This window comes from Lentilactobacillus raoultii (assembly GCF_900411375.1).
GTDB classification, from domain to species: domain Bacteria; phylum Bacillota; class Bacilli; order Lactobacillales; family Lactobacillaceae; genus Lentilactobacillus; species Lentilactobacillus raoultii.
In genome coordinates this window covers 1-57,671 of record NZ_LS422998.1, presented here as the reverse complement: position 1 = coordinate 57,671, position 57,671 = coordinate 1, and the positions used below count along the sequence as shown (strand labels likewise).

General features: G+C 38.8%; 52 protein-coding genes and 2 tRNA genes. 20 read left to right on the top strand and 34 right to left on the bottom strand.

Annotated elements, in window-relative coordinates:
• Positions 1 to 820: 820 nt before the first annotated feature.
• Entirely contained in the window at positions 821 to 2,242 is a 1,422-nt protein-coding gene (gene nhaC / locus ED605_RS11555; protein ID WP_121979039.1) for a Na+/H+ antiporter NhaC, read from the top strand.
• Positions 2,243 to 2,406: 164 nt separating this feature from the next.
• On the opposite strand, the gene ED605_RS11550 is transcribed toward nhaC, so the two are convergent.
• Positions 2,407 to 3,261 carry a metallophosphoesterase gene (locus ED605_RS11550; RefSeq protein WP_225419126.1) on the bottom strand — a complete coding sequence of 285 codons (855 nt, stop codon included), beginning with the start codon at positions 3,259 to 3,261 and terminating at the stop codon, positions 2,407 to 2,409.
• A gap of 203 nt (positions 3,262 to 3,464) precedes the next feature.
• Here ED605_RS11550 and rpmG point away from each other — a divergent pair, with 203 nt between their 5' ends.
• On the top strand, positions 3,465 to 3,614 hold the full coding sequence (rpmG, locus tag ED605_RS11545; protein WP_121979038.1) for a 50S ribosomal protein L33: 150 nt from the start codon (positions 3,465 to 3,467) through the stop codon (positions 3,612 to 3,614).
• A gap of 75 nt (positions 3,615 to 3,689) precedes the next feature.
• Here the strand turns inward: rpmG and ED605_RS11540 are convergent, their stop codons facing one another.
• The 4 genes from ED605_RS11540 to ED605_RS11525 all read right to left on the bottom strand — a co-directional run bounded on the left by ED605_RS11540 (position 3,690) and on the right by ED605_RS11525 (position 6,791).
• Entirely contained in the window at positions 3,690 to 4,151 is a 462-nt protein-coding gene (locus tag ED605_RS11540) for a zinc ribbon domain-containing protein (protein ID WP_121979037.1), read from the bottom strand.
• Positions 4,152 to 4,171: 20 nt separating this feature from the next.
• Positions 4,172 to 4,819: a zinc-ribbon domain-containing protein gene (locus ED605_RS11535; protein ID WP_121979036.1), complete on the bottom strand. Its 648-nt coding sequence runs from the start codon at positions 4,817 to 4,819 to the stop codon at positions 4,172 to 4,174.
• Between the two features lie 28 nt (positions 4,820 to 4,847).
• Positions 4,848 to 6,305 (bottom strand): zinc ribbon domain-containing protein, encoded by a 1,458-nt coding sequence (locus tag ED605_RS11530; protein WP_162919802.1) that lies wholly within the window; start codon positions 6,303 to 6,305, stop codon positions 4,848 to 4,850.
• Between the two features lie 204 nt (positions 6,306 to 6,509).
• Complete coding sequence (locus ED605_RS11525) at positions 6,510 to 6,791, bottom strand: hypothetical protein (RefSeq protein ID WP_225419125.1); 282 nt, start codon at positions 6,789 to 6,791, stop codon at positions 6,510 to 6,512.
• A 226-nt stretch (positions 6,792 to 7,017) separates the two neighbouring features.
• On the opposite strand from ED605_RS11525, the gene ED605_RS11520 reads away from it, so the two are divergent.
• From ED605_RS11520 to ED605_RS11510, 3 genes are all read left to right on the top strand, one after another.
• A complete protein-coding gene (locus ED605_RS11520; protein ID WP_121979033.1) occupies positions 7,018 to 7,380 on the top strand; it encodes a hypothetical protein in 363 nt (120 codons plus the stop codon).
• Positions 7,381 to 7,657: 277 nt separating this feature from the next.
• Complete coding sequence (locus ED605_RS11515) at positions 7,658 to 8,854, top strand: glycosyltransferase family 2 protein (protein WP_225419124.1); 1,197 nt, start codon at positions 7,658 to 7,660, stop codon at positions 8,852 to 8,854.
• Positions 8,854 to 10,440, top strand: a complete 1,587-nt coding sequence (locus tag ED605_RS11510) for an ArnT family glycosyltransferase (RefSeq protein WP_225419123.1) — start codon at positions 8,854 to 8,856, stop codon at positions 10,438 to 10,440. The genes ED605_RS11515 and ED605_RS11510 overlap by 1 nt, the downstream gene beginning before the upstream one ends.
• A gap of 126 nt (positions 10,441 to 10,566) precedes the next feature.
• Here ED605_RS11510 and ED605_RS11505 read toward each other — a convergent pair whose 3' ends face one another.
• The 4 genes from ED605_RS11505 to ED605_RS11490 all read right to left on the bottom strand — a co-directional run bounded on the left by ED605_RS11505 (position 10,567) and on the right by ED605_RS11490 (position 14,212).
• A complete protein-coding gene (locus ED605_RS11505; RefSeq protein ID WP_225419122.1) occupies positions 10,567 to 10,908 on the bottom strand; it encodes a hypothetical protein in 342 nt (113 codons plus the stop codon).
• A gap of 337 nt (positions 10,909 to 11,245) precedes the next feature.
• Positions 11,246 to 11,641 (bottom strand): Spx/MgsR family RNA polymerase-binding regulatory protein, encoded by a 396-nt coding sequence (locus tag ED605_RS11500; RefSeq protein ID WP_121979032.1) that lies wholly within the window; start codon positions 11,639 to 11,641, stop codon positions 11,246 to 11,248.
• Between the two features lie 326 nt (positions 11,642 to 11,967).
• Positions 11,968 to 13,182 (bottom strand): CobW family GTP-binding protein, encoded by a 1,215-nt coding sequence (locus ED605_RS11495; RefSeq protein WP_191981373.1) that lies wholly within the window; start codon positions 13,180 to 13,182, stop codon positions 11,968 to 11,970.
• 82 nt (positions 13,183 to 13,264) lie between these two features.
• Positions 13,265 to 14,212: an IS3 family transposase gene (locus tag ED605_RS11490; RefSeq protein WP_162919801.1), complete on the bottom strand. Its 948-nt coding sequence runs from the start codon at positions 14,210 to 14,212 to the stop codon at positions 13,265 to 13,267.
• A gap of 213 nt (positions 14,213 to 14,425) precedes the next feature.
• Here ED605_RS11490 and ED605_RS11485 point away from each other — a divergent pair, with 213 nt between their 5' ends.
• On the top strand, positions 14,426 to 14,677 hold the full coding sequence (locus tag ED605_RS11485) for a hypothetical protein (protein ID WP_121979029.1): 252 nt from the start codon (positions 14,426 to 14,428) through the stop codon (positions 14,675 to 14,677).
• A 363-nt stretch (positions 14,678 to 15,040) separates the two neighbouring features.
• On the top strand, positions 15,041 to 15,163 hold the full coding sequence (locus ED605_RS14915; RefSeq protein WP_263852962.1) for a hypothetical protein: 123 nt from the start codon (positions 15,041 to 15,043) through the stop codon (positions 15,161 to 15,163).
• 76 nt (positions 15,164 to 15,239) lie between these two features.
• Here the strand turns inward: ED605_RS14915 and ED605_RS11480 are convergent, their stop codons facing one another.
• Positions 15,240 to 16,724, bottom strand: coding sequence for a coiled-coil domain-containing protein (locus ED605_RS11480; protein WP_225419121.1), 1,485 nt, complete (start codon positions 16,722 to 16,724; stop codon positions 15,240 to 15,242).
• 616 nt (positions 16,725 to 17,340) lie between these two features.
• Here ED605_RS11480 and ED605_RS11475 point away from each other — a divergent pair.
• Positions 17,341 to 18,855 (top strand): MFS transporter, encoded by a 1,515-nt coding sequence (locus ED605_RS11475; protein ID WP_121979028.1) that lies wholly within the window; start codon positions 17,341 to 17,343, stop codon positions 18,853 to 18,855.
• A gap of 113 nt (positions 18,856 to 18,968) precedes the next feature.
• Here ED605_RS11475 and ED605_RS11470 read toward each other — a convergent pair whose 3' ends face one another.
• From ED605_RS11470 to ED605_RS11455, 4 genes are all read right to left on the bottom strand, one after another.
• Positions 18,969 to 19,826, bottom strand: a complete 858-nt coding sequence (locus ED605_RS11470; RefSeq protein WP_121979027.1) for an alpha/beta hydrolase — start codon at positions 19,824 to 19,826, stop codon at positions 18,969 to 18,971.
• A gap of 93 nt (positions 19,827 to 19,919) precedes the next feature.
• Positions 19,920 to 20,765: a nucleotidyl transferase AbiEii/AbiGii toxin family protein gene (locus tag ED605_RS11465; protein WP_121979026.1), complete on the bottom strand. Its 846-nt coding sequence runs from the start codon at positions 20,763 to 20,765 to the stop codon at positions 19,920 to 19,922.
• A complete protein-coding gene (locus ED605_RS11460; RefSeq protein ID WP_121979025.1) occupies positions 20,762 to 21,391 on the bottom strand; it encodes a type IV toxin-antitoxin system AbiEi family antitoxin domain-containing protein in 630 nt (209 codons plus the stop codon). Before ED605_RS11460 ends, ED605_RS11465 begins: the two co-directional genes overlap by 4 nt.
• Positions 21,392 to 21,582: 191 nt before the next feature.
• Positions 21,583 to 22,143, bottom strand: a complete 561-nt coding sequence (locus ED605_RS11455; RefSeq protein WP_225419120.1) for a hypothetical protein — start codon at positions 22,141 to 22,143, stop codon at positions 21,583 to 21,585.
• A 213-nt stretch (positions 22,144 to 22,356) separates the two neighbouring features.
• Here ED605_RS11455 and ED605_RS11450 point away from each other — a divergent pair, with 213 nt between their 5' ends.
• Positions 22,357 to 24,279, top strand: coding sequence for a S53 family peptidase (locus ED605_RS11450; protein WP_121979023.1), 1,923 nt, complete (start codon positions 22,357 to 22,359; stop codon positions 24,277 to 24,279).
• A gap of 148 nt (positions 24,280 to 24,427) precedes the next feature.
• Here ED605_RS11450 and ED605_RS11445 read toward each other — a convergent pair whose 3' ends face one another.
• Positions 24,428 to 24,871 (bottom strand): Lrp/AsnC family transcriptional regulator, encoded by a 444-nt coding sequence (locus ED605_RS11445; RefSeq protein ID WP_121979022.1) that lies wholly within the window; start codon positions 24,869 to 24,871, stop codon positions 24,428 to 24,430.
• Positions 24,872 to 25,339: 468 nt separating this feature from the next.
• Positions 25,340 to 25,471: a hypothetical protein gene (locus ED605_RS14910; protein WP_263852961.1), complete on the bottom strand. Its 132-nt coding sequence runs from the start codon at positions 25,469 to 25,471 to the stop codon at positions 25,340 to 25,342.
• A gap of 368 nt (positions 25,472 to 25,839) precedes the next feature.
• Between ED605_RS14910 and ED605_RS11440 the strand changes: the two genes are divergently transcribed.
• Positions 25,840 to 26,811: an ADP-ribosyltransferase gene (locus ED605_RS11440; protein ID WP_225419119.1), complete on the top strand. Its 972-nt coding sequence runs from the start codon at positions 25,840 to 25,842 to the stop codon at positions 26,809 to 26,811.
• 158 nt (positions 26,812 to 26,969) lie between these two features.
• Here ED605_RS11440 and ED605_RS11435 read toward each other — a convergent pair whose 3' ends face one another.
• On the bottom strand, positions 26,970 to 27,236 hold the full coding sequence (locus ED605_RS11435; protein WP_121979021.1) for a HigA family addiction module antitoxin: 267 nt from the start codon (positions 27,234 to 27,236) through the stop codon (positions 26,970 to 26,972).
• Between the two features lie 326 nt (positions 27,237 to 27,562).
• Between ED605_RS11435 and ED605_RS11430 the strand changes: the two genes are divergently transcribed.
• From ED605_RS11430 to ED605_RS11420, 3 genes are read left to right on the top strand one after another with little or no spacing between them, the layout of a single operon-like run.
• Positions 27,563 to 28,639 carry a M42 family metallopeptidase gene (locus ED605_RS11430; RefSeq protein ID WP_121979020.1) on the top strand — a complete coding sequence of 359 codons (1,077 nt, stop codon included), beginning with the start codon at positions 27,563 to 27,565 and terminating at the stop codon, positions 28,637 to 28,639.
• Positions 28,640 to 28,650: 11 nt separating this feature from the next.
• Complete coding sequence (locus tag ED605_RS11425; protein ID WP_121979019.1) at positions 28,651 to 29,382, top strand: gamma-glutamyl-gamma-aminobutyrate hydrolase family protein; 732 nt, start codon at positions 28,651 to 28,653, stop codon at positions 29,380 to 29,382.
• A 56-nt stretch (positions 29,383 to 29,438) separates the two neighbouring features.
• On the top strand, positions 29,439 to 31,103 hold the full coding sequence (locus ED605_RS11420) for a peptide ABC transporter substrate-binding protein (protein ID WP_121979018.1): 1,665 nt from the start codon (positions 29,439 to 29,441) through the stop codon (positions 31,101 to 31,103).
• Between the two features lie 216 nt (positions 31,104 to 31,319).
• Here the strand turns inward: ED605_RS11420 and ED605_RS11415 are convergent, their stop codons facing one another.
• From ED605_RS11415 to ED605_RS11370, 10 genes are all read right to left on the bottom strand, one after another.
• Entirely contained in the window at positions 31,320 to 32,414 is a 1,095-nt protein-coding gene (locus tag ED605_RS11415) for an NAD(P)-dependent alcohol dehydrogenase (RefSeq protein WP_121979017.1), read from the bottom strand.
• Positions 32,415 to 32,455: 41 nt separating this feature from the next.
• Positions 32,456 to 34,321, bottom strand: a complete 1,866-nt coding sequence (locus ED605_RS11410; RefSeq protein ID WP_121979016.1) for an FAD-binding protein — start codon at positions 34,319 to 34,321, stop codon at positions 32,456 to 32,458.
• Positions 34,322 to 34,462: 141 nt separating this feature from the next.
• Positions 34,463 to 34,762: a type II toxin-antitoxin system HicB family antitoxin gene (locus ED605_RS11405; RefSeq protein ID WP_121979015.1), complete on the bottom strand. Its 300-nt coding sequence runs from the start codon at positions 34,760 to 34,762 to the stop codon at positions 34,463 to 34,465.
• A gap of 367 nt (positions 34,763 to 35,129) precedes the next feature.
• Positions 35,130 to 36,053 carry a hypothetical protein gene (locus ED605_RS11400; RefSeq protein WP_225419118.1) on the bottom strand — a complete coding sequence of 308 codons (924 nt, stop codon included), beginning with the start codon at positions 36,051 to 36,053 and terminating at the stop codon, positions 35,130 to 35,132.
• 330 nt (positions 36,054 to 36,383) lie between these two features.
• On the bottom strand, positions 36,384 to 37,919 hold the full coding sequence (gltX, locus tag ED605_RS11395; protein ID WP_121979014.1) for a glutamate--tRNA ligase: 1,536 nt from the start codon (positions 37,917 to 37,919) through the stop codon (positions 36,384 to 36,386).
• A 29-nt stretch (positions 37,920 to 37,948) separates the two neighbouring features.
• On the bottom strand, positions 37,949 to 39,388 hold the full coding sequence (gene gad, locus ED605_RS11390; protein ID WP_121979013.1) for a glutamate decarboxylase: 1,440 nt from the start codon (positions 39,386 to 39,388) through the stop codon (positions 37,949 to 37,951).
• Between the two features lie 24 nt (positions 39,389 to 39,412).
• Entirely contained in the window at positions 39,413 to 40,969 is a 1,557-nt protein-coding gene (locus ED605_RS11385) for an amino acid permease (RefSeq protein ID WP_370825051.1), read from the bottom strand.
• 124 nt (positions 40,970 to 41,093) lie between these two features.
• Positions 41,094 to 41,678 carry a TetR/AcrR family transcriptional regulator C-terminal domain-containing protein gene (locus tag ED605_RS11380; RefSeq protein ID WP_121979011.1) on the bottom strand — a complete coding sequence of 195 codons (585 nt, stop codon included), beginning with the start codon at positions 41,676 to 41,678 and terminating at the stop codon, positions 41,094 to 41,096.
• A gap of 170 nt (positions 41,679 to 41,848) precedes the next feature.
• A tRNA-Gln gene (locus tag ED605_RS11375) sits at positions 41,849 to 41,920 on the bottom strand.
• A 7-nt stretch (positions 41,921 to 41,927) separates the two neighbouring features.
• Positions 41,928 to 41,999, bottom strand: a tRNA-Glu gene (locus ED605_RS11370).
• Positions 42,000 to 42,304: 305 nt separating this feature from the next.
• Here ED605_RS11370 and ED605_RS11365 point away from each other — a divergent pair.
• The 3 genes from ED605_RS11365 (at position 42,305) to ED605_RS11355 (ending at position 45,590) form a co-directional block, all read left to right on the top strand.
• Positions 42,305 to 42,889, top strand: a complete 585-nt coding sequence (locus tag ED605_RS11365; protein WP_121979010.1) for a TIGR01440 family protein — start codon at positions 42,305 to 42,307, stop codon at positions 42,887 to 42,889.
• 557 nt (positions 42,890 to 43,446) lie between these two features.
• Positions 43,447 to 44,793, top strand: a complete 1,347-nt coding sequence (locus tag ED605_RS11360) for an APC family permease (RefSeq protein ID WP_121979009.1) — start codon at positions 43,447 to 43,449, stop codon at positions 44,791 to 44,793.
• Between the two features lie 11 nt (positions 44,794 to 44,804).
• The gene (locus ED605_RS11355) at positions 44,805 to 45,590 is read left to right on the top strand and encodes a cyclase family protein (protein WP_191981372.1); all 786 of its coding nucleotides are present in this window, start codon (positions 44,805 to 44,807) and stop codon (positions 45,588 to 45,590) included.
• 219 nt (positions 45,591 to 45,809) lie between these two features.
• Here ED605_RS11355 and ED605_RS11350 read toward each other — a convergent pair whose 3' ends face one another.
• The 6 genes from ED605_RS11350 to ED605_RS11325 are packed head-to-tail and all read right to left on the bottom strand — an operon-like array spanning position 45,810 to position 51,284.
• Complete coding sequence (locus ED605_RS11350) at positions 45,810 to 46,646, bottom strand: metallophosphoesterase (RefSeq protein ID WP_121979008.1); 837 nt, start codon at positions 46,644 to 46,646, stop codon at positions 45,810 to 45,812.
• Positions 46,647 to 46,659: 13 nt separating this feature from the next.
• Positions 46,660 to 47,535 carry a histidinol-phosphatase HisJ gene (gene hisJ, locus ED605_RS11345; protein WP_121979007.1) on the bottom strand — a complete coding sequence of 292 codons (876 nt, stop codon included), beginning with the start codon at positions 47,533 to 47,535 and terminating at the stop codon, positions 46,660 to 46,662.
• Positions 47,536 to 47,537: 2 nt separating this feature from the next.
• Complete coding sequence (locus ED605_RS11340) at positions 47,538 to 48,566, bottom strand: ABC transporter ATP-binding protein (RefSeq protein ID WP_121979006.1); 1,029 nt, start codon at positions 48,564 to 48,566, stop codon at positions 47,538 to 47,540.
• Between the two features lie 30 nt (positions 48,567 to 48,596).
• The gene (locus tag ED605_RS11335; RefSeq protein ID WP_121979005.1) at positions 48,597 to 49,379 is read right to left on the bottom strand and encodes an ABC transporter permease; all 783 of its coding nucleotides are present in this window, start codon (positions 49,377 to 49,379) and stop codon (positions 48,597 to 48,599) included.
• Positions 49,376 to 50,200: an ABC transporter permease gene (locus ED605_RS11330; protein WP_121979004.1), complete on the bottom strand. Its 825-nt coding sequence runs from the start codon at positions 50,198 to 50,200 to the stop codon at positions 49,376 to 49,378. The genes ED605_RS11335 and ED605_RS11330 overlap by 4 nt, the downstream gene beginning before the upstream one ends.
• A 4-nt stretch (positions 50,201 to 50,204) precedes the next feature.
• Complete coding sequence (locus tag ED605_RS11325; RefSeq protein ID WP_121979003.1) at positions 50,205 to 51,284, bottom strand: ABC transporter substrate-binding protein; 1,080 nt, start codon at positions 51,282 to 51,284, stop codon at positions 50,205 to 50,207.
• A 536-nt stretch (positions 51,285 to 51,820) separates the two neighbouring features.
• Here ED605_RS11325 and ED605_RS11320 point away from each other — a divergent pair.
• The 3 genes from ED605_RS11320 to ED605_RS14900 are packed head-to-tail and all read left to right on the top strand — an operon-like array spanning position 51,821 to position 55,396.
• Positions 51,821 to 53,446: a peptide ABC transporter substrate-binding protein gene (locus ED605_RS11320; protein ID WP_121979002.1), complete on the top strand. Its 1,626-nt coding sequence runs from the start codon at positions 51,821 to 51,823 to the stop codon at positions 53,444 to 53,446.
• Positions 53,447 to 53,457: 11 nt separating this feature from the next.
• Positions 53,458 to 55,128: an alpha/beta hydrolase family protein gene (locus ED605_RS14905; RefSeq protein ID WP_263852960.1), complete on the top strand. Its 1,671-nt coding sequence runs from the start codon at positions 53,458 to 53,460 to the stop codon at positions 55,126 to 55,128.
• Positions 55,085 to 55,396, top strand: a complete 312-nt coding sequence (locus ED605_RS14900; RefSeq protein ID WP_263852959.1) for an alpha/beta hydrolase family protein — start codon at positions 55,085 to 55,087, stop codon at positions 55,394 to 55,396. The genes ED605_RS14905 and ED605_RS14900 overlap by 44 nt, the downstream gene beginning before the upstream one ends.
• A 149-nt stretch (positions 55,397 to 55,545) precedes the next feature.
• On the opposite strand, the gene ED605_RS11310 is transcribed toward ED605_RS14900, so the two are convergent.
• Positions 55,546 to 56,730 (bottom strand): hypothetical protein, encoded by a 1,185-nt coding sequence (locus tag ED605_RS11310; RefSeq protein WP_121979001.1) that lies wholly within the window; start codon positions 56,728 to 56,730, stop codon positions 55,546 to 55,548.
• Between the two features lie 214 nt (positions 56,731 to 56,944).
• Here ED605_RS11310 and ED605_RS11305 point away from each other — a divergent pair, with 214 nt between their 5' ends.
• On the top strand, positions 56,945 to 57,562 hold the full coding sequence (locus tag ED605_RS11305; protein WP_121979000.1) for an amidohydrolase family protein: 618 nt from the start codon (positions 56,945 to 56,947) through the stop codon (positions 57,560 to 57,562).
• Positions 57,563 to 57,671 lie beyond the last annotated feature (109 nt).

Sequence of the window (57,671 nt, the reverse complement as noted above, 5' to 3'; positions counted from 1 at the left end):
TTTCACAAATGAACGCCTTGGTCTTCGTCATTTAACCACTTGAATCCACTCACTGTTATTAGGACAGCTCCTCCAAGCAGACCCCTGCACGTAAGGGATTAGATGAAAAAATCCAGGCCCAGGATTTCCCCATCTAACGCCTTACATTCCGGAGTCTAACCGCTTGGATCCGCTCACTTTTCCTAGGACAGCTCCTTCAAGCAAATGACTGCGTCCAAGGGATTCATTCGCAAAAAGCCAAAACCGGGCTTTTCACAAATGAACGCCTTGGTCTTCGTCATTTAACCGCTTGAATCCACTCACTCGCTTAGGACAGTTCCTCAAAGCAGCACCCGGAGGATAAGGGATCGATCGGAAAAATCCAAAATCAGGATTTCCCCAATCGACGCCTTATCCTCCGGGTGCTAACCGCTTTGCTCCACTCACTTGCTTTTTTTCTCCACACGTTCTATACTTATCCCAATATTTAAAGTCGAGTGACATTGAAGTAGGTCCTTATCTGGGTGTCAGGAAGTCGGTGGTTGCTGCAAACCGATCAGGGTAAGGTTTCACGAAATACCGTCTATCATCGGCAATGGGCAATAACTAGATGCCATTATCTTCTAGTGAGCGGCGTTTTCTTTTTTAAAACGCAAGTTGGGTGGTACCACGGTAAAAATCGTCCCGATTACAGTAATTTGTAATCGGGACGATTTTTTGACTTTATAGAAAGGGATGTTGAGGTTGACACGATCGACTAACGGGGGCTTGGCACGATATTGATTGACCAAGTTTTAGCAGTGACGTTAAAAATATAATTTAAAAAACGAGGTTAATCAATATGACAAAAAACAAATTAGGTTTAGGTGAAGCAGCACTTGTATTAATGGTAATTTTAGCAATTATGGGGATTGGTGTAATCGGTTTTGGCCTTTCTCCACAAGTCCCAGTCCTTTTGGCAATTACCGTCGCCATCTTCTGGGCTAAAGTTCGGGGCTTTGATTGGCAGGCAATTAACGCCGGTATTAAAGATGGAATTGATAAAGGGATTATCCCAATCGTCATTTTCATTTTAATTGGTGCCATGATCAGTACTTGGATCGCTGCCGGTACCATTCCAACTCTGATGGTGATTGGCTTTAAAGCCATTAGCGCACAATGGTTCCTGCCAACCGTTTTTCTGGTGTGCTCACTAGTTGGTGCGGCAGTCGGTAGCTGTTTTACCGTTGTATCAACCGTAGGCATCGCCTTCTTTGGCATTGGCGTCACTATGAATTTCAATCCAGCCTTGGTTGCCGGTGCCATTATTGCCGGCGGCACTTTCGGCGATAAGTTGTCTCCGTTATCCGAAACCAATAACCTGGCGGCGGCCGTTGTTGACACGGATTTATTTAATCATATGAAAACCATTTTATGGTCAACTCTTCCAGCAGCGACCATTTCAACCCTTGCTTTTGCACTCCTGGGGATGGGGCATAATCACGCAGACATGGCTAAAATCACCACAACCGTCACGGCACTTAATCAAGATTTTCACATTTCAATTATTTCGTTGATTCCAATTGTGTTGGTTTTTGCTTGTGCCGCTTTCAAAATGGCCGCTATTCCAACTATGCTTCTAAACATCTTTGTTTCAGCGGGAATGATGTTTATGAACAACCCTCAGTTAACCATCACCAAAGCCAGCAATATTATTACAAATGGTTTCGTTGCCAAAACATCCAACCACGAAGTTAATTTACTCCTATCCCGTGGCGGCATTGTCAGCATGATGCCAACCGTTGCCCTGATCGTCTTAACCTTGTCGCTAGGCGGGCTACTGGTCCACTTTGGGTTAATCAGCGCGGTGATGTCACCATTGGCTTCCAAGTTAAACAGTGCCGCTAAGTTGATTACCGCTGCTCTGCTTGCCTGCATTGGCGTTAATATCTTTGTTGGTGAACAATTTCTCTCAATTATCCTACCGGGACGAGCTTTTAAACAAACCTTTAACAAAGGTGGTTTGGCAAGTGCCGCACTGGGGCGGGTTCTTGAAGACGGGGGGACCGTCCTCAACTACTTAGTACCATGGGGTGTCGGCGGTGTCTTCATCGCCAACACGTTAGGTGTTCCAACGATGACTTACCTGCCATTTGTCTTCTTCAGTCTCCTTTGCCCAGTCTTTTCGCTCCTGAGCGGATTTACCGGCATCGGGTTGAAACGACTGGATTCCGAAAAAGAAAACGCCGGCAATCAAGCCGTTGCTACCCAAAATTCAAACTAATTTTAAGTTTCAAAATCCTTTTAGATATTAAATAATGGAGAGAGCAGTTGTGGCCTTAAAGCCTAATGCTTTCTCCATTTTAGTAATGTTTTTTTCGATGAACATGCCAACGTTTAGCTAAAAAATAAGCTAAATCACAATAAAGTATTTCTAAATCTTTCAATTCAATCATCCTCCAAAATAAACATGACCCGCTCAAGTTCACCTAACGCATCGGCTGGATCTTGCCATTGGAAATCATATCCTAACGAAATGTTTTGATAATCAATGCCTCGATAGCGAATAATTTTAGGCATATGAGAATGGCCACTTAGTGATCGACTAACGTGATTTTGTTCAAAGATTTCCCGATACCGTTCACTGCCGAGCTGATACAAGAATCGATCATAGAACGGGATAGGCAAGCTTTTAACCAACTTTTTAGTCGGCAGCATATGCATTGCCACCAATAACTTTCGATTTCCCAGCGAGAGTTGATTAATCTGGTGCTGCCAATCAAATATTTGAGAAATGACCCAGCGTCGATCGCGGTAGTAATCAATTTGGTTACCGTTGATGTACAGCTGATCCGGCCAAACGTGGCGCGCAATCCAGTTAGTTGCCAACTTTGGGCCGCGTTGCTCGGTAAAACGGCTGGCAAAGGTGTCATCATACCACCCGTTAATGCCTGTAATTACCCAGTGAGCCGTCTTTAATGGATGTTGTGTCAGTGAAAATGGCAACTGATTCAATTGACGATAAGCTTCACGGGATGCTCGTTGAATCTGGCTAACCGTTTTTTGCCGCGGATGATCGACATATAGATCATGATTGCCAATTAGGGTTTGAAATGGCACCGGCAGTTTGGCGGCTAATTGATCATCAAAAGCCAAATTTCGCTCAAGGCCATTTGCCGTATCCCCCATAATAACCAGCCGGTCCAAATGCTTTTTAGCAACCAACTCGGTCAGCGTCGAAATGAAATCATGCTGCCGATTAAAATCAACATGTAAATCTGAAACAAAGCCGATGCGCACCATTTACACTTCCTTTGAAATTAATTTCAAGTTTATCGTAATCGCTTTAGGCCACTTTTTCAAAGTAACTGTTAAAAATTAATTTTTGCTTAATCCCGCAAATTAGCCAATTTGATTTGGTCAGCCAAGTTATGGTATTGACAAATTTGCGAAATGCTTTATATTTGAATAGTATGTATTGCTATCTTTTTAAAGGAGTGAGTCTAATGCGCATTCACGTTGTTTTACGTAGTAAGGAAACTGGCGAGGAATATTTGACTTCCAAAAATCGCCGAAATAATCCCGATCGTTTGAAATTGATGAAGTACTCACCAAAGCTCAGACGAAAAGTATTATTTGAAGAAAAGAAAAACTAATTAGAATCATCATTAGTTGTAAAAAGCAGCTGGACAGGAATTTACCTGCTCAGCTGCTTTTTTGCAATCCATAGGTTAAGACTGGGACTGGGCAATCGCCTTAAAGCCATCCCCATATGCCAGTAAATGGCGCCGCGTGCTTGAAAGACCACTGGAACTCACCGTAGGAACAATCTTTAAATTCGCCACTCCACTTAGTTGCAAACTGTATAAGCTGCGGTACAAATTCTGCACTAATTTGGTCATCATCAATTGGTCCGATTGACTGGCATCGCTCTCAACATTCGCATAAACCATATCGGAAAAAACGTACCCTTGAGGAATTGGGCCGGCCAAAATAATAAGATTTTTGGCTGCCTGATGCTCTTCCTTAGTTAGGGATAGTTTATCCAGTGCATCCCCAAACTGACCACCATGTTTTAAAAGTGGTTTTTCATCAGCTGCTGTTAGCTTAGTCCCACACTTCAAGCAAAAGTTGGCGGTCACTTCATTGGCAGTCGCACATTTGGCGCAAATTCGATAGACTTCACTAAGCATCTTCAATCACTCTTTTCAGATTAATAATCATCTACATCATCTTCATCGTCATAAGTATTGAACGTATTATCCAATGTATCATGTCCGTCGCCGTCAATTTCAACTGACACATTATGATCATATTTGACATTGGTAACAGTGACATCAACCGTCGTTTGATCACCATCATCATCTGAAACACTGGCGTACCCACCATATTGGTTGTCACCGTAGCTTGAAGTGATCGTCACATCGTCACATTCAGCATCCAAATCCCAATCATTTTGAATCATATCGGTGACCACATCTACCGACTCATGCGCTAATTGTTTTTCGATATGATTTTCTTTGGCTTGCTTTTTCTTTTTAATGCTTTCTTTTAACTGAGACGATTGAATCATAGCTGCTTTTTTTGCTTGTGTCTGTTGCTTAGTAATGATTGAACCGGCAATCGTAATCGTCACCACGAGAAGTACCGCTGTGATGATGCCCGCAATCAACCAGTTTCGATGTCGAAAGGACTTCTTACCCGTACTTCTCAAGGGTTGTGGTGCTGGTCTCTCCGATTCCTCTGATTCAGAATTTCCGGCCACCATATCAATAAACTTATTCCCACACTTGGGGCAAAATTTGGCATCTGCTTTGACCTTAGTCCCGCATTTGGGACAAAATTTACTTTCATTTTCCATTATCATTGCCACCTTTGTTCAAAATCAGTTACTCGTCTTCGTCATAATCATCCACTTTTTGGGCGCCCGACATTGAACTGATCTGCAACGGCTGATCACTGTCGTCACCATTTACTACCACATTGGCAGTATAACGAAAAACTTGAATATGATAATGGTCGCCGGCATCAAATTTATATTTTAAGTCAAACGTCACGTCACTACTGTTCTGGGAACTGAGTTTAATCGTATCGATTGTTTCACTCATGTCCGTCCCATCAATGTCATCGTCGTTATAATAGCCTTTCCCCATTTTTTCAAATTGGAGATAATTGGTATCCGATTCACCACCAACAAAGAAAGATGATAAATCATCCCCATCATCATCGGTAGCATCCGCAAGATCCCCATTATTACTCAAGCCAGACGTTGCATCACATAGATTACTCAACAACGTGTCGGCATCATCATAGCTAACCAGTCCTTTAAATGGCAGTGTCACATCATGATCGCCATTTCGATCGCTAATCATTCTTGACTGAGATGTCACACTCTGCTTGCCAGTCTGATAAATGCCTTGGACTTTAATTTCTTGCGTCCATGGGAAATCCTTGAAGTTCATGACACCAGTTGTCCCAATTCTTCCCTGATCTTTCGAATTAATGACAACTTCTGTGCCTTGCGGGCCGTGAACATTAAAAGTAACGGTCTTTAAAGTTAGTGGAATCGTCTGTTGACCGGTATTTAAATGATAAGTATTATTATTCGAAAGTTGGTGACCGTTAATATTTGCCGAACTGGACAACTGATAGTTACCAGGAACCAATGGGCCGATTTTCTTCACAAAATGGGTCGAATTGGAAGTTGCAATTAACTGACCATCCTGTTTGGGCTTGGCATTCTTCTTGTTAACACTTAATGATGCATATACCGGCCTAATTTGAACTTGATACTTTGGCAAGATTAAAAAGTGATGACCATTTTGACGATATTCAAGCCGGTTATTATCAAATTTACCCAAAGTCTTCAGCTGTTGCTTAAATGCAGCCAAAGCTTTAGGATTATCCTGAAAATATCTAAACAAGGGTTGCAATGTTGCCCGACTAACTTTTAATGTCGGATCTTTAGTGTAAAAGTAAGTATGTACCCCCTGATGTCTTTTCACTGATCGGACAAGTCGATTTAATGTATTGGCCTTTGAATAATAATACTCCCCATAGCCAATCAATCCGGCCACTCCAGCAACCAGTACCAAACCTAAGCTAATTAATCGCTTACGTCTTTTTTGACGCTTGCTGAGTTGCTTTTTACCAGTTCGACTAAACAATTTCTTTTTACTTTTGGCTGACTTACCAGCTGGAGCTGCCGGTTGAGACAATTGTCCCTTTCGGTATGCTGCTAAATGATACCCACAGTTAGGGCAAAATTCATCGCTGGTTGCAACCTTCTGGCCACAATTAGGACAAAAAGCCACTGCTTGCGGTTGCCCGCCATTACTTGATGCCATGATCATTCCCCCACTTGATTAAATGTTTTCAAGTAATACCAATATAATAATTATAGAATAAAGGAGATGCCGTGTCAGTATGATTTTTTAGTAAAATCATTATTTTTTTAAATCTTACCGGGTCATCTACAAATATGACGAAAAAATTCCGAAAGCATTAACGCTCTCGGAATCTTTTTAATGATTGTAACGATATCAATATTGCTAACTTCTTGACTGACCAGCCACTAACTTTTTCTCAATTTTTTCTAAATCCGCCAGTGTTCCCATCGTGCACTCGTTGTTCTGAGCGTTTTTCTTAAGGTGGGTCATCAGCCTGGGTAAATCATGGGGAATCTCAAAATATAGCTTACTACGGCTGCTGTGAACCGTTGCCATGCCATTTAAATCTTCTACGTAGTACGCGTCCAGATCCTGTTTTTTTGCCGCTTGATTATAGTCCTCAAACGATAGTTGCAGTTGGAGAATCAGTTCAGGTAATTTCATTTCCGACATTCCTCCTTCTTCTTTTATTATAAGATAATGAAATAAAAATTGTGACAAAGTCATCAAATTGTATCAATTTTTCTTACTTTTTGTCAGTAATCTGGTTAATTATGACGATAACTGACAAATATTTCAAAAAATGGGACCTTGCGACAAGAGAAATTATCCTGTAACCTACTCGGTAAGTAGATCGATAGCCAATTGAATACTGGAAAGGATGCATGATATGTCAAAAAGAAGCTTCGCAACGCCATTATTAGTTGCCGTTAGCTTAGTGACTTTAACTGCCACCACTGTTAAAGCTGCTCAAAAACCGGCTCAAACTTATAAGATAACCAACCACAGTCAAACATTCACTCACCCCAAACGGTATCACGTTAAAAAAAGCACTGCCAAGGTTTATCAAGCGTTGCTTAAAAACGACGGTGAAAGTATCGTCTACAAACCAAAAGCAACGTTAACCCAGGGCCAAAGTTACCATGCTCTACGCAAAACCCACGTCAAGGATCGCCAGGGGCACTCCCAACTTTTCTACTACATTGTTGAAAAACATGGCTGGGTTAAGCAACAAATTTTGGCTAAAGACTAAGGAGCATTTGATGCCCACCATTTAAAAACAGGTCAGTTCATCCCATAATCGGAGGAACTGACCTGTTTTAAATTCATTAAAAGCAAATCCCCCTTTCAATCGTTAGGTATCTCATGATACACTAATGTATTAAACAAGACTTTATTTTATATAAGTTAATTGTATACCGGCGTTATATATTAAGGGGGTTAACTATATTTCAATCCTTATTTATTTGTTATTATGGCTTTCACTGTTAGACGCTGTGGGTTTCAGTATTTGGAACCTGTTCACAGCCATGCGGGACAAACATGATATCCAACACTACACGGACGATCCGGTCAGAAGTTTTGATCATCTGTTCGTTTTTGTTCCCGCTTTAAATGAAGTTCAGACAATTGTTCAAACCGTTAAGAGATTATTGAATTCTCTTAACGGTTTGTCAGTCGAAACAACTTTGGTCGTCATTGACGATGCCTCACAAGATGGCACCACCCAAAAACTAAAAGGCCTCGCCCATCAGCCAGGCCTCAAAATTATTTTTCGGCATTTTCCGAATGCCCAAAAGGGAAAGGGAATGGCCTTAAACAACGCATTGGCCTGGGTCGAGTCACTCAACCTCAATTCACGGCGAACCCTTATCGGTGTGATTGATAGCGACAGCCGGCCCGACTCTCAAATTATGGCTCGAATTTATCATGCTTTTACCCACTCAAATTATGACTTGATTCAAACCGGCATTGGCATCTTTAACCAATCGTCATTTTTGACTTTGATGCAGGCGTTCGAATTTCAGGTTTCCAACTATCTCGAACAAATTCTACGAATGGACTTTGGCTCAGCAATGGCTAGTGGCAACGGTCAATTTATGACATTGGAAATGGCCAGTACCGTTAGATGGCGTGCCTCCCTATTGGATGACTTAGAGTTCTCAATTAATGGCCTTTTTAACGGCTTCTATGGTGGCTTTCTACCGGAAGTGCTCATGCCTCAAGAGGCCGTGACCGACTATCACGCCTTGATTAAGCAACGGACCAGGTGGTGTCAAGGTGGCATGCAATGTCTTTTCAAATATGGACGACGAATCTTTTCCAGTCAGCGAATTCCATCTGCTCTGAAAGCCAATTTACTCTTATTCATGCTGATTCCATTTGGCTCAATGTTATTTTCGTTAGGTGCCTTTACCTCAATTATGACGATGTATTACTTATTGATTTCAAATTATCAGGAAACTTTCGGAATCCTAATGACCATTATCATTTTAGGCGCCAACGTTTCGGCCGTGATGATCATTGCAGCTTCTCGAATGCATTCACCAAATTATCCAATGATTACCATTAAAGTCGCTTTCAAAATGATTCTGGGAAATCTCCTCTATATCTGGTGCCTGATTCCAGTCCCATTTATCTCACTCTGGCGACTAGTAACTGGCCAAAACAACTGGGTTAAAACAGCCCATCGGATGCCAAGCGGATCCAGGGAGGTTGACAAATAATGCGACTCTTTAAACTCGGCAGTCAGTGGACCATTCGATTTTTAACAATTGGCATACTGGGATATTATTTAATAATGACGATTTCCGGTTATTTCATCGATGAACAACATGTTTTAGCACCTAGTAAAACTCAGTTGATTATCGGGGCCATCGTCGCCCTTGGCAGTTTTGCTTTAATCTGGGGTGGGGCTTACTGGCTGGCTAACCGATATGTTGGCTGGTTGGTGACAACCTTAATTGTGTTGACAATCCCCAAATTCCCTTTAATTTATTTTTTTAAAATCAAACCGGCTTCAGATATGTATTCTTATAGTGTCATCGGTGGCTCCAGTGCCAGCGGTGATTCGTGGAAATGGCTTTATCTTCACAATGGTCTTGACCTGAACACCCTGTTTCCACATGTGATTCATATTAGTAGTACTTTTGGCTGGATCGACCGATTCTTTATTAATCGGCCGCTAACCATCCAACTTTTTAACTTAGTCATTACGTTAATTACAGCGGTTTTATTTTATTATCTTGGTCGCCAAATCGGCCATCATTTTATCGGCGTTTTAGCCGCACTGGTCTTCTACCTGATGCCCAACTACTACATATACAGCGTTTTGTTGGGCGCCGAACCACTGTGGCTGCTTTGTTTAACCATTGCCATGCTGTGCTTTAACCGCTGGCGACTTGGTCACTGGTCAATGACTAACGGCTACTATTGGAGTTGGCTGACTTTGACGATTGTCTTTCTAACATTGGCTCAATTGATTCGCCCGATTGTCTTAATTTGGCCACTAGCCTTTGTGATTTTCGCCATCTTCATGATTCATGACAATCACTTAGTCACTCATTCCAAAACCCGAACTGCGCATCAGTTAGGTGGCTGCTTGTTGATCTTAACAGTCTTTCTGGTTTTTATGACTGCCAGCCCAAAAATTGATCGACAAATTTATCACATCCCTTTTACAACTCATACCTCTCTTTATTCACTTGCGGTCGGTAGTAATTATCGCGCTAAGGGGATGTATGATCCAATTCTGATTAATCAACTTGAAAAGATCAACCATCATTGTCCCAGAAGTCAGCGTGATAGCAAAATGGTGGCATTACTAAGAAAACAGCTTAGCCACAATTTACGATCACTACAGCAATATCATCAATGGTTTTCACTATTAACCATTAAAAGCCGAATCATTTCTCAACCGATCTACGGCCTGCAACTATTTAAGCAGAATACCCATCAGGTAAACGGTCGACCTTTCGCTAACAATTTGAGAACCCCCTTTTCCCGTTGGTTTATCAGTTTTAACTTTGGCTTCCAGCTGATTTTAAACGCCCTAGCCCTTTTGAGTTTATTGGTTGATTGGCCAAACTCAAAGCATTGGCGGATCGGCAATGGCCTTTTATTAATGGCGATCATCTTGGACGGGGTACTAATCGCTTCCAGTTTGGTAGAAGTCCAAAGCCGATACCAAATTTCCTGGTATCTGCCAATGATCATTTTAGCTGCCTCGGCAATGGGTCGGTATGAACCTGATCGGCCAGATTTCAAAGCAAAAGAAGAACAACTGGCAGCTCACTCTAAAATCTCTCAGTAACACACTTAAAATTAAATCGGGGATCCGGCTCAATTGCCTGGATTCCCGATTTTAAGTAAGTTTAATTAATATGTTTCTAAAAATCATCATTCAGTTCCAACCACCAACTCATGAATGTCGCCGATACTACAACCGCTTGATCCACTTGATTGAAACCGGTATTGGGCTATAGTGTGGTAATTTGGTAAAACCTTGAAGATCCAGATAAATCACCGCATTGACGTCTGATTTACTTGAATTTTTAACCGTCATTGGGGTAATCCGCTCCTGATCGGCAATCTTGACAATCCCTGTATAATCGCCACTAGCAGGAATTTTGGCCGGGTCATCTTTGGGATTAATAATCGAGCGACCATCCATTTGGGCATTGATTAATTCACCCTTGGTTTCATAACGGTATTTCAGCAAATCGTCAGTTGTCAGTTTCTGATTCTTATTTGGTGATGTCTTAGCTTGTTTTGAATCCATATTTTCCCTCTTTTCGAGTCACTTAGTCAACTAGCAAAATTGATCAGACAAATTAAAAATTGATCTCAATATTTCAATAAACCAATATCCCAAGGACGGTAAATTCGATAATCTCGGCATTTACTTTTTAAGCTAAATTAATAAATTAGCTTATGTCAATTATAGTAAGCGCTTTCTTTTATTTAATCAAGTCCTTTTTGCGTTATTTTAGTAATTATCCCAATTTTTCCAACTAAGTGACTGATAAATTGGCAAAAAGAACCGCGTTGTCACTTCCAAAAAGAAGCGATAACGCGGTTAGTTGTTTCAAGTCTGACAATTGTTGAACCAACTTCCATCAGCTGGTCCTTTTTAACAAAAGCTCCAAGTTTCGTTTCCGCAGTTCCCGTGGCAGGAAATTACGGATTTCTTCATCATTAAAGCCAACCAGCATTTTTTCCTCATTAAAAATAATTGGCCGTTTTAACATTTCCGGATGTTCAGCCAATACCTGAATAAACTTGGAAAGTGGCATCTCACTCAGTTCGGCTTTCATTTTCTTATATGCTTTGGAACGAGTTGCCACAATATCCTCGCAGCCATTTTCGCTCAGGCAAAGCAGCTGTTTAATCTCATTAGCGTGAAGTGGGTGCCGAAAAATATCACGCTCATTAAACGCTAAATCGTGTTCACTTAACCATTGACGTGCTTTGCGACTTGATGTACTACTTGGTGCAACTAATAAATTTAACAATATGCATCTCCTCCTCACGAAGATGGCGATCAGGATAAACTTAAAATTGGTTTAATATACTCACATCGTAACACAATAATAAGTCCAATGAAATTATTTTTTGAGAATCTATTCATTATTAAGCTATAATGATGGCTCGTCACCTCTTTAATTTGCTAAATTAAAACGCTTTTACAAACGGGTAAACTAATTGCGTACAATTTAATAATTTAACTTTAGCACGTTTTGCAACTTAATACAATTTCTCAAGCCAAAAAATTTAAAAAAGAATCTGGTTGATTAACCTTATCAGTTAAACAGATTCTTTAATCAGAAACTTTAACTCATCACTTTGAGTGAGCATTAGAATGCCTTAATCTAAAGGGATCTTGGCGGACATCAATCACTTCATCTTCACGCATTAAGCACTGGTCCAAGTCATGAATAATTTTATTGCGATTCATATTCTGACCAATAAAAACCAATTCAATCATCCGATCCCCAAAGCGTGGATCCCATATTTGGCGAAGATTCTGACGAACCGTAAATATTTTTTTAATTTCCCAATCCTTCATCGACGCAATCCAATACCCCGAAGGAATAATATCCATGGCCCGACCCGATTGAGAAATCGTGAAGACCCGTTCCGGCTGGGTAATTACCCACATCACTCCCTTACAACGGGTAATGGCAGGTGGCCATTGATCAAGCCAGGCATCAAACCGCATCGGATTAAATGGCCGACGGCGCCGGTACACGAAAGAATCAATTCCGAACTTCAAATCATGATGTTCCTTAAAATGACTCAAGTCGTCTGAGCGATCATAGGCCTCAAGTTCATGTTTTTCGTCAAATAAATGGGTGTTGATCACCTTACTGACAGGGACAATTGCAAATTTAGTTTCCAGGAAAACGGCCCGCGGCTGCAACTGGCGAACAAATTTTTCGAGATAGGTCTGTTGCTCAGCCGTTAACAGATCAGTCTTATTGAATAACAACACATCGCAAAACTCGATTTGGTTGATAATCAACTGGTTGCTTTGTGTAAAATCCTGATTGTACGCGCCATCTCCCGGCAAAAATTGGTGCAGTACCCGAAAGCCATCCACCACCGTGACGTTGGTGTCTAATCGACACACGGTTGCCAATTTTTCGCCATCAGTCGTTGTGCCCCTGGCAATTGCCTTGGCAGCCATGTCAGGTTGGACAATGCCAGACGATTCAACTAAAATCAGATCCACAGTTCCCGAAGCAGCTAATCGATAAGTTTGGTCAATTAATTGTTGTTGCAGTTGGCCACCGATGCTGCCATGCGTTAAAGCAACCAGTTGATCGGCTTTGGAAAAATCAGGGCTTCTTTGAATCATCTTTTCATCCACGTTAACCGCAGCCAAATCATTGACGATAATGCCGACGCGTTTACCTTCTTTGCACTTCAGTAAATGCAAAATCAATGTGGTTTTGCCGGCACCCAGATACCCCGAAATGATCGTTACGGGCACTCGTTGCCCCATGTTCATCACCCTTTCAACTAAATAGTAATAGATACTATTTAACATCATACCACGATTTTTCCATGATTTTAACCAGCTTGGGTTAACAATTATTATTCGCATAACTGATTTTACGATGAGAAGTCAAGTTTTAATATTTGGCTTCATCAGCATTTAATCGGTAATCCACTGGACTTTGCCAATTTAATTTTTGTTTGATTCGGTGACAATTGTAATAATCAAGATAGCGCTCAATTGCTTGTTTTAAGTCATCATAACTGCGATAAATCCGGCCATTGTACATTTCCCGTTTTAGAATACTGAAGAAATTTTCCATCATCGCATTGTCCAGACAGCTGCCCCTTCGCGACATGCTCTGGAAAATTCGCTGCTGCTTAAGTTTTTGATGATAGGCCGGCATTTGGTAAATCCACCCGCGATCTGAATGAAAGGTCCGTCGAAATCGGCAATCTGACGTCACTTGAATGGCTTCAGCCAATCCATCCAGGACTGTTTGCTCTGTGGGCTGTCGTGAAAGCCGATAAACAATCACTTCACTATTGAACATATCCAAAAAAACGTCTAAGTACAAAGAATGGGACTGGCTTTCTTGGCCAAACTGTTTATCAAAATACACCAATTCGGTCGTATCGGTTGTTATCTTTTGATGGCAGATTGACGTTTCAAATCGGCGGTGAATCCGATTTGGACAAATCATCCCCACCTGACCTTCATAAGAGTGATAAGTGCTGGCTGGTCCGGAAATCCGCCTGACGTAACCGGCTGCATGAAGGTCCATTTTGCGCATCAGGCGTTGAACGCGCTTCTTGTTAACCAGTAATCGTTGCTGGCGAAGCGTCATGGTAATTCTTCGGTAACCATAGTCGGGATGAGCTTGGTGAATTTCCAAAATCCGGTGTTCTAATTGGGCATCCCGGTCAACCATAAACAAACGTTTCTGCCAATACATATAGGTTGCTTTGGGAAAAGCCAACGCATTCAAAATAGCCGTTAAAGTAAATTTTTCCCGTAAGCCAAAAATAAATTGAGAAATTTCATGATTGGTTAAGTCAGCCGCTTGCTTCCCAGCGGCCGCCACCCTTTTAAATATAATCGTTGAATCTGATCAGCCAATAACCAATCTGACAGTAATTCCAATTGCTGATAGCGTTGCATGATCTCGTTTCCTTTCAATCTATAAGTATGAAGCTAGTGTACCTCAATTTTTCAGTTCTTAAGCTTTTAAAACCTTGAAAAATAGTGCTTTTTTCTTCAATTTGTGCCATAATAATTTTTAGGGGAGGCAAAAATTATGAGTAAACTAAACCGAAAATCTCGCAAGCACCTTGAGGAAATTCTGGTCAATTATATTCTGGATGAAACCATTCACGATGATTTTGGTTATATGTACCGTTCCGTGGGGAGTCCACAACTGATTTCTCAATTAATTCAGGCGCGGGAAAAACCAGTTAAACGGACCGTTGCTAAACTGAGTGACAAGTCCCTTTTGAAAAAGCTGGATCAAATCCAAGCGTTGGCCGTCTCTGCTGATTCGATGCGATAATCTTAGCTTTTGTCAAAATACTGTTAATTAACTCAAGGCCACATTAATGAGGTGAACACCATGGACGAAAAAAATCGGCGACGACCACTAACTGTCTGGTATAAAGATAAACTTTACTGGTTAATGATCGGGGTTGCCATCATCGTTGTTTTAACCTCGATGGCTTTCTTCTAAAAGTCATTCAAGAAACCACTTAAAGTTACCCTTTTTAAACATTATGATTAAATTTTGGCTACAAAAAGTTGAGCAAATTATGAACCCCCTTAATGATAGTTGCTCTATACTAAAAGTAGAGGGAAAGAAAGAGGTGCATTTCATAAACGCACCACTCGTTAAGCTCATCTGCTAAGGAGGAATTTCGATATGAAAAACTTTAAGAGTTTGTTGAATCGGATCTTTAGAAAAAAGGGTACCCGTCACCCAGACAGTTCAAAAACAGCTGTTAGGAATCGATTGTTCTGGAATTCAGTATTAAAGGGTCAATGATTTTGAAACGTTCGAAAATTAAAGGGACTATCTAAGCATTTTCACTTAGATAGCCTCTTTTTTTAATTCATTTTTTCTATTCCGGCTGACTTTGGGAATCTAAATATCGCTGACGCGTTGCTTCCGACTTAAAATGGTCATAAGCCATTTGAAGTAATTCCTTAGGTGACGCGTTGTTTAATACGCGAATTTTTTCCGGATGAGCTGCCGGTCGATCCTTATAAATCCGACTGTTTACGTGGTGGGAACCTTCAATTAAAATAAAGGCCAGATCAGTATCGAGATTTTCAATTTTTTGATAAATGTAATCCCCGCTCCGTTCACTTGGATCTAAAACCTCTAAATTGACATCAAAAGGTTGAAAAAGTCGTTTATAGCTGATTTGTTTGAACCAGGTAACTACCTTAACATTTTTACCGGCTAAAATTCTTTTGGCATCGGGATATTCCTCCACAAACCGAGCTAAAAAGGCGTCCTTGGAAAGCTCCCTAGTCTTATGGTGCTGATAAGTTGGTAGATCACCAGCCGCTATCTGGCTGGCTGATAAGGCAGCATAGCGTTTATTAATGATAAATTGGTCTGTTGCCGCAATATAATTTCCTCGGTACACATCATTTTCAACCAGCGGAAATTTTTCATCCTTAACTTGGGGATTGGGGAAAACTGACCCATCCAATGACACAAAGGCTTCCTGATCTTCAATTGTTTTGAGGTAACCGTAAAGCTGCTGATTATCATGTAATCTAAGTCGGTCAGCTCTATGTAGTTCCTTATCTTCTGTTGCAATCTTCAGTAAATATTCAACCCGGTGGTACAGCCCCAAAATTGGTAAATAGGTTTTAACATTCTGAACATCCAACCGGTCAAATAATTCATCAATTAATTGTCGAGGCGTTGCCCGATCAATCACCAACTGGCCCGCCAACTGATTTTTAGTTTCGGTCAGTGACTTCTTTAACTGCTGCTGATTCTGTTTTAACTGATTGATTTGATTACTCAACGCCTGATTTTTTGATTTTAATGCCTCTAACCGTTGATTTTCGGTACTATGAATCAGATTTTGCAACTGATGATTTAAGTGTCGATTAGTCGCTGAAAGGGATTGATTGTAGCGTCGCTGAATTTGATAAGCCCGTTCCAATTCATTCCGGGCATCGAACAATTGCTTGATATACTGCTTACTGCCCTTCATATCATTCAAATTTGCCTTAACAACCTTTAACTGTTCCTGTAAAGCCGTGTTTTGATCATTTAAATCTGCCTCCTTTTTCTTTAATTGATGAAGCTTTTGCTGTTGCGTGTGACGATCAGTTTGCATCTTTTGAAGCTTGGCCTTTAATTGCTTATTGTGATGCCGAGCTTTTTTAAGTCGACTGCCCAACTTATTTTGACGAGATTTAATCTTCGACTCTTTTTTAACTGAATCTTTAGTCTCTGACGTTTGTTTTGCTAAAAGTTCCTGTTTCTTTTTAAATTCTTCTAAAACTCTATGACGATGTTGATCTGCCAATCTTTGAATTTTTTTCTGCTTATCCGTCATTCGTTCTGGATCATATCGCACATCATCCACCTCTCTTTATTTTAAATGCTTTATAGTCATGCTATCAGCAACGCTTATTAACTTCAACCATTGATCGTGTATCAGTAAAAAATGCCAATCATTATAACTATATAATCATTATATATGGATATTAATTAGATACAAGGAAAAAAATCAGTTTCATTTACGTATAAGAATCAGTCCCTACTTAAAGTGACCGATTATCTTTTACCAGTAACTGGCCATGACGACGCAGCATTTTCCATTTAGTCATCCATTCGTTGTTCGATCACACTTGTTTGCGATACTTCAGCCAAATGCCATTAAGATATTTAATTTTACTAAAAACAAGGAAAGCACTTTGGTTGGATGCACGATTACAATTTCTTAATTACGAATCACAAAACCAATTGAAAAGAAACCATTAATTCTATACCTTTCCACCTGTACATATGGCACATTACCGTACCATATCTAAATAGATTCTTCGTTTATTTACTAAAATTAAGAAAAAATATTGACAGCTTTACCTGTAAGCGGTTAAATATTCTTGTAAGCGGTTACGTTGTTCTACTTTACATCAAGTATTAGTCATGAAATCAACACAACTTTTGTGTTCCTAAGGAGGAAATCTATTTTGAAACGAAAAGTTACTTGGCGAAACATCGTTGGATACGGTGCCGCCGACTTGTTTGGAAACGGGGCGTTAACGGTTGCTTCCACTTGGATGCTGTTCTTCTACACATCATTTGGTGGTCTATCACCAGTCCTTGGTGGCACCATTTTAGCCATCGCCCGGGTTGCCGACTCATTTATCAGTCCATTGACCGGTTATTTGACCGACCACTTTGGCGCAACTAAATTAGGTCGCAAGTTTGGCCGTCGGCGATTCTTCCTGTTAATTTCAATTCCATTAATGTTTATCTACGTTATTATTTGGGTTGCCCACATGGGATTCTGGTATTATCTCTTTACTTACCTATTAATGGAAGCCTTTACAGCCTTGGTCATGATTCCATACGAAACCCTGGCAGCCGAAATGACTGATGATTACGACATGAAATCCAAGCTTTCCAGTTCGCGAATGCTTTGGTCAGCTCTGGCAACCTTCCTGGCGTCATGGTTACCAGGTCGAGTCTTTGCTATTATGGGTAAAAATAACCCCGAAGCCTTCCTAACTGTCGGAATTGTTTTAGCCATTGTCTTTGTTTTAGCCATTGGGTTAACCTACTTCTCAACCTTTGAACGTGAAACTGACGGGACACCTGAAGAGAAGAAAGCCATTATTGAAGAAAGTTCCAACAAAGGTGAAAATCCATTAGCTTCCCTTTGGAACATGCTTAAAGATATGGGATCGGTTTTCCGAATCAAATCCTACGCATTACATTTAATTATCTACCTCTGCTCCTTTACTGCCAGAGATATTGTGGGTGCTACTTACGTCTTCTACGTTGTTTACGCAATGCAGGGAAACCCGACAGAAGCTTCAAACATCCTAACGTTTGGCTCAATCATTGGAATCCCATGCAACCTGTTGTGGCCACGAATCATGAGTAAACTCGGGCCTTCTAAACTGCTTCGAATTATGTACATCACCATGTTCTTTACGGTTGCCTGCTACGCTGGTTTGTACTACGGTCAAGCTGCCGGTACCAGTTGGGGCATCATGGCACTTTACGCACTCCAGGTAACTTGGGGCATTTCAAACTCCGGTACCGGTTATGTGCCATGGACTGTTTACACCTTCATTCCTGATGTCGATGAAATGGTCACTAAAGAGCGTCGTGAAGGTGTCTTTGCCGGCATCATGACCTTTGCCCGAAAGACGACTTCCGCCTTAGCACCCTTCTTAACCGGGATTGTTTTATCAGCATTTGGCTTTAGTGAAACTGCCAAAACCCAAAGTGCCGGCGCCTTAAATGGCTTAATCATTTGGATGCTGCTGGGCTCAGGTGTGATGCTATTAGCGGCTCACCTCACTTCTTACCTCTTCCGATTGGATCGCAAGCATCACAGTATTTTGCGGGCCGAAATTGATCGCCTTAAGGCTGGTGGTAAGATGAGTGATGTCACGCCAGAAACCAAGAAAGTCGTTGAAGATTTAACCGGCTTTAAGTACAACCAACTTTGGGGCCACAACAACATTGTTTAAGCCCTCCTAATTTAAGCATCTTAACGTAACTATCAAACCGCCCAGGTGAATGCAACTTCAATGGCATTCCTGGGCGGCTTTGTTTTTTCACATCTTAAGTTATTGATTGAAAATCAGTTTTCAATTAAATGCGCCTTGAGAAATCGAATAATCAGTTGCGCAATCTCCGGCTGCATAAATGCTTCATCCATGTGATGAGCGCCCTGCAACTCATAGAGGTCAGCATCAACCCCATGACTAACCAGATCATCGTATAGTGTCCGACTGTCATCTACTGGCACTACTTCATCATCAGTTCCATGCAGAATTAAAAACGGGACGGTTTGGCCGCTAATGAAAGTGTGCGGATCGGCTTGAGCCACCAATTCCGGATGAGTTTCCGGCTCACCACCCAAAAGATTTCGATAAACAAAGTCAAAATCCGACGTGGTACTGTTTTGTTTGGCAGAAAGTGGATTAACCACACCATACCAAGGAACGGCGATTTGGACCTGACTTGATTGAGTCAAATAATCACCTACGTCAAATTGAGATTGACCATTTGTAACAGCTACCATACTGGCCAAGTGGCCGCCGGCTGACTCCCCCATCACAACCACTTTTGCTGGATCGATTTGATAGTTGTCAGCGTGCGCTCTAACATAACGAATCGCAGCTTTAGCGTCTTCTAATTGGGCTGGCCAAACGGCTTGATTACTGTTGCGGTATTCAACACTTACCACCACAAAGCCCGCTCGAACAAAATCAACTAAGTTTGGCAAATGAACGTTGTGATCAACGGTCATCCAACCGCCGCCACCAAACCAGAAAATAACCGGTAACGGCTTAGGCTGGCCTTCGAATTGTCGCAAAACCGTCAGATGCAACTCTAATGTCGAATGTCCCAGCCAACCTGGCACTTGCGCATACGTAACGTTGGTATCCTGCCATAATCCTGGCCGTTCATGGGAAACGTGAAGCACTTTTTTCATTTTGAAAACCTGTCCTTTCAAGTGAAAATATTTGTCACAACCTAATTATACGTTATCTAACTTTATTAATAACTGAAAATAGGATTTCAAATACTAGAGATAGCTTAATTCAGTCAGCCACTGTTCTACCATGATAATCGTTTCAGAAAAGTCAATTCCTGTAGCAAATTTATGCTCTCGTCGATAATGCAACCAAAATGTTTCCATTGATTTGTTATCCTTAATTGCTGACAAGATTTCTGACCATTGCTCAAAGTCGGATTGAAATTGTCGCTCTGATAATAAATTTGACCAAGCCACTTTTAAAATTGATAAATTGATTTCTTCCATTTTGGTCAAAATGTAAATATCATAAAAATCTTTCATTCTAGTGTTAAAAGCGCCTCTTGTTATAACTGTTTGTAACTTTTCTACTAATATTCGTTCAGGCCGGTAAATCAGCAAATTGATCTTTTCAGTCCCCAATAACGGTGTATATGAATATTGAATCTCGTCTGGAATTAATTTCTCACCTGTAGCCACATCAAGATGAAAACTATCCTTAATTTGTCCTAAACGAGCTTGCAGCCTTATCCGTTTTCCAGAATACTCTTTTGTTTCTTGAATATTCTGAATATCAAGTAAATAATATCTTACGCCATAATAGTTGCGAGAAGTGATTATCTTATTCACCAATTGCTCAAGATTAGCGGTCTCGACACTTATTCCTTGGATCATCGTATCAAGATCGACCGTCGTTCGTTCACGCACACCAGTAATTGCTGATAGCACAAAACCACCCTTCCAAATAAACCTTGTTTGGTAATCTGATGTTGATAATAAGCTTAAAAAGCCGTCGATAAAATACTTTCTAAGTAAGATAGTCATGTCAATTCCTGTCTGTGCTCGAATAGTCTTCAAACGATCCCTTAGGCGATTAACTTGCTTATCATCATTCACAGTAACGTCTCCATAATAAACTGAACTTTCTTTTCAGCCTTTAACCGTTTAGAAACCATTAGTAACTGATTTAAATTACGCTGAGGAGATCTTAAATAACGTTGAATTCCAGCTTTTAATAACTCTTTATCAGTTTCTGTAGATTTAATCAATTCTACTAATACACGTTCAGGTGAATAAACTAATATTTTTCGGGTCGTTTTTGCCACATCAATTTTTTTTACGTCCTCTTCTAAGCGTGGTTGGCGAACCTGCTTGAACTGAACATTTTCAGTCCATTCCAAATATCGTTGCTTAGGAACTTGATATCCCATACGAACTGCTAATTGAATAGTGTAAGGAAACGCATCACTTAAATGCCACAAATATAATGCTGTATTTCCCGTATAAACTCCTTGTCCTAAAACTAATTGGCGCAAAAGAAAATCATTAATTGGAAATTGCTTTGTAACGAAAACACGCTGAGCAATATTTTCTAATAATCCCATGTGAACCATTTCCATTGCTAACTCTCTCTCCGCAGACGTTAGTTCATCAGCAACTAACAATTGATCTCGATTTAGTTTCTTCTCAAGATCTTCTAAGCGTCTCTGATAAGTATTAAAAAAGCAATTAATTGTTGACATTTTCTTCACCTCATAGATTAAGTATGAAGATTTTTTCAAAAAATGCAATTAATTTATAAAAAAGATTACTTTTATCAAAAAAGTAATTAAATAAAAAATGTGATTACATAAATTAGAAATGTAATCTCTTTTCAAAATACAATTACATTTTAAAAGCCTTGATTTCTGACCAACTTTCAGCCAGCCAACATTCAATTATCATTCCGAATTACTAAATTCTTCTGCATTCCCCGAACCCGACCGGCCGCTCGATCTGAATTAATCTGATTGATCACTTTCCTGACTGTCGCTGTCTGCGTCAAATTTTTCCGAAACGAATGGACCACAAAGCTGTGATAGATCACCCGGCCATTTTCTTTTAACTCAAACCAATTTGGCTCGAGTTGTTTCTCTTTAGCTGTAATACGTTTATCTGGCCACACTAAATAGTGAGCCCCTTGGCTGGTTCGGTGGATTTCAATTTGCCAACCAAGATTGAAGTCGGAAACCTCTTGCCAGCGCTGTATTTTAACGTGCTTAATTGCAAAATAAATCACGCTGCAGAATGCCAGGTCTCGATGACTTTTAAAAGCTTTGAGCGTCAGTGGTTGATACTTGTGGATGTGATTTTTCCTGAGTTGGTGCGTTTTAATCTGGGTCGACTGAGATCCATGATTGACAATCTTTCCAGCAAAAACGAAGCCGGCGATTATTAAAAGACCTAATGTACCGACTATTAGTCCCCACTTTGTGCGGTGTTTAAAGAACATCATTCTTCTCCTCCAAATCTATAGTTTTCTCTGTCTTCTAAAATAAAATGATAATTTTATTCATTTCCAGCTGACAATCATAGAAAAACGAGTTATAGTGTAATAGTGAAATAATACATTAAAACAGGCAGGCAATCGTGACTTTAATGTTTATTTTATTCTTAAACTGTTTTTTAGAAACACATTACATGTCAGATTTCAAAGGAAGCGAGTTAAATGAAGTGTTGGGGTAAGTACATTGTTTTATCAATGACCGGGGTATTAGTTGCAATAGGCGGTAGCCATCATCAGGCAGTTGCCGCAAAGCCGATCAATCCAATTAATAAGGCTTACAATCAGATCACAACGGCGCCATTGCTTAGGCCAAGTCGTGTCAAACTAAACACGCACATGACCTTTGATATTGTGTTAAAGCCTAAAAATGAGCAGGGCCTTTTCAAACGCGCCATGGCTGTTAATACGCCAGGCAATGCTCAATTTAAAGATTATTTAACGCCATCTGGAATTCGAGCTGCCTATGGGCAATCAACCCGTGTGACTCACCAGTGGCAAGTTTACCTTAAAAGGCATCATTTGAAGACTTTTGTCTACGATAACGGACTACTATTACGAGTTTCTGGAAAAGTGAGGTATATTGACAAAACTTTCAAGACAAATGTTAGTAAAGCCACTTATCACGCTAATCCGTTGCAATTCAGTAAAGCCAAACCAACCATTCCAAAAGACCTGGCTAAAACTGTTTGGACCGTTCTCGGGATGGGTGCCCATAATCGCAAGTATGTGTTTCCAGATGCCGATGTTCAAATGATGACACATCACCTTAACATGCCAAAACAGATCAATACGCCAAAGCAATTTGCTGATTTATACCACACAGAGCCACTCTACAAAGAAGGCTTAACTGGTAAAGGCCAAACGATTGGCATCATCGCCTTTGGAACTTTGGTTAAATCGAACGCTTTTAAATTTTGGCAGCACCAAGGTGCCGGAACCAACCATGATCGGCTTAAAGTTGAATCAGTCCCAGGCAGTACCTTTAAAAAGGGCTACATCAGCCGGGATGAGGCGGAAACAACTATGGATGTAGAATACGCCGGCGCACTGGCTCCAAAAGCAAACGTCAAAGTCTATTGGGAGCAAAATCCATTAGCAACGCCCATGGATACGATCAACGCCTATTCGAATGCCTTTAATGAAAACCAGGTCAGCTCACTTTCAAACAGTTGGGGAATTGGACCCAGTTCGATATCCAAAATGTTGGTTAACCGTAAAGTTCAATCTCCAGACTACCGACAAGCGCTAAATTTAGTTTTAGCACAGGGCGCATTACAAGGAATTTCCTGTTTTACTGCAGCCGGTGATACGGGTGCCCTGATTAATTCTTTACGGGGGATTTCCGGTAATCACGCGCTACTTGATCGGACAATCAGTGATTCAGATCCGCTAAGTGCTAATCCGTGGATTACTTCATGCGGCGGGACAATTCCGCCAGCCACAAGAACTATTCACCAAAAGGGATTAAACTTTAAAGCTTCTATCAAGAAAGAACGTTCGTGGGGCCCAGATTATGCGTGGGAATATCTTCAAAAACACGCTCACAATATGAAGATGATCCTCGCAATCACTCATGGACTGGACGGAAGTGGCGGCGGCTTTAGCCATCTGACTGCGACACCCACTTACCAACTCGGCGTTCCAGGTGTTAATACGTTCAACGCCAGACAATATTTCTCGAATCTTGCCCAACCCATTTTTAATCCACCTTTGATTCATGGAAAAGATTCCGGTCGAAATTACCCGGATGTTGCTGCTGATGCCGGTGGATTAAAGGGCTATCTAATTTATCAAAAAGAGAAAAAGTATTCCCCTTGGACTGGTGGTGGCGGTACCAGTATTGTCGGTCCGCAATTTGCCGGGATGACAGCTTTAATCAACAGTCAATCTGGAAGACCAAGAATGGGCTTTTGGAACGCTCAAATTTATCAGTTAGCGCAACAACCGGATTCACCTTTCCATCCTCTCAACGACACAACCAATAATTCTAACATGTATTATACGGGCCAACCAGGAACCGTTTATAATCAGGCAAGCGGCTTAGGCACCATTGATTTTGCCAAATTGGCCAAAGTATACAAGTAACTGCGTTTGAAAGAGCAATCGTAAAATCCCATTAAATCATCCTCATACTTTATGGAGATTGATTTAACGGGATTTTAATTGGTCGTCAATTTATTTTTAGCCCAGCTCCAAAATTAATGTCTTACAAAGTCTAACCGTTTGAATCCGCTCACTGAATTTCGAAAAAGAAGCCCCTCGGCCTCACCGGCGTTGAAAAGACCATCATAGTGTTGGTCTTGCCAAATCGCTGTAGCCGATTAACCAAATCATCCAATTCCTCCGGTACCTGATACGCGACTTTCAGCAACATCGCATAAGGACCAGTCACAACGTTGCACTCTAAAATATTCGGAATATGCTTGATAAACGAATAGAATTGCGTTTTCTGATTTGGACTAACATCAACTTGGACAAAAGCCCGCACACTTAAATCCAACTTATTTAAATCAACTTCTGCCCGATATCCTTTCAAAATTCCCTTATTCTTTAAATTAGTTAACCGTTGTGAGACCGCCGGCGCACTGAGTCCCAATACCATCGAAAGTCGTTTGACCGATAGGCGACCGTCTGCCTGAAGTAAATTAAGGATTTTTTCATCATTTGGATCCAGCATATGCAGCACTCCTCGTGTTATTAAGTAATTTGCTTATTTAATTAATTATTACCAGTATATATCAATAAATAGTTAAATGAAATGATTAATTATTATCAAGTGTCAGCAGTCCTAAAGGTGATTTTTAAGCTTGCTAGGTTTACTGACGCTATAGGCAGTAATTATTTTCGAAGAATATCGCTTGTGATAATATGATATAGTTATAAATGAGAGTCGTTTTAGTAGGGCGGCAACGCTCCTACAGATCCAAAAAGGAACCGCAGCAACTGGCCAAAGTTGAAGTTAACAGCGGTTCTTTTTTATTTTCTGCCTTAACTTAGTCGACGTGCTGATGAACCACACACTCGATTTAAATTTAACCAAAAACAGCTCTTATCTATGGTATAATGTAATCATAGATAAGAGCTGTTTTAGTAGAGCGGCAACGCTCCTACAGACCCAAAAAGGAACCGCAGCAACCTGCCAAAGCTAACGACGGTTCTTTTTTGTTGCCTGCATAAACTCTGCCAACGCACGGATTAAATCCGCAATTGACGCGTTGTACTTGGCAATCGCCCTGATTAACGCAGCCCCGCCAAAAAGCAGGACTGCCCAAGACATCAAAGAATAACACCTTTCCACTAAGAATTTGATTGATACGTTCCATACGCATCGCTCCTTTCTTTGGAAGACTGTTACCGCCCAACTAAACTCTACAATTAATTATTTTATCATATTGGTAGAATTAAATCATTAATTAATTAAGCGTTGTTAAAAAGATGTTGTTATCTTTAGCAATGCTTTTTTCTTAAAAAATAAGCTTGAATTAATGCATGACACTCTCTATACGTATTTTAACCAAATTCTTTTTGGCTTTATTATAAAGAGTTTTTTAACTTCTTTAGTATTTACTTAACGATTCTGATAAGCCCATTACCTCTTCAAAAATTCAGGTAAAATCAAATTATCATTTGAAGGGGTGACTTATTTTGAAAAAAGTTAGGTTCGTCATTTTAACAGCAACATTATTAATCGGTATTTCTGCCTCGCATCCAGCCGCGGCCAAGGCAACACATCAAAAAGAGCCAATGGTTGGCGTTGAGGTAACGTCAAATACGACCATTCAAAACGTTGGGCCGCAAAGCTTTGTCACTAAACGGACCGTCACTGGTTTTGAACTGGTGAATGATCAGCCGGATACTCATAATCCAGTCACGATCCCAAAGAATACGGCCCTGACCGTCCACGAAAAACTTGCCGGAAATCGTTATCTTGTGACAGTTCCCGGCAATCCAGCCGAGATAATGGTTCAAAATCCAAAGCAATCCGCTTATTCATTTAAATCGCTGAAAAGTGATCCTCAAAAAATCAAGCGGCTAACGACTTCCTCGCTAAAATGGGCGAAACATTTAACATCTGACCAGAAACGAGCTATTCGATATTACACCGGTGACGGTTATGACGCTATTAATAACACACTCCGGGGATTAGAAAAGAAACAGGCCACCAAAATCAATGCAAAAATTCAAAACATCAACAGTGGCTTGCGGAAATTCAAATTGACTAAACCCATGACGGTCTTTCGAGGAACTTCGACTGCTGGCTTGAAAAAATCTTTAGATACCCATGCGATTCAGGTTGGCGGCCAATATCTCGACCCAGCTTATTCTTCAACGACATTAACTCGTTCAGTCGCAGTCGAATTTTCAAAACACGTGATTTTAAAAATCAATGTCCCCATAGGCTATCATGGTGCCTATATTGATCCAATTTCAAAAAACAAAGGCGAAAAAGAATACCTACTGAATGCCGGCACACCAATGATCATTACCAAACTTCAAAAGGGCTACACCACCATCAGCATTAAAGTGATGAAAAAGCAGTCTGACGGTAAAAAGAAGGTCCAAACGCTTAACCGACATTTCAGATATTGGTTTGTCACGTTGGATTTGACAAACTAAATTTTCTAAGCGATGCCCACGGTTGGCTTAATTGTCATGCCTACCACGTTACTCTTTTCCAGCAGCACCTATTAAACACTCTCAACTCAAAAAGATCGAAGTTCACGTATATCTCATACGCGGCTTCGATCTTTTTCATTAACCAAGACGATGCCTTGTTAGTGATATTTGCGACTGCTCTTTTCACCATTTCGCCGATCAATATCAGTCTGCAATTTCAAGAAATAATCATCCGAAATATTGAAGAATCTCCCTAACTTAGCAGAGACATCAGCTGTCATTTTACATCGATCATCTAAGAGATCTTGAATCTTAAGCTCACTCATATGCAACGACCGGCTTAAAACAGCTACAGATAGATTCAACGGTTCCATAAATTCTTCTTTCAAAATTTCACTAATTTTAGGCGTTGGAATTTCATTCATTCCTTTTCCTCCATTAAGTCGATATTTTCACCCTAGATTTATTTGCAGAAACAAAATCGCCATTAGTTAGAATGGCCCCATGTATCCGCACAATTTCAAAAGATAATTACCAACAAAATTTTACCCGTTTTCAGACCAGCTGTATAGCAATAACTACTTTCGCTTTGCCTAATAGATCCTTTCTGAGAGCCCAAAATTATTCAGAGAAGCAATTGACAGCATTCTAAAATAAGTATAGCCTGATATTAATTAAAATATGATGAGATCAATGAAAACTAACCATTCATCGACTTTACCAAACGATTTAACAGAAAGCCGGTTTTAATTTGGAAAAAAAAACTACGTTAAATTTGATTCAATCACTCACAAATGCCAATGGCCCCAGTGGGTTTGAGGATGAAGTCCGTGACGTTATCCTCAAAGCCGCTGATCCATTTTCAACCGCCCATGCTGATTCAATGAATAACTGTTTTATTGAACACCGTCAAAATGATGCTCAAAAGCCAGCAACCTTAATGATCGATGCCCATTTAGACGAAGTCGGGTTAATCGTGCAAGCCGTTAAACCCAATGGGACTTTGAAATTCACCACATTGGGCGGCTGGGTGCCGGCTAACTTAACTGCTGAAAAAATGCGGATTCGCAATCAGAATGGTGATTGGCTAACCGGGTTGGTAGCAACCAAGCCCCCCCACTTCATGACTGCTGAAGAACGTCGTCGACCAATTACCATCGATCATTTATCGATTGACGTTGGCACAACCTCGGCTGAAGAAACTAAAACCAAGCTCAAAATTGATACTGGTTGTCCGATTGTTCCCGACACAGCCTGGCAATATTTAAAACCGCAGGACGTGATGTTGGCTAAAGCCTTTGATAACCGGATTGGAACCGCGGCATTATTAACTGCCATAAAAGAGTTAGCTTCAGAATCTTTGCCAATCAACGTGGTTGGAGCTGTCGCCGCTCAAGAAGAAGTTGGCACTCGTGGTGCAAAAGTCACGATTCGAAAAGTAAAACCGGACATTACCATTTCTTTGGAAGGCTGTCCGGCCGACGATACTTTCACGCCCGACTGGCTAATTCAAACCGGCCTGCACCGCGGCCCCATGCTTCGTGACATGGACACTTCCTTTATTGCCAACCCGCATTTTCAACAATTTGCGATCGACCAGGCAACGATGCATCAAATCCCGTTTACTCGTTCAGTGCGGACCGGTGGCGGTGTAGATGCTGCCGAATTTGTAACCTATGAAGGAGTTCCAACCATCTGCATTGGCATTCCGGTTCGTTATGAACACACCAATTACAGTCTGGTGGCTTACGACGACTTTGAAAATACCGTAAAACTTTTAACTGAAATTATCCGTCATCTAGATACTGAGAAAATCAAAGAACTGTGAGGTTGATGACCATGCAAAAACAACCCATCATTGGCGTTCCGGCTGAAAGCCGTTTATTAGCCGGCGCCTTTCGAAATAGTGTCAATGAACCTGAAATTAACGGGATTGCCGACTATGGCGGCGTCCCGTTAATGATTCCAACTCGTCACCCGGAACTCATGCCCTACTACCTGCCGTTAATCGATGGGTTACTTCTGCCGGGTGGACCAGACGTTTCTCCTGTTCTGTATGGGGAAGAACCTATTCCGGGAATCGGTCCAACCGACACGCTACTTGATCAAAGTGAGATTCAATTAGTGAAGTTGGCCGTCGCACAACATATCCCAATTTTTGGTCTTTGCCGCGGCCTGCAAATTATTAATGTGGCACTCGGCGGGACCCTTTACCAGGATTTGACGACGCAAAAACCGAAGGGACTCTTAAAGCACCACCAAGATGCCCCAATGTCACAAGGCACTCACCACGTTTCAATTGTGGCAGGGTCCAAGCTTAGCAAGATTTTTGGGGTCACTTCCTTATTAGCCAACAGTCATCATCATGAATCCGTCAAGCAGCTGGCCTCTGGTTTAAAATTATCAGCGACTGCCAGTGATGACGTGGTTGAAGGTGCCGAAAGTTTGGATGACGATTCGATCATTGCCGTTCAATGGCATCCTGAGACGATGTATCAAGCTGATGAGGTGATGGCGAGATTGTTTGCGGATTTGATTGAGCGGGCAAAAAACTTCAGCAACAAAAAGTAATTAGATATCAGAGGGAGCGTTTATCGGGCTATTAGTTTATCTTGGAGGGGTATTCCATGAAAATATCGCATTGGTTAATCGGTTTAAGTATGGCCACTTTGCTGACGCTGGTTGGATGTGGTCAAAAACAATCTAAAGAAAATAATGGCAATTTAAAAGCCAACATGGCTGATAAACAAGTCATCAATTGGTCAGAAACAACTGAACTTAGTAGTATTGATCCATCAAAATTAACTGAGCCAGCTGACCTAACCTTAGTTGGAAACGTGGATGAAGGTCTCTATCGTTTGGGGAAAAATCATCATCTTCAACCGGGAATTGCTACCAAAACAACCATTAGCAATCACGGTAAAGTCTATACTTTTTCACTTCGGAAAAATGCTAAGTGGAGTAATGGTGATCCCGTCACTGCCCAAAACTTTGTTTATGGTTGGCAACGAACACTTAATCCTAAGACAGCTTCTCAATATGGCTATATTTTCGATGGGGTAAAAAATGCCAATCAAATTCAGGCTGGCAAATTAAAACCGGCCAAATTGGGAATTAAAGCACTGAACACTCATAAGCTTCAGGTGGCTTTGGTTCGGCCAATTCCTTACTTCAAATTATTAATGGCTTTCCCACTCTTCTTTCCGCAAAATCAAAAAACTGTTGAAAAATATGGTAAAAATTATGCAACAGCTTCCTCAAAAATTGTTTATAATGGTCCATTTGTAATGAAAGGATGGAATGGAACCAATGATAACTGGCAATTAGTTGCTAATCAGCATTATTGGGATAAACAACATGTTTACTTACACAAAATTAATGACCAGGTAATTAAAGACCCTGCCACTGCTTATAATATGTTTCAAAGTGGCCAACTTGATGAAGCGGTTTTATCCGGTAGTCAGGTTAAAAACGAATTAAATAGTAAACAAATGCACGTTTTAAAGGATTCACGAACTTTTTATCTTGAATTTAATCAACGAACCCGCCCTGCTTTTAAGAATCGGGCACTCCGTCAAGCCTTTTCACTAGCTTTAAATCGGCAGTCATTTACCAAGAATGTATTGGCTGATGGTTCAATTCCAGCAACCGGCTTTGTTACGAGCGGCTTGGCTAACAATCTAAAAACAAATGAAGACTTTGCCAAACAAGCTCGGAATGGGATTGGCCAAATTGGCATTGCCTATAATCCGACTCAAGCTAAGAAAAAGTATCGATTAGCTTTAAAACAGCTTCACAAGAAGTCGCTTCATTTACAAATTTTAAGTGGTGACTCTACTGCTGCCAAGCATTCAGCTAGTTACGTTCAGGGTCAATTAGAAAAGGTTTTGCCTGGCCTAAAATTAACAATTGCTTCTGTACCATTAAAAACGTTAATTCAGCGACAAACCCATCACCAATTTGACTTTTTTGTTTCTAATTGGGGTGCAGACTACGCTGATCCATATACTTTTTTGCAAATTCTTCAATCAAACAACACCTTTAACGAAGGCGGTTGGACCAATAAAACTTATGATAAATTAGTTTCAAAAGCCGCAACCATTGATGCTAATCGCCCTACGCAACGATGGCAGGACCTAATTAACGCTGAACGGCTTATCATGAAAGATCAAGGCGTTGCGCCAATTTATCAAGCTACTATTCCACAAATGAGGAAATCAACCATTAAAGGCCTCATTTATAATAGCGCCGGAGTGTCCTTTAACTTCAAAGGGATGTATCTGGAAAAATAAGTCGACTTTTTTGAATCAGCGATGGACAACCTATTTTCTTAAAGAGAATCAAAACGTTAATCATCATCGATATTCTTTTATTGAACTTAAACAGAAGAATCCCGTGTAATCAACACTTTAATTGATTGCACAGGATTCTTTTAAAATATGGTCATTTCTTGTTAGCAACTCCGAGATTTGTATAAGCCAATTTACGGTTACCTTCTAAACCCTAACTTAGTTAAAAATTCTTACAACTGGTTTAATGACGTTACCATTTTTCGAGTCATCAAATGCTTGATTAATATCATTTAAATCATAAAATTTAATCAGCTTGTCAAAAGGAAACAATCCTTTTTGATAATACCTTATTAATTTAGGAATGAATAACTGCGGGACAGCATCTCCTTCAATCACACCAACAACTTGCTTAGATTCCCCCATAATTTCTTGTTGAATATTAAAGGTCACATCACCAGCAATTCCCAGTAAAACACACGTTCCTGACGGTTTAAGCACGTTAACTGCCTCTTTTATAACTGATGGTACACCAGTTGTATCAATGCTGTAATCAATACCGCTTTTCGTCAGTTCTTTCGCTACTTCTGCAACGTTCTCTTGATTACTATTAACCGTTTTTGTCGCACCCAATTCTTCAGCAAGCTTCAACCGATTCTCGTGAACGTCAACTGCAATGATGTTATCTAATCCAATAATTTTTGCTGCCATCAAAGCTGATAACCCAACAGCGCCTGTACCAAAGATTATAATCGAGCTGCCAAACTTCGGTTTTAAATAATTTAAGACTGTACCAGCACCAGTTTGAAATCCGCATCCCAACGGCCCTAACAAGCTAATGTCAATGGTACTTGGTACTTTTGTAACTCCGTGTTCATCTACAACTGCGTACGTAGAAAAGGATGACTGACCAAAGAAGGTCGAAATATCGTTTCCTGAAATACTATGGATCCTATGAGTGCCATCAAAATTACGACCTCCAAAATTTAACTCATTAAGATGAACACAACTCGCCGGATGACCAGTTAAGCAATTTTCGCAATGTCCACAATAAGAAAAAGACAACACAACATGGTCCCCTGGTTTAACCGTTGTCACACCATCACCAACCCTTTCAACTACCCCGGAACCTTCATGCCCCAAAGCAACTGGATATGGCGTCATTCCTAAATCTCTACCAGCTGCGTCTGTATGGCAAACTCCCGATGCAAAAACTTTAACAAGCACCTCATTATGCATTGGTGCACTTAATTCAGCTTTCTCAATAGATAAGGATTTTCCTTGATCGTTCACAACTGCTGTTGAAATTCGCATATCTGTTCCCTCCATACATAAAATAAACAATTATAATGTGTTTATCGTTTTACTTTTGTACCCTCATCGATTTTCTTGAGCGCGTCTTTTACCGCGTTTTTAATAGCACGACTAGACGTTGAAGCTCCAGAAACAGCATCTACATCATAGGTGTTCTGTGCCACCATCCTTTCAGGCAATTCATCAACAGCCTTACCGCCGATATCACCACTTTCACTTTGCTTAACGATCTCAACATTTTGTATTTTATTATTAACATATGTGACTCGAGCAACTACTTGGCCGCCAATACCATCATCACTGACACCCAGATACTGATTAGGTCCCAATTTTACACCAGCAAACGGATTAACCGATTTAATATCGTTGTTCAAAAGTTCATCTGTCCTTTGAGAATACTGATTTTCTGAGGATCCTGCACCACTCATCTTATCATTTTTAAAATCATCTTTAATCCTAGCAGCATTTTCCCCAGCGATTTTACCAAAGATTAAGCATTCCGCTAAATTTCCACCACCTTGATATTGATTAGCACAAATGCCGCCCAACTCACCAGCGCTGTACAAATGTGGGATTGGATGACCACTTGCATTTAAGACTTCAGAACGTGCATTTCGACGTGGTCCACCCTGTGTATTTAAAACATTATTTGTTAGCTCCAAAGCATAATATGGACCACTTCCGAACGGACGCATGGTCTTGGGATCTCTGCCAAATTCGTAGTCATGTCCCTGCTTGGCGAATTTACTAAAGGTGGTTATTGTTTGCTGAAAAATTTTGGGATTAACTTTAATAATTCGAGCCAAATTTGATGGGTCTTCAGATTTAATCATTTTTTTAAAAAAGTCAACAACTGGAATATGACCATGATTTTTGATTTGATCATACTGTGCTTGATCAAAAACCAAATATGGATGGACATTTGTACGAGGAACTCGCCACGTACCGTGGTCATAAATATGCCCATGACGATTGGGTTCCGACTCATTAAAATATCGACTACCATCATCGCCTATCGTCATAATGCTACCGTTAAAGGCATCTGGCCATTGTAAAATTAATTGGCCACGTTCTCCTTTGGGTACAGCAACTGACAAGCCATGCAACATCCCTAAAGACTCGTAGTTATCCATATGCCAAAGATCGGCACCAACCTCCAAAGCCATTCGAATTCCATCACCCTTATTAAATACCGTTCCCAATGGTGATAAATGATTTGCTCCCAAGTAGTCTTGAATGTTTGATTGATTATTTTCGAAACCACCCATCGTTAAGACAACACCATTTAGTGCTCGAATATTCAAAAGTATATGATGTCTTTCAATCTGAATACCAATAATTGCCTTAGTTTCCGGATCTTGAATTAAATGTTTAGCAGGAGAATCCAACCAAACATCGATTTTATCAGATCGTTTAACGACTGCTTTTCTCAGAAGCTTCCAAAGAGCTGCATCAAAAATCCCCTTATGAACTACAGTCAGATCATATGAATTGACACCGGGATATTCAGGATATTCACGAACCGCACTCTCTAGTGAAATAGTTGAATCGCCCTTTTGAAAATCATTTTTAATACTAACCGGTGATACTCCAAGATATTGACGAACATAATTACGCATATTTACCATACCATTCACATAAGTGTCGATCATTTTTTCATCTAATTCCATTGGGTAGGTTAATCGTTTATAGTATTTTTTTGTTTCATCAAAATCATCACCTGTCCCAATTAGCTGTGCGGAATAACGTGTATTGCCTCCCTCATGTCCCTTTGGAGCAGAATCAACTAATAAAACCTTTGCCCCCGCATCAGCCGCAAAACGAGCAGCCGTTGCGCCAGCACCACCAAACCCCAAAATAGCGACATCATAAGTTGCATCCCAATTAATTGACTTAATTTCTACCATAGTGATTATTCTCCATTCCTTGAAATCAAAATCACAAGTTTTACAACATCTTTATTTTGTACCCGCTTACACTTTTTGTATAATACTATTTATAGTGATCTTTTATTTCAAATTGGGAATGGTTAAAGTCTTATTAACACTTCAGTTTTCTTCACGCTCTCGAGCAATAGTTGTGTCAACCTGAATCGGGATTAGCAATTGTGTATTATCATGAGGAATCGTTTGTGGATCAACAGTTGGTGCTGGTAACTTATCTCCGTAGTCCTCTGCGGTTAGCAAATACTCCATCAACACATCTTTAGCCATCGATAAAGCATCAGCAATGTTATTTCCAAAAGTAGATGCATTCGGTGTAAAGTCGGGAAAGGTAACTTCCACTTTACTTTCTTGGTCAAAATTGAATAATGCATAGTACATATATTTCATAATTAGTTCCGCCATCCTCCTGAATAATCATAGTATTGCACATGTAATCACGAGTGTTCAAGCAAATATAAATTCAGAGCTTCCACGTTATCGCCAACTATAAGCGTCATAGTTTCATTAATATAGGTCAGTTTGATATGACTGGTGCCGGGGTGTGCCTTTACCGGTTCGTTTGCCCATTTATTATGCAAGTGAGGGAACATTCCTACGGTTATAAAACATGCCAATAAATACGCAGCCGTCACGGTGACTAAGCAAGGAACACAGAAATCCTATCCAGTAGTCGAAAACCTGCCACTGATTTCCGAATAAATTTATCAAATGCTAAAAATGTCATCTCAATGGGAGCTTGAGATGACATTTTTAGCTTATTCAAATTTAATTATTTTGTGCGATTTTTCCAATTCTTAATTTGGACTTTCGCATCACTTTCATTTACTAAAGCCCAAGTATAGGGGAAATAGTTTTTCCAAATTTTCTTTTCAAATGCCTCTTCAAACTTATCTATATACGGAGAAACTGTCCTTGATGGTTGCAATAAATTAGCAAGCAACTCCAAACCAACTGTCGAAAATGCAGTAATCGTAACCTCCCCATCAGTATCAATCGCTTGTTGTAATTTAACAGGATTCAAAAACAAAAAAACATCATTTTCAATCTCATTAATTGCCATTCGTTGTTGCATCAAATACAGTTTCCATTCAGTTTCTGATGGAATATATTTGTGAAAATAGAAGTCATGAAGAAAGGATGGAAAACTTCCAGCATAATCTTTAGGGTCTTTAAAATTATCTTTGTCAGGCCTACTATAGACAGATGCACTGGATAAAACATCCCGTAAGATTTGAAATGAATTACTGCCATCCATAAACATCGATAAAAATCTTACTTGTCTTTGATATAATCTAACAACATCGTTGATCTTCATTGATCGAACCGTTGAAATTTGCAACGATTTGTCAAATTTATCAATATATCGTGATTTCGTAAATTCAACTAGCCCTCGCTTTCGAAGGCTTGCTACCTCATCCTCAAATTCATCAAATAAAGCTAGCCTGTCCTCTAAATCTGGCAAATCATTGTTTGGATAACGTCTTGTGTACAAATATGCGTCACCAATATTCTCAATTTCACTAGGTAAGCTATATCCCGGGTTATCATTAATAACCTTTTCAACCATCTTTTGAAATTTTCGAGAAGGCCAAAAGTTACTTTGACCAACCATATCAGGCTGGACTTTTTCAACTCCCTTATATGCGAATAGATAATAACCAATCCCTACCATTGCCAATAATCCTGTGATCATGTCTTTTGACCTCCTTCTATTACGATTAGACGTAATTAATTTAAATTCATTAATAATGATTATATTAATAAATTTATTATTGAATATCATATACGGAATTCTGCATTTTATCAATCTATTTACTGCAATTTTCGTTAGACAAAATAGCAATTATGTATAAAAAGCGTCTAACTCCTAAATTTCACATCTAATCATAAAGCCGTTTATTCAGACCGTGATTGTTGTCCCTGACAATTTTTTATTAACTAAATCAAGTAACGTGAGAATTCTTAAAACACAAAAAAGCCTAACGTGATAGCTTTTAACTAAGCGTTAGACTTTACACACTCCTTATGAATATTGTACTTGATCACCTTTCAAGTAATTAATGGATTTATCAAGTAACTTTAAGATAGTACTATACGAATACAGATTCATGATTTCATTAATTTGCGGTGCAGATTGATTCCCAGTAAACGAAATATTAAGTGGAAAATACAATTTCCTTCCTGAAATTCCCGTTTCTGTACTCACCATATCAATCATCTTTTTAAAGTCAACCTTATCATCAGGACTATTCTTTAATTGCTTGATCCTATCACTTAGAGAGTTTAGCACAGATAACGTATCATCCTTTGCTAGTTTATCAAGACCCTCCAAATTCATATCCTGATCGCAAACATTAGCATAAAAGTCAACATGTTTCATAATATCAGTAAGTTTATAAGACTCATTTTGATAGATTTTAGTTACCTGATAGATAAATTCCCGTAGATTAGTCAAGGATAATCTTTGCAACTTTTTTGCGATATCCGTTTCACCCTCTTTGATTAATCCAGTAATTCGATCAACCAAATCTTCAGTTGAGTCTTTTCTGATATACTCAGCATTCATCCAATCTAATTTATCTTGATTGAAATATGCTGGTGACTTTGACATTCGACCAAGATCATATTGCTTAATCAATTCATCTCTTGAAAAGATCTCATCCTCACCCACAGGCGACCAACCAAGGAAAGCAATAAAATTAAAGATTGCTTCGCTCAGATACCCTTGTCGTTTATACTCGCTAATAAATTGAAGCGTATCTTTATCTCGCTTACTCAACTTTTTACGAGTTTTTGGATTATAGATCAGAGAAATATGACAAAAGTTTGGACACTTCCATCCTAAAGCTTCATAAATCGCAATTTGCTTAGGCGTATTTGCAATATGATCATCACCGCGAAGAACATGTGTGATGTCCATCAAATAATCATCAACTACAACAGCAAAGTTATAAGTTGGAATACCATTACTTTTTTGAATAATGAAGTCGCCACCCATGTTGTCACTGTCAAAAGACACATGTCCCTTTGCAATATCGTTCCAAGCATAAGTGTGATGAGGTGGCAAGTGAAGACGCACGCTAGGCTTTAATCCACTAGCAGCCGCCCTTTTCTGATCTTCAACACTGCGGCCATACCATCTCCCGTCATAGTGAGGGGCTACACCGTGAGCTTTTTGAATAGTTCTCATTCTTTCAAGTTCATCTTCAGTTGTGTAATCTTTATAAGCAATTCCTTCTTTTAATAACTCTTCGATGTACTTGGAATAAATTTTCGTCCTTTCAGATTGCCGGTAGGGTGCATACTTAGGATTAGGCCTATCAGGTCCTTCGTCCCAGTCAATCCCCAGCCACTTCAAATTATCTTTTTGGCTTTCCTCTCCGTGAGGTACATTTCTTTTCGAATCTGTATCCTCGATTCTTAAAACCATCGTGCCATCAAAATGACGTGCAAAAAGATAGTTAAATAATGCTGATTGTGCATTACCGATGTGTAAAAAACCCGTTGGACTTGGCGCATACCTCACCCTCACATTTTTATGATTATCTTCATTATTCATGACTAATTCATCCCTCCACCTATCATTTGTTATTTTGTCACCATATGTTGAGTGGTAGTTTGACTAGTTGAAGTAGCATCAACTAACGAATGATTCTTATTTAAGTCATTAATTGCTAAATGCAAGTCATCAAGAAAATCATCCGCAATTGTCATCGTCATTGACGGACGAACAACGATTCTACTGATAGTCGTATCATCACGATTTTTCGGTAGTGGATAAGCAGGTACTTGCCAGCCATACTTTGCCAACTCTGATTCGAGATCATACAATGTCCAGCTGACGTTAGCATCATCAGCTAATTTCCAGCAATTAATTGGCAGCTGTGAACCATCATTTACAATTTCAAAGATTCCAAACTCCTTTAACTTGTCCGTTAATTTCAGAGAAACCTTTCTAACATTGTTCATAATTGCTCTAAATCCATTCATACCAAACCGGACAAAATTGTAATACTGTGCAACAATGTGCGCACCGCTGTGTGAAAAATTAATAGCAATTGAATCAACTGTTTTGCCCAAGTATGGCACTTGAAATCGCATTTCTTTTGGCAAATAATCATAATTGTTCTTTTTCCAAACGATCCATCCAATGCCTGGATAAACCATTCCATACTTATGACCAGAAACATTAATTGAAACAACATTTTTCAGTCGGAAATCCCATGGCTTAAATCCATTTACGAATGGTGCAAATAACCCACCAAACGCAGAATCAACGTGAATTCTAATCGGTAATACAGCTGTTTTATTGTATTCAGAAACTAACTTATCAAGCTTTTGAATATCATCAACAGCTCCGGTATATGTGATCCCTTGGATACCAACGATTCCAATTGTATTTTCATCTACATAGTCCATTACATGATCCATATCCATTGACATATGCTCACCGTCAATGGGTACTTGACGCAATTCGACATTCCAATACGTGCAGAATTTTTCCCATACAACTTGGTAGCCAGACATAATTACTAAGTTTGGTTTATGTGTATGGAGATCATCAACATCAAACCCAGCTGCTTTTGCTCGATGTTTCCAACCAAGGAGAAGTGACAATCCTCCTAGCATGCATCCTTCAGATGATCCAACAGTTGACGTTCCAATAAAATCTTTATACATTTTCTGCCCATCTGGAATTCCCCATAAATGAGCTAAAAACGATACACAATAATTTTCCATTGCCGCAGTTTTCGGGTATTCTGACTTATCAATTGCATTGGTGTTCAATGCACTTAGCATTAGCTTATCTGCCTGAGGCTCCATCTCCGTTGTACAAAACGTTGCTAAATTTTGATCTGCTTTAGCTTCATTTAATCGGTAATGCTGGACAAGCTGGGCAGCAACATCTGGTGCCATCGGGTGTTCCGGCATCTTATCAGTTGGTAGAGATTGACCAGATTCAATACTACCCAAAAAGTTCTTTTCCAAATCTACTCTGTCCAAATTTTGTTCATCATTGTTTGTCATAATATTACGCAACCTTTCTTTGAATTAGTGTGACGATTTATTATCAACCTCGTGTGTTCCAGAAACCACATGTGCTGTTTGAGACCCCGCAGGAAGAGTCGCCTTCCCTGCCTGTGAAGGTGATTGAGTAACTGGAATCCCCAATTCGCCAGCCCATTTCTTATGGTATCGATAAAGGACAAATGGAATAAACACCACAATTGCAAATGCACTCCCAAGTAAAAGTAAATACGTTTGTTGAGATGAGGGTGCTAATTCAGCAGGTGGAAAGAATGTAACGACGAATCCAAAAGCTGATAATATCAACCCTAAAACACCATAAACTTTTCTAAAAAATGCATTTTTTGAAGCCACAAAAGTACGATTCAATTCTTTATGTTTAAATTGAAGTACCAAGTAACTTGCAAATAATAACACATACATTAACGTGTAGAGTGCAACTGTTAAACTAATTGCGGTTTGGAAGGAAAGATTAGACGAATTCTTACCAGACCCAAAAGTAAGCAGGGCCCCCATAGCGGAAACAATTAACCCTTGAAGAATCATGACATTAGTTTCTATCCCATATTTATTGGCTTTTGAAAATCTAGGGGGAAGGAATCCAGATTTGGCGGCTTCAAACATTCCCGCATTAGGGCCAACAACCCAACTACTAATCTCTCCCAGGACACCTACAGCAAGTAAGAATCCTGTTACCTTTTCAACAATAACAACGCTAATGCCAAACTTTTCTACTAATTCACCATAAGCATAAACAATTCCATCACTCAGTTGGATTTTATCAGCCGGAATCGTTCCAGCAATAGCCATGCTTCCGATAATATCAGAAGCAATGGCACAAATTGCTAAAGCCATCATAACCTTAGGATAAACACGTGGATTCTTAAGATTTTTAACATGTGGAGCTGATCCCTCAGCCCCAGCAAAAACAAGCATAAACGGTACAAAACCAACCAAGACATTTCCGCTCCAGCTTTTAGGTAAGAGCGTGTGTAAATTAATGTTAATCAACATTGGATTACCTTGTACCAAATAAATGACAAAGATAATCAACAAGAAGAAAACTGGAATAATAACGCCAAGACTAAAGCACCACTGAGCAATTTTTCCTGTAATGGCCGTTCCGTGTTGCTGGGCCAAAATCAATCCCCATAAAATTACCATCATCAATGTAAATTTAATTGCGGGATTATTATTGATAATTGGCATATCAATTGAAATCGATAAACATCCAATGATGAAAAACATCATCGTATTCATTCCAACAGTAATGTGAATCCACTGATAAAATAGCGCCGCCCATCCAGTCTTTTCTCCCAGCATATTTCTAGCCCAAGTAAAAATGCCGCCTTTACTCCAACCGTCAATTGACGCCATCTCACCGGATGTACGTGTCACTGGGATAAACCAAAGGATACCCGCCAAAAATAGATAAAAGAATGCAACCGGACCCTGCTTTGCCAAAGCTGCAAATCCGTAAACCGTCATAACCATTGAGGTAGTCATTGAGAAAAGCTGAAAACCATTAATTTGATTAGCGCTTCTTTTAACACCTACATCAGATGTCTTCTGTTCGTCCAAAACAATCATTCCCTTCAACAAAGGATATTCGAACGATCGATCGCTGTCTTTCGTAATTACAGTATGTACTATAGATCACAAATGATAGTTTCTAAATAGACACTGACAAGGATTTGTCTAATTTTTAGACAGAATGCGTTTTGTGATTGAAAACGCTTCCATTTTTAACACCACCTAACATATGCATTAAAGTTTCTCGATCAATTTCAGCAATATCTTTAACCAAAAATTCTGGATTTTCCCGCATTCCTCCACGAAACCAACTCAGCACAATTCCTTGCATACCGTACTTAAGAACTTGAATGTTGGGCTTTTTATCAAATACATAATCTGAACAACTACTTTGCAATGAGACAATTAACTTCCTCAAAATGGAAATAACTGCTTCTAAAACAAAGTCGTTAAAAAGGCTTGACGCACTCGATTCATCAATGTGATAGAAAAATGTTGGCCTCATATCAATATATCTAAAAATATGCAAATAGCACTCACTCCAATTTTCAATTGTCACCGCATCAACAATTTTTTGAGATTGATTATCCAAGTACACCCGCAAACAATCATATTTATCTTCAAAATGATAATAAAAGGTTTGCCGATTGACTTGGCTTTCTTTAACAATATCCTTAACTGTGATGTCGTTAAACGACTTCTTTTCAATCAGTTGACTCAGTGATTCGCACATCTTATCTTCTGCATATGATTTCATAATTATAAATCCTCTCAATCTTATAATTAAAACGTTTCGATTGTTTTTACAATTTATTACAAGCCGAAGTATAATGTTTTATCATTAAGATAATTTAATACCATCATGATAAAAACCACTAAAATTAAAAAACTCCCAGAACTAGAATAAGTGAAGTCCTGGAAGCTTAATTGGGTTAGCTGGGATCGAACCAGCGCATCACGGGATCAAAACCCGTTGCCTTACCTCTTGGCTACAACCCAATAAAAATGACCCGTACGGGATTCGGACCCATGTTATCGCCGTGAAAGGGCGGTGTCTTAACCACTTGACCAACGGGTCATTTACTGAACAACTTATATTATGCACTAGAAAGATTATAATTGCTTTATACAAAAATAACGTATTGTCTAAAAATCCACAACTAAAGCCGTTACATCAGCCTTTATAAACCTTTTTCAAAATTAAAGCGCTTTCAAAGCATAACTATCGGGAGTATACTTAATCGGCGGAAAGACCAGATTAGCAATTCTTATGATTTAAAATTTGCTAACCGTCAAAAGTACTATCTTTTCGTTGTAACATACTCAATTTTGGCTTGTTCAGTTTAAACACTAAATGTATTTAATTATAAGGAGATAATCAACATGCACATTGAATTAACTAAAAATCTTAAAATAATTCAAGAAAACACAGAAAATGTCCTTACAGATTATTTTGATATCGTGAAATTCCCGCAAAACAGCATCTTTGTTTTAGGATGTAGCACTAGCGAAGTTAGTGGAGAATGGATGGGAACTCATCCAAGCTTAAACATTGGTCGAATCATCATTGAAACACTAGAAAATTTTCTCATGCCACGACATATCAATTTAGCAGTTCAAGGATGCCAGCATATTAACAGAGCTTTGCTTGTTGAAAGAACGGTCGCTGAAAATAATAATTTAGAGGTCGTTTCTGTAGTACCTGCAATGCATGCTGGCGGTGGCGCCCAAGTTGTCGCCTATAAAAAGATGTCTGACCCAGTAGAAGTAGAACATGTTTCAGCTTTTGGCGGCATGGATATCGGTGGAACAGAAATTGGCATGCACGTTAAGTTTGTTCAGATCCCGGTGCAGACTACTCACCATCATATTGGTGCGGCTAACGTTGTTTCTCTTTACTCTCGTCCTAAGTTAATTGGTGGTCCTAGAGCCATGTATCAATTCACTGAAGACAACACTGTAAATTAATAGCTCCAAAAGAACTCGATGATCATTATTTGTGAAGTATTAAATTAAAGATTAGTATCAATCCTAAAATCTATTTTTAATGGTTTATTCCATTACTACTGAGGGATCTGTACGCATTTCACCTTTTGAATTTCAATTTCAAATTAAAAAAGTATTGACAATCGTCAATCTAGGTACTATTATTTTCATAATCTTTTAATTCCGTTTTAATAATCCTGTGAGAAGAAGAGTAACTGAGTAGATTATTCAAAGAGAGTCCAGCTAGGTGAAAATGGATATTGATCTTGAGGTGAAGATGAGCTTCTAAAAGGAACCACTTGGTTGTTTGCTGAGTTGGTCGGTAGGAACCGTTAACTTCCCTAGTATTATCATGTACTGTTTGAGGCACCTTTCTTTTAGGTGTAAATGTAGGGTGGTAAAGCGATTAAAATCGCCCCTTATTTGTCATAAATTTGGCAAATAAGGGGCGATTTTTCGTTTAACTAGGAATTAAAAGTGTAAATACTGGTAATGGTTACAACAAATATTATTCACTTTATTTTAGGGAGGTATTGCTTATGGCGGAAAATGTAAGTGTAGAAAGCGGTCTTAAAGTTAGTCTTTCTACAAAAGATTTATTGGTATATGGCATTACATTTATGATTCCAGTTGCACCACTTGCTTTCTATGGGTCTTTTTTAACTCCTGCAAATGGAATGGTGGCTTTGGCTTATTTTGTGGGGATGGTCGCAATGTTATTTACAGGCTTCAGTTACGCGACGATGTCAGCAAAGTATCCCTTTTCAGGCTCCGTCTACACTTATGTTCAACAAGGAACAAATGCAGGGCTTGGGTTTATAGGAGGTTGGGGAATTACCTTAGACTATTTCTTAATCCCGACAATCACGTATTTAATTAGTCAATCGTTTGGCGAATCACTATTTCCTGCCATTCCTGGTTGGGCTTGGATTGTTATTTTAGTCCTATTCAATACTTTCGTAAATATTTTAGGAGCAAATGTTGTCACCAAAGTTAGCTGGGCCTTATTTGCACTTCAGGGAATCGTACTGGTAGCTTTTATTATCGGAACAATTCGATTGCTCCTTTCAGGTACAATTCAACCACAATCAATTTCTTTCTACAATCCTCAGCATTTTAATATTCAAGGTGTTCTACAAGCAACAGGCATTGTAATTGTTAGTTACCTTGGCTTTGATGCAATTAGTACACTTTCTGAAGAAGCTGAAGACCCGCATCACTCAATTGGAAGAGCTATTATTCTTTCAATCTTATCAATCGGTATTCTATTTGTTGTAATTACAATTTTAGCTGGCTTCGTGGCACCTGATTACCAAAACTTAAATCCAAATACGGCTTTCTTAGGGATTCTTCAACGGGTTGGTGGCACCTGGCTAGTCAAATTGGCAGATATTACAATTATTCTTTCATTTGGATTTGCGAGTGGCCAAGAAGGCCAAACCGCTGTTTCACGAATCTTATATGCAATGGGACGTGATGGTATTTTACCACCTGTTTTTGCAAAATTGCACAAGAAATATCGGACCCCGATCTTCGCAATTATTCTAGTTGGAATCGCCTCACTTATCTTATCCCTAACCCTTTCGCAAGACACAGTTTCTAATTTGGTCAGCTTTGGTGCCTTGTTTGGATTCATCCTGTTAAATCTGTCAGTTATTTGGAAATTTTATATTAGAGGTGTTCATAACTCATTTTCATCATTTATCAAATATTTGGCATCACCATTTATCGGTTTTGCAGTTAGCACTTGGATCTTCTTGAGTCTATCAATCGAATCAAAGATTGTGGGAATTGTTTGGATTCTGATTGGATTCATCATCTTAATTGTTAAAACTCACTTCTTCTCAATGAAGACCCCAAGCTTAGACTTTTCAAGCAAAAATTAGGAGGACTTATTATGGGAATCACTACAAAAGCAAACGCAAAAATTACGAGCAAAATCTCAAGACCTCAATCCGTTAATGAGGTTGTTGAACAACTGAAATCTTTCAACTGGGTCGACTTAACACACTCTTTTGGCCCAGAGAGTCCCCGTTTCCCATCTTTTGCACAGCCGGACTTTAAAACAATTTTTACACATTCCGACGGCTTCTATGTGAAACAATACACTTTCCCTGGGCAATTCGGAACTCATATTGATCCACCTATTCATTTCGATGAGCATCAGGATAAATACGTTGAAAATTTCTCGCTAAAAGAACTGGTGCTACCACTTGTCGTAATTGACCATTCAGCCGCTGCAAAGAAGAACCCTGATGCCTCCCTTTCAGTTAACGATATTAAAGAATGGGAAAAATCTCATGGAAAAATTCCATCTAATTCTTTTGTAGCTTTGCGAACAGATTGGTCAAAGCGTTGGCCAAGCCAAGAAAAATTTGAAAATATTGATGATAAAAATCAAGCACATTACCCAGGTTGGGATTTGGATGCTTTAAAGTTCATTTACGAACAACGTGGTGCCTCCGCAAATGGTCACGAAACGTTTGATACTGACACCGCCGTTAAACAAAGCAATGGACTTGTTGGCGAATATTATGTCTTATCACATGGACACTATCAAGTTGAATTACTAGACAATTTAGATTTGGTTCCTGCAACAGGTTCCTATATTTTTATTTCTGTTCCCAAGGCCGAAGAAGCTCCTGGATTCCCTGTGAGAGCCTTTGCGGTCATTCCAAAGTAATAATTATTCTAAGTATCTTACACTACTAAAAAACATTGACTTCAGAGCTTTAGAGTCAATGTTTTTTAATTGGATTTTACAAATTGATGTGATCGATTCGTAGTTAGTGCGTCATTAATAATAACGTTTTAACCTATTAATTCGCAAAAAATTTCGAATGAGCAACTCTTCTTTACGACTTCATATACTTTTTAAAAGTATCAAACCATAACAAAAACTTCAGAAAGTAATAATCTCAGTAGTAATTTTATCCGAAATTAAAATTTCTTTAACTCCTCGAGATAAATTACTATCACAATTATATCCCGTAACATTTCCGTAATTTAGACCAATTCCTTGAAAAACACTATCAAAGTTATTGTAATGATCATGTCCAGCAAATACCGCCTTCACATTACCTTGCCTTCGCAATGCATAAAATAATCCTGAATTAGTAATTGGTGAACATATCTCTTCACCCTTAATACCATCAAATTTATTTTGAATCGCCTGATGATACTCCGGTAGTGGAATATGCAAGAAACCTACGTCTACATTTTCGGATGAACGAGATGCTGAAGCATCTAAAAACCACTGGACTTCCTCCGGTTCAATCGCGGCATAGAGATCTTGAGAATTGGCTTTCAACCAATGTGAATACGCGCCACTATCCCAAACATAGACTGCATGACTCCCCAGTAACAGTGAATAGCATTCCCGGTTATCCATAATACGAGAATTCAATTTTAATGCTGGATGAGCAATTAGGCTTTCAGTATCTCTAACATTGGTTATGTTAAAAGAACTTTCTGTATCATGATTACCGTAAGTCACCGCGACCAAAAAATCGTACTGATTTAATAAATTATACAAGGGAGCTAAGGTCGCCTCGAGACTTATCACTTGTTTTCCCCACATTAGATCCCCAGTTATCATTACCAAATCATATGAATGATGTTTTTTAAAAAAAGTGTCTAATTTTTTCAACGTCTGACAATCTTTTTCATTAAATGGCGCTTGACCAAAGTGAAGATCTGTTAGCTGACAAATTTTATATACACGATTTTCTTCTGGCATTATATTTTCCTCCCTAAGATTTATAATACCTATTTTCCAAATAAGTATTGAAGCCTTGGGACACGTCTCTTACCTTATGAGCATCTGAACCATAAACAAGCGGAATTCCTATTTTTTGTGCCGCAGTAAGCCACTTTTCATTTGGAGATGATTCCGTTTCTGTTTTACGGTAAAGGCCTGCCATATTGCAATCTAAAAATAAATTTTGATTCGCAATTTTTGTTAAAATACGATTCATGGTGTTTCTTGTTTGGTTATCTTCCCAAGGCTCGTTATTTGGAAATAAATTTCGCCATTTTCTGTACAACATTATGTGTCCATAACGGAAAGGCTTATACCGAGTGCGCCAATCTAGGGCGTCATTAACGGTTTTTAAATATGTTTTAGCAACTCCAAGTGGGCTGCCACAATGTTCCAAAACACCAGATTTAAAATCAATGATTGAGTCATCAACCGCCCTAAGACCATTTTGAGTTGGCAAAAAATGAATTGATAAAATTGCATCATCAATTTGAGAATGAAATTTTCTGAATTGTTCAGCATACCAATCCCGGTATTTCTCAATGTAATCAAATTCAAATCCTACCAAAATCTGAATTTGATCCTTATACTTTTCTTTTAAATAGTTCATCATTTCAAAATATTTAGGAAGTTCATCATAAAACATTGCTGCTGTATAAATAGCATGTCGAGACCCGACTGGATGACTATAAAATACATCTGGAAGCGGAAAGTGTTCAGTAATTGAATAGGTTCTAAAACCACATTGAATAGCCCTTTCAATAAACAGCTCTGTTTTTTCACCTGACCCATGTGGACAAAATTCAGAGTGGGTATGGCCATTCCAAGATTTTCGATCAATATACCTTAATTTATTCTTTCCCCACATCGCTAGCTACCAACTTTCACAATATCTGAATCACGTAAGTATAGCTTAGCTAGTTTCCCAATAGAAAATGATGAATTCTTATTAAGCCTTTCGAATCTTAATAATAACCCCTTTTCTGTTTGAAACTCACAACTAATCCTATCGCCAAGGACCGAAATTGATTTTATTTTTCCAGAAATCTCCAAAGCGTTTTCAATCTTTTGATCAAAAGAGAAAAGCTCAGGCCTAATAACATACAATGCCTTAGGATTAATATTTTGATTTTTAATCGTGTTAAAGCCTAATCTTAAAAGATCCTTCCCATCCAAGACATTATGACTACCAATAAAATTTGCCATAAAATTATTAGCAGGGTGAGCATAGATTGCTGCAGGAGAACCTTGTTGTTGAAGGATGCCATGATCCATTACAATAACATTATCCGAAATTGCCATCGCTTCAGTTTGATCATGTGTTACAAACAACATTGTAATACCAAGTTGTTGTTGATAGTGCCTAATTTGATTTCGCAATTCCACTCTGGTTTTCGCATCTAAAGCACTTAAAGGTTCATCAAGTAACAAAAGCTTTGGTTTCAATACCATAGCTCTCGCAATGGCTACCCTTTGCTTTTGACCACCTGAAAGATTATTTGGGTATGCATTGATTTTGTCATCTAATCCAACTAAAGAGATCATCTTTTCTACGCTATCATGAATCTCCGAATTGGATTTTTTTCTTGCCTTTAGCCCATAAGCAACGTTTTCAAAAACAGTAAGATTAGGGAATAATGCATATGATTGAAAAATCATTCCAATTTTCCTTTTATTAACCGGTAATTTTTGAATTTCTTTTCCATCAAGCAAAATTCGACCATTTAATTTTTGGTTTAATCCCGCAATCGCCCTTAAAACCGTCGTTTTTCCACTTCCGCTTGGGCCTAAAAAAGTAGTTAGCGTATTTTTATGGATTGCAAAATTCAATCCTGCAATGATTCGGTCACCGTCAAAAGAAATTTCCAAATTTTGAATTTGCAGAAATGCATCTGTCAAAATATATCACCCATCCTTTGTCCAAAGTTTTCATATTCTTTTTTTATGCCTAACTATAGTTACCATAACCAGAGAAATGATTGCTAAAAGCAAAAAGTAAACCGTAGTTAACACACTTCCAGCTTGACCATTTGTTTTCATAAGTTGATACATGTAGATCTTTAATGTGACAAAATCACCACCTAGCAATAAGTTTGTCATGACATATTCCCCAAAAGCCGTTGTGAAAGTGAGTAAGGCTGTAACCAATATTCCAGATTTTATATTGGGTAAAATCACTTTCAAAAAAGCTCTTATAGGATTGTCTCCAAGGATTAACGCTTGTTCAAACATCCCTTTAAAATCCATCGAAATAAACGCATTATCAAGGGTCTGATAAGTTAGAGGTAAACTTGACAAGGCAATGGCCAATAACAAAATGAAAATTTGTGGAATAACAAGATTGTGATAAGCCTGGATTAATCCTGTGACAAGAATAATTCCAGGAATGGTGAATGGCATTATCGTAATAAATCGTAACTTTGATTTAATTTGAGGTCGATAAACATTTGCATAGAAAATTACTGGCAAAAAACAACTCATTCCTAGAATGGTTGTTCCAATTCCTAAAGTTAGAGACCTTAATACTGAAGATAAGAAAATTGGTTTAGCAACTAATTGGTAATACCAATGTAAGGTTAGGCCTTCAGGTAACACTGTCTTAACCCAATTTGTTGAAAAGGAATAAACAATTGTTGCCAAAATTGGAAGCGTGAGGTAAATAAGTATTGAGGAAATAAACAAAACAGACAATTCGTGATACCGTTTTTTCAACTTTTAAAATTCCCTTCTCTTTTCCTTGTTAGATAATTTCCAGTCATCACCATCATCGTCATTAGGACAGTAAATAGTCCTGCAATTGCACATGCCATTGGCAAATTTGATGTTAGTTCTCCATTAATCAGCGTTCCAATCAATATAGGAATTGAAAGAACATTATTTCCTGTTAATGCATATGCGGTTTCATACGTTCCCATCGCATTCGCAAACAGCAATATGAAAACCTCAATTAAGTTTGGAAAAACAATTGGTAAAGCCACCTTTTTTAAGAAGAAGAAATCACTAGCGCCTAAAACTTGTGAAGCTTCCGACCATGAAGAATTTAATTGTTCAAATACAGGGAAAAGAAACATAATCCCTAAAGGAATTTCAAAGAATGTATAAGAAAATGTCATCCCCGTCATTGAATAAATATTAAAAACTTTTGTTATATGAAAAGCCGTTGCCATTGCTTTCCATACTCCAGCATTTCCAAAAAGAATTATAAGTGAAAACGCCAAAGGAATTCCTGCAAAACTTGATGACATATCAAAAAACGTAATCAAAACATCTTTAGTTTGAGTTTTTAAGTTTTTCAAAGCCCAAGCTCCCAGAATTGCTACCAACAGAGATGGAACAGAAGCAACCAGAGAAATCCACAAACTATTAAAAATAGCTTCATGATATTCATGATTTTTGAAAATTTGAGTATAGTTTTCTAAACTAAACTGTCCATTTATTGTCTGGAAGCTCGTAACAAACATAGTAACAAGTGGAATTATCAATGCTATGAGCACCAAAATCATCAACGGTGCATAAATTTTTAATCGTTTCATCGTCTTACTTTGCTCCTAAGACGTCTTTTCGCCAGAGATCGCCTAGCTTTAAAGTCACTTTATCCCAAGCCGCATTATCTTTTACGTGGAAAACTTTTTTATAATCTGAAGATGGCAATAGCTTTCTTTTAGCGCTTTCGGGCAATTTCACACCTTTACGAATTGGTCGTGCATATCCTTCAGCTAAGTTTATTTGGCCTTTGTTCGATAGAATATACGACCGTGCAAGTTTAGCTGCATATGGGTGCGGCGCATCTTTATTGATAACCTCTGCATATCCACTACTTACAGTCCCATCGGTTGGAATTGTAATTTTATACCGCTTAGAATTAATTTGGTGAGCATAATTCAAGGCATTAAAATCCCATAATACTGTAACTGGTAGTTCACCCTTTTGTAAGTTCTGAATGGTTGTATCAGCAGCGCTTATCCTGTTTTCTTTTTTTAATTTAGCGAAAAAGTTTAATCCTGGTTTTAGATTCTTTTCATTTCCACCATTAGCATATGCAGCGGCCAACAAAGCATATTGAGACTGGGCACCCATCCCAACATCTCCAATCGCAACTTTGTAATTTCCTTTTGCTAACTGTTTCCATGACTTTGGTGCTTGTGATGCTTTTACATCTTTTGTATCCGTTATAAAAGCAATGGTTCCTGTGTAGCCAGCAGCCCAATAGCCATCTTTATCTTTTGCCCAATTAGGAATTTGATTCCAGTATTTCGTTTTATATTTGGTTAAAAGGTTTTGCTTAACAGCAGTTGGGCAAACATTCAAACCAATGTCACTCATATCCGGTGCATTTTTTGAAGTACCTTCTGATTTGAATTTTTGAAGAGCTTCAGCACTTGACATGTCTGTATCTGAATGAAAAATTTTATACTGGTTTCTTATATTATCCCAAGTGCCGCCCCAATTTGCCCAAGAATTAGGCATTCCAACTGAACGAATTGTCCCTTCCTTTTTAGCTTGCTTAACAATTGTGTGCCAATTATTCGAAGTATTTTCAGCACTACTTTTTGCACATCCGCCTAACCCAATGATTGTTAATACCGCTAACCCCCATACAATCTTGTGTTTTAACATAGGTTTCACTCCCACTCTAATTTCTTGATCAACTTCTAACAACGTTTAAAGAATATCAATCAAATGTAAATTTACATGATGACTTTTAGTGAAATTATCGTAAATTTTTTGTAAATGGTGGTAAAAAAATGATATACGTGGTACATCACTGTGGTTGTCAAAACATAATAGCTTAATTAAAATCATTTTTCCTTTTTCCTTAATTTCTAGGCTAATTATTAAAATCGTCTTGAATTTGAATCTAGACCTAATTCTTAAAATTGGCCATTGACTTTATACAATTTTAAGAATACCATGAGAATATATTAAAATTAGATTGCATTTCAAAAAGAGGAGAGGCGGATTCGAATGACTATCGATATGATTATTTTGATTATTATTGTCTTAGTGATTATGGTCAATCAGTCGTTTGATTCGAATCGTCCTAAGGCTTTTTAGTCTTAAACAACATTCCATTATCTGCCAAGCGACTGAGTTGACCTTCAACTTAGTCGCTTTCCTTTTCTGACTTGTAACCTTAACTAGGAGGAATTTGGATGAAAAAAACTTTTACATATAGCTTATTGCTAGCAACTTCAGTTTTATTACTTAGTGCTTGCTCTACAAAAAGTTCCCAAAACTCAGGTACCAAGCAAAAGGCATTAAACGTTACCATTGGAATGGAACCGTCAACCGCAGATCCCAATAAGGATACCGATGTATATTCAGCCAGCATGATTAACCAAACCCTAGAAGGGCTTTATCACACAACGAACAGCGGAAAAGTTGTTCCAGGTGTCGCAACTAGAGTTGTTAAACCAACGAATAGCAATACAACTTACGTATTCAATCTAAGGAAAAATGCCAAATGGCAGAATGGGCAACCAGTTACTGCACAAGATTTTGTAACGTCATTTGATCGCCAGGTAAATCCCAAAACAAAATCACAATATGCTAATAGATTTACTTCGTTTAAAAATTATACTGCTATTCAAAAAGGAGCAAAGGATCCAACCGCACTAGGTGTCAAAGCCTTGGGTAAGTACAAATTGCAAATTAATCTATCGGCACCTGACCCTGACTTTAACTTTAAAGCTGCAAACGAATATTACCCAATTAACACTAATGCTGTTAAAAAGTGGGGATCCAAATATGGGACAAGCTCAAAGAAAACCGTTTCGAATGGACCGTTTACACTACAAAATTGGGACCCATCTAAGGGAACTTGGACTTATAAGAAGAACAAGAACTATTGGGATGCAAAAGATGTAAAGCTCCCTAAAGTGAAAGTTCAAGTAGTTAAAGATCCCTCAACAGCACAAAATCTTTTTGCAAGTAACAAAGTTCAAGAAACCGTGATTTCTGGAGGATTTGTTAAAGCAGACGCTCACCAATTCAAAAAGAATCTTGTGTATACCAAAAAAGGACAAATGCGTTTTTTAAACTTCAGTACTAAAAATAAAGTTACCAATAACCGAAACTTTAGGTTAGCTGTTAGCTACGCATTGGATCGAAATCAGTTAACAAAGAATATTCTGGAAGATGGCTCTACTCCTGCTAAATCACTCGTTCCAGAGGGAGAACAAACTGACCCAGCCAACGGAAAAGATTTCAACTCTGAACTGAAACAAACTCTCACACATAATAAACAGATGGCTCAAAGTTACTGGAAAAAGGCCCAAAAGCAACTTGGAACTAAAAAAGTGACTGTTAACTTACTAACAGAAGATGATAGTGATCAAAAGAAACTAAGTGAATACATTCAAAGCGCTGTTCAATCAACATTAAATGGTGTAAAAATGACCCTAACTTCTGTCCCACAGCAACAACAACTTAGTCGGATGTTTGGTGGTAAATATCAAATTACTGCTTTGGGTTGGAGCACAGATTTTCCAGATCCTTCTGACTATCTAAACTTGATGACGAAATCTAACACGGTCAACTTTACACATTGGACAAATTCCAATTATGAAAAACTAATGTCAAAAGTTAATAATACTGCTAAGTATACGGGCGAACGACGATGGAAATTAATGGTTAAAGCCGGCAACTTAGCAATGAAACAACAGCCTGTTGTTCCAACTTATCAAGATACTGAAGTACACTTAGTTTCTTCCAAAATTGGTGGCCTCAAGTATTCGTTATTAACTGATTCACAGTATCGATATGCTTATTGGAAGTAAGGAGAATTACGATGAAAAAATTAACAGAAGAAGACTTTTATAAATTAAAAACGCTTAGTCAGCCAGTTGCTGCCGGAAAGTATCTCGTTGCTACTCAAACGTATCTAGACAAGCCCACTAATGGTTACCGTTCCAATCTGTTGGCGTTCAATAGAAATGGTAAATACATTGGGAATTTTGATAACAATGATTATTCTTCAAAAGCACCCACTCCTGCCAAAGACTATTTATTTTTCATTGCTAAAAAAACCGAAAAGTCACCTTTTCAACTTTATCAACTGGCTTATAGCGATCATACTATTACACAAGTTTCAACACTCTCACATTCAGTTGAACAATTAGTAGCGCCTAGAACCACAAATCTGGTTTTTTTCAAAACTCGAGAAACTACTGAGGTTCCAAAGAAACCGTATAAAAAATTTCCCTCGGTTCGTCATATTTATCGAGTCGATCACAAAGCAGACGGCTTCGGCTTCTATCCAACAGATGGCGTGTACAAATTGTTTTTATACAATCCCAACGCTAAAAAAACTCAACTAATTTATTCATCCCAAAATAACTTCAATCTTGCTGATGTCGACGCAAGTGGAAATCGGTTAGCCTTAACAATGGACAATGATCCCGACAATGATCTAAGTTTTGGTCAAGGAGTTAAACTACTTGACGTTGAACTTGGTAAATTAACGGCGTGCACTTCAAAATATCCTAACTGGGTTTTCACTGAAGCTAAATTTTCGCCAAATGGAAAAAAATTACTACTAGTAGGTCATTCAGATAAATATCAAGCAAATACACAATTTCATGTTTATAGCTATGACATTCTTTCGCGGAGCCTTAATGATTACATGAAAGGCCTGGATGAAGATGCCCATGATTATCTATTCACAGACTTTACTCAAAATTTAAATGGTGATAACGCATTCTGGTTAGATGACCAACGTTTCGCTTTTCGAACCTCCTACCATGGTCGTTCGAAAATGTTTTTAGGAACTAATGATAAAGTTAATCCATTTTTCAATGAAGCGGAAAGAATCACCGATTGGTCAATCTTAGATAGTGATCACTTATTAATTACTTACTCAACAACCACTCATCCGGTTGAATTAGCCACCCTAGATCTCCATGGTAAGCAAGTCAATCTATTTAATCCTAATGAAGTGTTTGATAAAAATCATCAATATGTTAAACCAAAGCGTTTTGTTTATGAAGCTAGCGATGGGCTTCCAATTGAGGGATGGTTAATGGAGCCGTTTGAGCCTCAAAAAAAGAATCCTTTAGTTCTTTACGTACATGGCGGTCCACACTTTGCCTATGCTGAGAATTTTTTCTTCGAGATGCAAGTACACGCTGCTAATGGTTATGGTTTGTTGCTCTTAAATCCCCGTGGCAGCAAAACCTATGGGCAAGAATTTTGCCAAGAAAATGTTGGGAAGTATGGAGAAAAGGACTTTTCCGATCTGATAGAGGGAATGGATTATATCTTAAAAGAACACCCGGAATTCGATTCAAAACGTCAGTATTGCGCAGGAGGTTCTTATGGAGGTTTTATGACAACGTGGATTGTTGGACACACCGATCGATTTGCTGCAGCAGTCGCCCAACGCCCAGTTACAGATTGGATCAGCTTTTCTGGAACCAGTGATATTGGCTTTATGTTTACCCCCCCAAGAACTTTTAACTAACCGCTATGATGTAAAGAAACTTTGGCATTTTTCACCAATCGCATACGCAAATAAGGTCAAGACTCCCACTCTTATTATGCAAGGTGAATGGGATACGAGAACTCCTATTGGCCAGGGTGAAGAATTTTTCAGTGCTTTAGCCGAAAACGGCGTAGAAACTGAAATGTCACGTTATCCTCAATCATGGCACGGCGTTTCTCGAGATGGGCTACCAAATTTAAGAATCGAGAGGATTAAAGAAACTAGGCGTTGGTGGGATAAACATTAAGATTAAATATAGAAGTGTTTAGAATACCAAAATCAATTTAAATCTTTTGTATCAGGCTTAAAATCGAAAAGATCCCATGTAATCAATGAATTAAAGTATTGATTACATGGGGTCTTTTCAATTTATTTTACACCGTTAAACGTTACTCTCTAAATTAATTTCAAGAAAACCGATGCGATAATAACAGATGCAACCGAAACAGTTGCAAAACCACCAACTAACATTTTAGGCATCATATGGTGAAGTAAATATTGTTCTTGATCTTTATCTCTCGCAACTGTGTGAGCAACTTCAGAAGTTAAAATATAATCTGCCGGGAAGCCAAACAATGATGTCAGAGAGCAAGCATAAGCCATTTGCCAAGACATTCCGAATGGCTTAGCTAAAACCCTAGAAGCCAAAAACATTCCCAATAATCCTAAGAAAATCAAAACAATAATTTGAACAATGATGTTTCCCATAATTGATGGCGTCGTGACACTTAATTGAGCGAAAACGTACGCTAACAAACCATACATTAACCAATTAAAGACGCCAGCCCTGTTCAAAGCATTGTCTTCAAGGAATCCAAATTGATGTGCAACAACACCAAAAACTAAGCAAACCACGTTAGGATTAATTACATTTTTAATTAAACTAGCACACCACATACTTAACAATGCTACAGCTGCCACTCTTGCCAATGTAAATGCTGATGTTTCGTATTCTGGTTTTAAGTTAAAAACATTTTGTGACCTAAAAGCTTGCGAATTTACAGATGAAGTCGCCTCTTCTTCTGAAAGCTTGCTCCCTTTACTCTTAAATTCCTTAACTAGTCGATCGCCTTCTTGCCGAAGCATCAATGACGTCAGTGGATAACCAACAACTGAGTGAATAACAAACATTGAAACAGGTAATGCAACCAACGTTGTTACACCTTGGGCCTTGAGACCATTTGTCATTAGTAGTGCTGAAACAAGTCCCCCTGTCAGTGGTGGTACAGCAGCAATTACGGTACGCCAATTAAAAATCCACGTCCCAACTAGTAAGCAAAGTAACATTGTCCCACACACTCCCAAAAGAGCAATGCAAACCGCTTTCCATTGTTCAAGCAACTCTTTCAGGCTCATTAAGGTTCCTAAATGGACTAATAGCATCGAAACGCAAATACTAATAAACTCACTTCCATAAGAAGCTTGTGTGACAACATCTTTCGGCAAAATTGTCCAAAAACCGATTACAAATAATACGGCAGAAACAAAAACTGACGGAATAAATGCATGTGACAGACTAGACACCCATTCACCAATAAACATAAATACCATAACAACTAAAAACGCAATAATGAAATTCATATGTATACCACTCCTTGCAAAAAATAGATTAAAATAATTATAATAAACTCTATAGTATATCTCATTTGTTTGTTAGTCAATTCTATATTTAAGCATGGATATCTCATTAATTTTTATCTAGATTTAGAAATTGGCCAGTTATTAGCGGGTTGACTAATCATAATATGAGAGCTACGCTAATAATTAATAAAATTAAAAAGGAGAGTTGATTTAATTGAGTAAAATAACGTATGAAAATTTCACTTTATTTGATGGGAAAAATCAATCTGAAAAACAATCGGCATGGTTTACGGTAGATGATGCAACTGGAAAAATTGTAAAAATGGGAACTGGAACTGTGCCAAAGACTGATGCACAAGTTGATTTGGATGGTAAATATGTGATGCCCGGCTTGATTAACTGCCACACTCATATCTGCATGAATCCATTGAGGGGTGATGGTGGTATGAATGTCAATATCGTTGATGCTACCGTCCATGCTGTTCAACATTTACGTCAATTATTAAAATCCGGTGTTACCTATATCCGAGAATGTGGTAGTTCATATGATATTGACATTTATCTAAATGAGTTACATAAACAAGGAGAACTAAAAAAAGTGCCTAATATTCTTCCTTCAGGACGGCCTTATTCCATGACAGGCGGGCACGGCGACTTCCCTAACTTTGGCCATCTTGTTGATTCTCCAGATGAAATGAGAAAAGCTGTCAGAACTGGGTTAAAAAGAGGAGCTATGGCAATCAAAGTTATGGCTACCGGTGGTGTTATGACTTCAGGTGACTTTATGGACGATCCACAACTTAGCATTGAAGAACTGAAACTTGAAAGCTAAAAATTAACCGAACACCTTAGTCGTCCTGGAATAATCCGTCAGAAAATGGAAATTCAAGCTGACACTAATTCCCTGGTCAAAACGGCCGGTAGATGCGTGAGAAAATGGC

Bases quoted from the DNA above. Each gene is read 5' to 3' on its own strand.
- ED605_RS11325 (WP_121979003.1), bottom strand. From the start codon at position 51,284: ATGTTAAAACACAAGATTGTATGGGGGTTAGCGGTATTAACAATCATT.
- ED605_RS11450 (WP_121979023.1), top strand. From the start codon at position 22,357: ATGAAGTGTTGGGGTAAGTACATTGTTTTATCAATGACCGGGGTATTA.
- ED605_RS11405 (WP_121979015.1), bottom strand. From the start codon at position 34,762: ATGGCGGAACTAATTATGAAATATATGTACTATGCATTATTCAATTTT.
- nhaC (WP_121979039.1), top strand. From the start codon at position 821: ATGACAAAAAACAAATTAGGTTTAGGTGAAGCAGCACTTGTATTAATG.
- ED605_RS11310 (WP_121979001.1), bottom strand. From the start codon at position 56,730: ATGAATTTCATTATTGCGTTTTTAGTTGTTATGGTATTTATGTTTATT.
- gad (WP_121979013.1), bottom strand. From the start codon at position 39,388: ATGACAAACAATGATGAACAAAATTTGGACAGAGTAGATTTGGAAAAG.
- ED605_RS11415 (WP_121979017.1), bottom strand. From the start codon at position 32,414: ATGCGAATTTCAACAGCAGTTGTGAACGATCAAGGAAAATCCTTATCT.
- hisJ (WP_121979007.1), bottom strand. From the start codon at position 47,535: ATGTGGGGAAAGAATAAATTAAGGTATATTGATCGAAAATCTTGGAAT.
- ED605_RS11330 (WP_121979004.1), bottom strand. From the start codon at position 50,200: ATGAAACGATTAAAAATTTATGCACCGTTGATGATTTTGGTGCTCATA.
- ED605_RS11530 (WP_162919802.1), bottom strand. From the start codon at position 6,305: ATGGCATCAAGTAATGGCGGGCAACCGCAAGCAGTGGCTTTTTGTCCT.
- ED605_RS11380 (WP_121979011.1), bottom strand. From the start codon at position 41,678: ATGAAATCATATGCAGAAGATAAGATGTGCGAATCACTGAGTCAACTG.
- ED605_RS11550 (WP_225419126.1), bottom strand. From the start codon at position 3,261: ATGGTGCGCATCGGCTTTGTTTCAGATTTACATGTTGATTTTAATCGG.
- ED605_RS14905 (WP_263852960.1), top strand. From the start codon at position 53,458: ATGAAAAAATTAACAGAAGAAGACTTTTATAAATTAAAAACGCTTAGT.
- ED605_RS11515 (WP_225419124.1), top strand. From the start codon at position 7,658: ATGCGGGACAAACATGATATCCAACACTACACGGACGATCCGGTCAGA.
- ED605_RS11350 (WP_121979008.1), bottom strand. From the start codon at position 46,646: ATGCCAGAAGAAAATCGTGTATATAAAATTTGTCAGCTAACAGATCTT.
- ED605_RS11420 (WP_121979018.1), top strand. From the start codon at position 29,439: ATGAAAATATCGCATTGGTTAATCGGTTTAAGTATGGCCACTTTGCTG.
- ED605_RS11495 (WP_191981373.1), bottom strand. From the start codon at position 13,182: ATGATGTTAAATAGTATCTATTACTATTTAGTTGAAAGGGTGATGAAC.
- ED605_RS11425 (WP_121979019.1), top strand. From the start codon at position 28,651: ATGCAAAAACAACCCATCATTGGCGTTCCGGCTGAAAGCCGTTTATTA.
- ED605_RS11470 (WP_121979027.1), bottom strand. From the start codon at position 19,826: ATGAAAAAAGTGCTTCACGTTTCCCATGAACGGCCAGGATTATGGCAG.
- ED605_RS11360 (WP_121979009.1), top strand. From the start codon at position 43,447: ATGGCGGAAAATGTAAGTGTAGAAAGCGGTCTTAAAGTTAGTCTTTCT.
- ED605_RS11505 (WP_225419122.1), bottom strand. From the start codon at position 10,908: ATGGATTCAAAACAAGCTAAGACATCACCAAATAAGAATCAGAAACTG.
- ED605_RS11445 (WP_121979022.1), bottom strand. From the start codon at position 24,871: ATGCTGGATCCAAATGATGAAAAAATCCTTAATTTACTTCAGGCAGAC.
- ED605_RS11535 (WP_121979036.1), bottom strand. From the start codon at position 4,819: ATGGAAAATGAAAGTAAATTTTGTCCCAAATGCGGGACTAAGGTCAAA.
- ED605_RS11355 (WP_191981372.1), top strand. From the start codon at position 44,805: ATGGGAATCACTACAAAAGCAAACGCAAAAATTACGAGCAAAATCTCA.
- ED605_RS11455 (WP_225419120.1), bottom strand. From the start codon at position 22,143: ATGATGTTCTTTAAACACCGCACAAAGTGGGGACTAATAGTCGGTACA.
- ED605_RS11520 (WP_121979033.1), top strand. From the start codon at position 7,018: ATGTCAAAAAGAAGCTTCGCAACGCCATTATTAGTTGCCGTTAGCTTA.
- ED605_RS11460 (WP_121979025.1), bottom strand. From the start codon at position 21,391: ATGTCAACAATTAATTGCTTTTTTAATACTTATCAGAGACGCTTAGAA.
- ED605_RS11435 (WP_121979021.1), bottom strand. From the start codon at position 27,236: ATGAATGAAATTCCAACGCCTAAAATTAGTGAAATTTTGAAAGAAGAA.
- ED605_RS11410 (WP_121979016.1), bottom strand. From the start codon at position 34,321: ATGGTAGAAATTAAGTCAATTAATTGGGATGCAACTTATGATGTCGCT.
- ED605_RS14910 (WP_263852961.1), bottom strand. From the start codon at position 25,471: ATGTCTTGGGCAGTCCTGCTTTTTGGCGGGGCTGCGTTAATCAGGGCG.
- ED605_RS11540 (WP_121979037.1), bottom strand. From the start codon at position 4,151: ATGCTTAGTGAAGTCTATCGAATTTGCGCCAAATGTGCGACTGCCAAT.
- ED605_RS11400 (WP_225419118.1), bottom strand. From the start codon at position 36,053: ATGATCACAGGATTATTGGCAATGGTAGGGATTGGTTATTATCTATTC.
- ED605_RS11320 (WP_121979002.1), top strand. From the start codon at position 51,821: ATGAAAAAAACTTTTACATATAGCTTATTGCTAGCAACTTCAGTTTTA.
- ED605_RS11525 (WP_225419125.1), bottom strand. From the start codon at position 6,791: ATGAAATTACCTGAACTGATTCTCCAACTGCAACTATCGTTTGAGGAC.
- gltX (WP_121979014.1), bottom strand. From the start codon at position 37,919: ATGAATAATGAAGATAATCATAAAAATGTGAGGGTGAGGTATGCGCCA.
- rpmG (WP_121979038.1), top strand. From the start codon at position 3,465: ATGCGCATTCACGTTGTTTTACGTAGTAAGGAAACTGGCGAGGAATAT.
- ED605_RS11510 (WP_225419123.1), top strand. From the start codon at position 8,854: ATGCGACTCTTTAAACTCGGCAGTCAGTGGACCATTCGATTTTTAACA.
- ED605_RS14915 (WP_263852962.1), top strand. From the start codon at position 15,041: ATGAAAAACTTTAAGAGTTTGTTGAATCGGATCTTTAGAAAAAAGGGT.
- ED605_RS11365 (WP_121979010.1), top strand. From the start codon at position 42,305: ATGCACATTGAATTAACTAAAAATCTTAAAATAATTCAAGAAAACACA.
- ED605_RS11485 (WP_121979029.1), top strand. From the start codon at position 14,426: ATGAGTAAACTAAACCGAAAATCTCGCAAGCACCTTGAGGAAATTCTG.